Annotated in this window: 39 protein-coding genes; 20 read left to right on the top strand and 19 right to left on the bottom strand. The window is 72.8% G+C overall.

Features of this window, described 5'->3' with window-relative positions:
• Positions 1–358: 358 nt before the first annotated feature.
• A complete protein-coding gene (locus tag GPA10_RS03995; RefSeq protein ID WP_157164280.1) occupies positions 359–2,557 on the bottom strand; it encodes an MMPL family transporter in 2,199 nt (732 codons plus the stop codon).
• Positions 2,558–2,804: 247 nt separating this feature from the next.
• Between GPA10_RS03995 and GPA10_RS04000 the strand changes: the two genes are divergently transcribed.
• The 3 genes from GPA10_RS04000 (at position 2,805) to GPA10_RS04010 (ending at position 6,219) form a co-directional block, all read left to right on the top strand.
• Positions 2,805–4,082: a sensor histidine kinase gene (locus GPA10_RS04000; RefSeq protein ID WP_157164281.1), complete on the top strand. Its 1,278-nt coding sequence runs from the start codon at positions 2,805–2,807 to the stop codon at positions 4,080–4,082.
• Positions 4,067–4,717, top strand: a complete 651-nt coding sequence (locus GPA10_RS04005; RefSeq protein WP_157164282.1) for a LuxR C-terminal-related transcriptional regulator — start codon at positions 4,067–4,069, stop codon at positions 4,715–4,717. The genes GPA10_RS04000 and GPA10_RS04005 overlap by 16 nt, the downstream gene beginning before the upstream one ends.
• A 74-nt stretch (positions 4,718–4,791) precedes the next feature.
• Entirely contained in the window at positions 4,792–6,219 is a 1,428-nt protein-coding gene (locus GPA10_RS04010; protein WP_157164283.1) for a DUF1996 domain-containing protein, read from the top strand.
• Positions 6,220–6,353: 134 nt separating this feature from the next.
• On the opposite strand, the gene GPA10_RS04015 is transcribed toward GPA10_RS04010, so the two are convergent.
• The gene (locus tag GPA10_RS04015; protein ID WP_157164284.1) at positions 6,354–6,776 is read right to left on the bottom strand and encodes a hypothetical protein; all 423 of its coding nucleotides are present in this window, start codon (positions 6,774–6,776) and stop codon (positions 6,354–6,356) included.
• A gap of 112 nt (positions 6,777–6,888) precedes the next feature.
• Here GPA10_RS04015 and GPA10_RS04020 point away from each other — a divergent pair, with 112 nt between their 5' ends.
• Positions 6,889–10,032, top strand: coding sequence for an alpha-N-acetylglucosaminidase (locus tag GPA10_RS04020; RefSeq protein ID WP_157164285.1), 3,144 nt, complete (start codon positions 6,889–6,891; stop codon positions 10,030–10,032).
• A gap of 26 nt (positions 10,033–10,058) precedes the next feature.
• Here the strand turns inward: GPA10_RS04020 and GPA10_RS04025 are convergent, their stop codons facing one another.
• Together GPA10_RS04025 and GPA10_RS04030 are read right to left on the bottom strand one after the other, a co-directional pair.
• Positions 10,059–12,020: a hypothetical protein gene (locus tag GPA10_RS04025; RefSeq protein ID WP_343040290.1), complete on the bottom strand. Its 1,962-nt coding sequence runs from the start codon at positions 12,018–12,020 to the stop codon at positions 10,059–10,061.
• A gap of 77 nt (positions 12,021–12,097) precedes the next feature.
• Positions 12,098–12,613, bottom strand: coding sequence for a tetratricopeptide repeat protein (locus GPA10_RS04030; RefSeq protein ID WP_157164286.1), 516 nt, complete (start codon positions 12,611–12,613; stop codon positions 12,098–12,100).
• 132 nt (positions 12,614–12,745) lie between these two features.
• On the opposite strand from GPA10_RS04030, the gene GPA10_RS04035 reads away from it, so the two are divergent.
• The 3 genes from GPA10_RS04035 to GPA10_RS04045 all read left to right on the top strand — a co-directional run bounded on the left by GPA10_RS04035 (position 12,746) and on the right by GPA10_RS04045 (position 15,589).
• Positions 12,746–13,660 carry a metal-dependent hydrolase gene (locus GPA10_RS04035; RefSeq protein ID WP_157164287.1) on the top strand — a complete coding sequence of 305 codons (915 nt, stop codon included), beginning with the start codon at positions 12,746–12,748 and terminating at the stop codon, positions 13,658–13,660.
• A 1-nt stretch (position 13,661) separates the two neighbouring features.
• Positions 13,662–14,789 (top strand): PDR/VanB family oxidoreductase, encoded by a 1,128-nt coding sequence (locus GPA10_RS04040; RefSeq protein ID WP_157164288.1) that lies wholly within the window; start codon positions 13,662–13,664, stop codon positions 14,787–14,789.
• Positions 14,790–14,872: 83 nt separating this feature from the next.
• Positions 14,873–15,589, top strand: coding sequence for a TetR/AcrR family transcriptional regulator (locus tag GPA10_RS04045; RefSeq protein WP_157164289.1), 717 nt, complete (start codon positions 14,873–14,875; stop codon positions 15,587–15,589).
• A gap of 52 nt (positions 15,590–15,641) precedes the next feature.
• On the opposite strand, the gene GPA10_RS04050 is transcribed toward GPA10_RS04045, so the two are convergent.
• Positions 15,642–17,417 (bottom strand): SpoIIE family protein phosphatase, encoded by a 1,776-nt coding sequence (locus tag GPA10_RS04050; protein WP_343040291.1) that lies wholly within the window; start codon positions 17,415–17,417, stop codon positions 15,642–15,644.
• Positions 17,418–17,710: 293 nt separating this feature from the next.
• On the opposite strand from GPA10_RS04050, the gene GPA10_RS04055 reads away from it, so the two are divergent.
• The 3 genes from GPA10_RS04055 (at position 17,711) to GPA10_RS04065 (ending at position 21,539) form a co-directional block, all read left to right on the top strand.
• Positions 17,711–19,465 carry a glycoside hydrolase family 13 protein gene (locus GPA10_RS04055; RefSeq protein WP_157164290.1) on the top strand — a complete coding sequence of 585 codons (1,755 nt, stop codon included), beginning with the start codon at positions 17,711–17,713 and terminating at the stop codon, positions 19,463–19,465.
• A 25-nt stretch (positions 19,466–19,490) separates the two neighbouring features.
• On the top strand, positions 19,491–20,519 hold the full coding sequence (locus GPA10_RS04060) for a LacI family DNA-binding transcriptional regulator (RefSeq protein WP_343040292.1): 1,029 nt from the start codon (positions 19,491–19,493) through the stop codon (positions 20,517–20,519).
• A 150-nt stretch (positions 20,520–20,669) separates the two neighbouring features.
• Positions 20,670–21,539: a phosphatase PAP2 family protein gene (locus GPA10_RS04065; protein ID WP_157164291.1), complete on the top strand. Its 870-nt coding sequence runs from the start codon at positions 20,670–20,672 to the stop codon at positions 21,537–21,539.
• A 92-nt stretch (positions 21,540–21,631) separates the two neighbouring features.
• On the opposite strand, the gene GPA10_RS04070 is transcribed toward GPA10_RS04065, so the two are convergent.
• The gene (locus tag GPA10_RS04070; RefSeq protein ID WP_157164292.1) at positions 21,632–24,625 is read right to left on the bottom strand and encodes a bifunctional [glutamine synthetase] adenylyltransferase/[glutamine synthetase]-adenylyl-L-tyrosine phosphorylase; all 2,994 of its coding nucleotides are present in this window, start codon (positions 24,623–24,625) and stop codon (positions 21,632–21,634) included.
• 220 nt (positions 24,626–24,845) lie between these two features.
• Here GPA10_RS04070 and GPA10_RS04075 point away from each other — a divergent pair, with 220 nt between their 5' ends.
• Entirely contained in the window at positions 24,846–25,358 is a 513-nt protein-coding gene (locus GPA10_RS04075; RefSeq protein ID WP_157164293.1) for a pyridoxamine 5'-phosphate oxidase family protein, read from the top strand.
• Positions 25,359–25,433: 75 nt separating this feature from the next.
• Entirely contained in the window at positions 25,434–25,862 is a 429-nt protein-coding gene (locus GPA10_RS04080) for a VOC family protein (RefSeq protein WP_058850407.1), read from the top strand.
• Positions 25,863–25,871: 9 nt separating this feature from the next.
• Here GPA10_RS04080 and GPA10_RS04085 read toward each other — a convergent pair whose 3' ends face one another.
• A complete protein-coding gene (locus GPA10_RS04085) occupies positions 25,872–27,233 on the bottom strand; it encodes a glutamine synthetase family protein (protein WP_030563849.1) in 1,362 nt (453 codons plus the stop codon).
• Positions 27,234–27,462: 229 nt separating this feature from the next.
• On the opposite strand from GPA10_RS04085, the gene GPA10_RS04090 reads away from it, so the two are divergent.
• Positions 27,463–28,950 (top strand): globin domain-containing protein, encoded by a 1,488-nt coding sequence (locus GPA10_RS04090; protein WP_157164294.1) that lies wholly within the window; start codon positions 27,463–27,465, stop codon positions 28,948–28,950.
• On the opposite strand, the gene GPA10_RS04095 is transcribed toward GPA10_RS04090, so the two are convergent.
• Entirely contained in the window at positions 28,845–29,348 is a 504-nt protein-coding gene (locus tag GPA10_RS04095; RefSeq protein ID WP_157164295.1) for an RrF2 family transcriptional regulator, read from the bottom strand. The genes GPA10_RS04090 and GPA10_RS04095 overlap by 106 nt on opposite strands.
• Before the next feature lie 294 nt (positions 29,349–29,642).
• Between GPA10_RS04095 and GPA10_RS04100 the strand changes: the two genes are divergently transcribed.
• Positions 29,643–30,320 carry a thioredoxin-like domain-containing protein gene (locus GPA10_RS04100; protein ID WP_058850404.1) on the top strand — a complete coding sequence of 226 codons (678 nt, stop codon included), beginning with the start codon at positions 29,643–29,645 and terminating at the stop codon, positions 30,318–30,320.
• Entirely contained in the window at positions 30,317–30,973 is a 657-nt protein-coding gene (locus tag GPA10_RS04105) for a DUF305 domain-containing protein (RefSeq protein ID WP_343040295.1), read from the top strand. The genes GPA10_RS04100 and GPA10_RS04105 overlap by 4 nt, the downstream gene beginning before the upstream one ends.
• Before the next feature lie 26 nt (positions 30,974–30,999).
• Here GPA10_RS04105 and GPA10_RS04110 read toward each other — a convergent pair whose 3' ends face one another.
• The 4 genes from GPA10_RS04110 to GPA10_RS04125 form a co-directional block, all read right to left on the bottom strand.
• Complete coding sequence (locus tag GPA10_RS04110) at positions 31,000–31,365, bottom strand: hypothetical protein (protein ID WP_343040296.1); 366 nt, start codon at positions 31,363–31,365, stop codon at positions 31,000–31,002.
• 18 nt (positions 31,366–31,383) lie between these two features.
• Complete coding sequence (locus GPA10_RS04115) at positions 31,384–32,241, bottom strand: protein kinase family protein (RefSeq protein ID WP_343040297.1); 858 nt, start codon at positions 32,239–32,241, stop codon at positions 31,384–31,386.
• A gap of 89 nt (positions 32,242–32,330) precedes the next feature.
• Positions 32,331–32,774, bottom strand: coding sequence for a glycine-rich domain-containing protein (locus tag GPA10_RS04120; RefSeq protein ID WP_157164296.1), 444 nt, complete (start codon positions 32,772–32,774; stop codon positions 32,331–32,333).
• 103 nt (positions 32,775–32,877) lie between these two features.
• The gene (locus tag GPA10_RS04125; RefSeq protein WP_157164297.1) at positions 32,878–33,363 is read right to left on the bottom strand and encodes a hypothetical protein; all 486 of its coding nucleotides are present in this window, start codon (positions 33,361–33,363) and stop codon (positions 32,878–32,880) included.
• A gap of 127 nt (positions 33,364–33,490) precedes the next feature.
• Here GPA10_RS04125 and GPA10_RS04130 point away from each other — a divergent pair, with 127 nt between their 5' ends.
• Positions 33,491–34,822 (top strand): tetratricopeptide repeat protein, encoded by a 1,332-nt coding sequence (locus GPA10_RS04130; RefSeq protein WP_157164298.1) that lies wholly within the window; start codon positions 33,491–33,493, stop codon positions 34,820–34,822.
• A gap of 96 nt (positions 34,823–34,918) precedes the next feature.
• On the opposite strand, the gene GPA10_RS04135 is transcribed toward GPA10_RS04130, so the two are convergent.
• The 3 genes from GPA10_RS04135 to GPA10_RS04145 all read right to left on the bottom strand — a co-directional run bounded on the left by GPA10_RS04135 (position 34,919) and on the right by GPA10_RS04145 (position 37,093).
• Entirely contained in the window at positions 34,919–35,347 is a 429-nt protein-coding gene (locus tag GPA10_RS04135) for a DUF5990 family protein (protein ID WP_157164299.1), read from the bottom strand.
• 154 nt (positions 35,348–35,501) lie between these two features.
• A complete protein-coding gene (locus tag GPA10_RS04140) occupies positions 35,502–36,362 on the bottom strand; it encodes an alpha/beta fold hydrolase (protein WP_343040299.1) in 861 nt (286 codons plus the stop codon).
• A complete protein-coding gene (locus GPA10_RS04145) occupies positions 36,329–37,093 on the bottom strand; it encodes a DUF998 domain-containing protein (RefSeq protein ID WP_246258760.1) in 765 nt (254 codons plus the stop codon). The genes GPA10_RS04140 and GPA10_RS04145 overlap by 34 nt, the downstream gene beginning before the upstream one ends.
• A gap of 159 nt (positions 37,094–37,252) precedes the next feature.
• Here GPA10_RS04145 and GPA10_RS04150 point away from each other — a divergent pair, with 159 nt between their 5' ends.
• From GPA10_RS04150 to GPA10_RS04160, 3 genes are all read left to right on the top strand, one after another.
• On the top strand, positions 37,253–37,756 hold the full coding sequence (locus GPA10_RS04150; RefSeq protein WP_343040300.1) for a hypothetical protein: 504 nt from the start codon (positions 37,253–37,255) through the stop codon (positions 37,754–37,756).
• A 177-nt stretch (positions 37,757–37,933) separates the two neighbouring features.
• Complete coding sequence (locus tag GPA10_RS04155; protein ID WP_157164301.1) at positions 37,934–39,610, top strand: multicopper oxidase family protein; 1,677 nt, start codon at positions 37,934–37,936, stop codon at positions 39,608–39,610.
• Between the two features lie 107 nt (positions 39,611–39,717).
• Positions 39,718–41,472 carry an NAD+ synthase gene (locus tag GPA10_RS04160; protein WP_343040301.1) on the top strand — a complete coding sequence of 585 codons (1,755 nt, stop codon included), beginning with the start codon at positions 39,718–39,720 and terminating at the stop codon, positions 41,470–41,472.
• Positions 41,473–41,638: 166 nt separating this feature from the next.
• Here GPA10_RS04160 and GPA10_RS04165 read toward each other — a convergent pair whose 3' ends face one another.
• The 4 genes from GPA10_RS04165 to GPA10_RS04180 form a co-directional block, all read right to left on the bottom strand.
• Positions 41,639–42,856 carry an MFS transporter gene (locus GPA10_RS04165; protein ID WP_157164302.1) on the bottom strand — a complete coding sequence of 406 codons (1,218 nt, stop codon included), beginning with the start codon at positions 42,854–42,856 and terminating at the stop codon, positions 41,639–41,641.
• 214 nt (positions 42,857–43,070) lie between these two features.
• Positions 43,071–44,093 carry an endonuclease/exonuclease/phosphatase family protein gene (locus GPA10_RS04170; RefSeq protein ID WP_058850393.1) on the bottom strand — a complete coding sequence of 341 codons (1,023 nt, stop codon included), beginning with the start codon at positions 44,091–44,093 and terminating at the stop codon, positions 43,071–43,073.
• Between the two features lie 229 nt (positions 44,094–44,322).
• Positions 44,323–44,964, bottom strand: coding sequence for a TetR/AcrR family transcriptional regulator (locus GPA10_RS04175; RefSeq protein WP_079086733.1), 642 nt, complete (start codon positions 44,962–44,964; stop codon positions 44,323–44,325).
• 258 nt (positions 44,965–45,222) lie between these two features.
• The gene (locus GPA10_RS04180; protein WP_157164303.1) at positions 45,223–46,827 is read right to left on the bottom strand and encodes an MFS transporter; all 1,605 of its coding nucleotides are present in this window, start codon (positions 46,825–46,827) and stop codon (positions 45,223–45,225) included.
• Between the two features lie 381 nt (positions 46,828–47,208).
• Between GPA10_RS04180 and panB the strand changes: the two genes are divergently transcribed.
• Positions 47,209–48,090: a 3-methyl-2-oxobutanoate hydroxymethyltransferase gene (panB, locus tag GPA10_RS04185; RefSeq protein WP_157164304.1), complete on the top strand. Its 882-nt coding sequence runs from the start codon at positions 47,209–47,211 to the stop codon at positions 48,088–48,090.
• Positions 48,091–48,173 lie beyond the last annotated feature (83 nt).

Here is a 48,173-nt window from a genome sequence, read left to right on the forward strand (position 1 = left end):
GACGGTGCGGCAAGGCAGACAGCAACGGGCGGGCGGGTGGGAAACCTCCGCGCAGCGGCGAAGGCCGTTGCCGGACGGTACGGCACGGCAGACAGCAACGGGCGGGCGGGTGGGAAACCTCCGCGCAGCGGCGAAGGCCGTTGCCGGACGGTACGGCACGGCAGACAGCAACGGGCGGGCGGGTGGGAAACCTCCGCGCAGCGGCGGAGGGCGTTGTCGGACGGTGCGGGAAGGCAGGCAGCAACGGGCGGGCGGGTGGGAAACCGCCCTGCGGCGGCGAGGTGGGCGCAGGCGTGTGCGGGCGCCCCGCCCGCCCCCGGGAAGGGGCAGGTGGGGCGCGCGCGGCCGCGAGGGCGGGTCAGACGTGCTGCCAGGTGGGCGAGGCGGGCCGCGCCGCGGGGGCGGGCTCGTCGTGGGAGACCTGGGGCAGCCACCGCAGGTACCGCGGGGTGTGCCAGTTCCGCTCACCGAGGAGACTCATGAGGGAGGGCAGCAGCACCATGCGGACAACGGTCGCGTCGAGGAGGACGGCCACCCCGAGCCCGACCCCCATCTGCTGCATGTCCTGCATGGACAGCATTCCGAAGACGGCGAACACCGCCACCATGATGACCGCGGCCCCGGTCACCGCTCCGGCGGTCCGCGTGATCCCCTCCCGGATGGCGTCCGCGTTGCCGAGCCCCCGGTCCCTGGCCTCACGGATCCGGGACACCACGAACACGTGGTAGTCCATGGACAGGCCGAAGAGGACCACGAGCACGAACAGCGGCATCCAGTTCTCGATGGCGCCGACCTTCTCCGAGCCGATCAGCGACGCGCCCCAGCCGTGCTGGAAGACGGCCGTCATCACCCCGTACGCGGCCCCTACGGACAGCAGGTTGAGGGCGATGGAGGTCACGGCGACGACGACGGAGCGGAAGCTGACGAGCATGAGCAGGAAGGTGACGGCGGCGATGAAGAGGAAGACCGGCACGATGCCCTCGCCGAGCTGATCGGTGAAGTCCTCGGACTCGGCCAGGTCCCCGCCGACGTACGCGGTGAGGGCGGGCCCGTGGGCAGACCCCGTACCGGCGCGCACGTCCCGTACGTCGGCGCGCAGTTCGGCGAGTGCCTTCTTGGCCTCGGCGCCGGTGCCGCTGCCGGGCAGCGGGACCGCGATCTCGGCGACGTTCTGCCGTGCGTGGACGGTGAGTTCGGCGCCCTTGCCGGCCCTGCGTGTCAGCTCCCGCAGCGCGTCCCGCGCCGGTGCGGACCGGATGTCGTCCGCCTTGGCCACGACAAGGGCGGGCTCGGGGCCGCCCGGGAACTCCGCGGTGATCTCGCGGAAGGACACCGAGAGCGGCGCGTCGGAGCCGAACTGCTTCTCCAGGCCGAGCTGTTCGGTCTTCATGCCGAGCGCGGGCGCGGCCAGGGCGAGCAGCAGCGCGGTCGCGGCGACCGCGAAGAACGCGGGCTTGGCGAGGACCGGCTTGAGCAGCGATCCCGCGACGGAGCCGCTGGCGTGGACGCCCTTCCTGGAGCGGCGGTTGAGGAAGGGGATGCGGCCGGCGTCGATGCGGTCGCCGAGCCAGGCGAGCAGCGCGGGCAGCACCGTCACGGAGCCGAGCATGGCCACGCAGACGACGAGGATGGTGGCGATCGCGAAGCCCTTGAACAGGAGCAGCCCGGAGAGGAACATGCCGGCCATGGCGACCATGACCGTCAGGCCCGACACCAGGACCGCGCGTCCGCTGGTGGCCGCGGCGATCCGCAGGGCCGTCTCCGCGTCGTGGCCCGCGGCCCGCTCGTCGCGCTCGCGGCGCAGGTAGAACAGGCAGTAGTCGACGCCGACTGCGAGGCCCATCAGGAACATCACGGAGAACGTGGTCTCGAACAGGTGCAGTCGGTGGCTGGCGAGGGAGAGCAGTCCGAAGGCGGCCACGCACGCGGTCAGGGCGAGCCCGACGGGCAGCAGCGCGGCCACGACGGCGCCGAAGGCGACGAGCAGGATGCCGAGCGCCAGCGGTACGGCCGTGAACTCGGCCTTCTTCAAGTCGTCGGCGAGCAGGTCGTTGAGGTGCTTCTCGGAGCTAGCGTCGCCGAACTGGTGGACGGTGACGCCGTGTTCCGCGCCCGCGTCCTTCGCCCTGTCGACGGCGTCGAGCACCGGCTGCACCTGGTCGGCGGCGTCGTCGGACTTGCCCTTGATCTGGAAGCGCAGGAGCGCCTCCTTGCCGTCCTTGGAGGGCAGCGGCTCCTTGAGCGCGGTGACCCTGCCGGTCCTGTCGAGGGCGCGGGACAGATCGGCCGCGGCATCGCGCCAGCCGTCGGGCGACTTGGCGCCGACCATGACGAGTTCGCTCGCGGGCTCGTCGATGCCGGCGTCGTCGAGGATCTTCGTGGCCCTGGCCGAGTCGCCGGTGCCCATCTCGTCGTCGGAGGCCGTGACCGTGCCGGTCGCGCCCCCGACGACCGTGGCGAGCACGACGAACACCAGCCAGCCGAGGATCGCTGTCCTGCGGTGGTGTGCGCTCCACACCCCCAGTCGTGCCGCGAGGTTCTGCCTCTTGGCGCCCATGTCCCTGCCCCCAGTCGAGTAAGCGTGAAATAAGCCGAGCTGACGTGGATCACGCTAGAAAGCAGCGCGGCGCCGCCCCAGCCGCCGAGGCCCCCTGTCGGTGAAGCAGAGGGCGAGGTCCGGGGGTGGTGCTGGCACCACCTGGGGCCGGGTGCCGGGCCCCATGACCCCGGCCGCGGTGACCAGGGAGAATGTTCGAGTGCCGGTACACAGGACGGGTACGGGCCGCTCGGAGGAGAGGGACAGCATGAAGACGTCGAGGGTGCGCGAGGCACTGTTGTCGGGGGCGCGGGGTCTGTATCTGGCCGTCGCCACGCTGGCCGGGTCGATCACGCTCTTCGTGCTCTCGGTCGTGTCGATCGTGCTCATCCCGCTCGGGATCGGTGTCTTCACGACCCCGGTGGTCCTCCAGATGGTCCGCAGTTACGCGAACGCGCGCCGTTCCCAGGCCGAGGCGTGGACGGGCATCCGGATCCCGAGCCCCTACGGGAGGCGTCCCGGTGGCGGGCAGGGCGGTGTCGTCGGCCAGGTCGCGCGCTGCACGCGCCTGCTCAAGGACGCGGCGACCTGGCGGGACCTCCAGTGGCTCCTCGTCGACATGACGGCCGGATTCATCGTCGTGATCTTCGCCCCGGCCCTGGTGCTCTACCCGGTGTACGGCTGGGTGCTCGCCCTCGGTGTCTGGGAGCCGATCTACCACGCGGGCGGCGGCGAGTGGTACGGCTTCATCCACGTCGACTCGCAGACGGCGGCGAACGGTGCCGCCGTCCTCGGCACCGCGCTCGGCGTCCTCGCCCTCTTCCTCAACCCGTCCTTCGTCCGCGGCCACTTCCTCCTGGCCCGCACGCTGCTCGCGCCCACCGCCGCCATGCGCGAACGCCAACTGGCGCAGCGCGTGGACCGCCTTGAGGAGACCCGGCACGACGCGGTGGACAGCTCCGCCGCCGAGCTGCGCCGCATCGAGCGGGATCTGCACGACGGCGCGCAGGCCCGGCTCGTCGCCATGGGCATGGACCTCGGCACCATCGAGGCCCTGGTCGAGAAGGACCCGGCGAAGGCCAAGCAGATGATCGCCAAGGCCCGGCAGAACTCCGGCGAGGCCCTGACCGAGCTGCGCGACCTGGTCCGCGGCATCCACCCGCCGGTGCTCGCCGAGCGCGGCCTCGGCGACGCGGTGAAGGCCCTCGCGCTGCGCCTGCCGGTGCCGACGGACGTGGACGTGGAGCTGGCGGGCCGGGCCGGTGAGCCGGTGGAGGCGGCGGCGTACTTCGCGGTGAGCGAGACCCTGACGAACGCGGTGAAGTACGCGAACGCGGAACGCATCTGGGTGGACGTGCACCACGCGGAGGGCATGCTCCGCATCGCGGTGACCGACAACGGCAGGGGCGGCGCCGTCATCGGCGCCGGATCGGGGCTGAGCGGGATCGAACGGCGACTCGGTACATTCGACGGCGTACTGGCCGTCAGCAGTCCCGTTGGCGGTCCGACCATGGTGACCATGGAGATCCCTTGCGAGTTGTCCTAGCCGAAGACCTCTTTCTGCTGCGCGACGGCCTCGTGCGGATGCTGGAGGCATTCGACTTCGAGATCGCGGCGGCGGTGGAGACCGGGCCCGAGCTGTCCAAGGCCCTGGCCGAATTGGATCCTGACGTCGCCGTCGTCGACGTCCGGCTTCCGCCGTCGCACACGGACGAGGGACTCCAGTGCGCCCTCGCCGCGCGCCGGGCCCGCCCCGGTCTGCCGGTGCTCGTGCTCTCGCAGCACGTGGAGCAGTTGTACGCGCGTGAGCTGCTCGCGGACGGCAACGGCGGGGTCGGCTATCTCCTGAAGGACCGGGTCTTCGACGCGGAGCAGTTCATCGACGCGGTGCGCCGGGTGGCCGCGGGCGGTACCGCGATGGACCCGACGGTCATCCAGCAGCTCCTCTCCCGGCGCGCCGCCGACCAGCCCCTCGGCGCGCTCACCCCGCGCGAGCGCGAGGTCCTGGAGCTGATGGCGCAGGGGCGGTCCAATGCCGCCATCGCCTCCCAGCTCGTCGTCACGGAGCGGGCCATCGCGAAACACACCTCCAACATCTTCGCGAAACTCGGCCTGCCGGTCTCCGACGACGACAACCGCCGTGTCCTCGCGGTTCTCGCCTATCTCGACCAAGGGCGCTGACGCGCGAGAGCGTTGTCGGCGAGTTTTTCCGGGCGCCGTTGAACGACGTGGACTGCTGATGCGTACGTAGTCCCATGGGACGCACCTCACGACGCACCTCACAGCGCACCTCACGAAAACGGTCGAAGCTGGCCGGCCGGGCGATCGCCGCGTCGGCGGCGCTCGTCCTCGGCGGCGTCGGACTCGTCGCGGTGAATGTCTACGCGAACGCCGACGAGACCGACGGGCGCCCGCCGGATGTCCGTACGCAGGAACGGAATCGGGGCGACGGGCAGCAGGCGAGCACGATCAGCTGCCCGGACGTCGGCAATCAGCTGCCGGACGTACCGCCGGACGCCCGCGCCGAAGTCGACCGTGAACTCGCCGCACTCGACAGCCAGATCACCGACGCCTACGCGAAGTTCGCCGCGGCGGACGACAAGGATTCCGTGCTCGGCCCGCTGGCGGAGCAGCGGCGGCCGACCATCGAGAACATCGGCGCCGCCATCGACCGGGAAGGGCGCCCCCCGGAGAACCTCGACGGCATGGCCGCCTGCACCCTGCGGACCGAAGGACAGGGCCAGGACGGTCAGGAACAGAGCGGTCAGGACCAGGGCGGTCAGGGGCAGGCGGGAAACGGGCCCGAGGCCGGGGACTTCGTCGACATCACCTCCGTGCGGCCCAATGTCCGGGCGCCCCGCGATCAGCGCGGCGCGTCCCGCGGCACCTTCACCACGAAATGCGGAACGAACGAGAACGGAAAGTTCAATCCCGACAACGTCATCGTCGCGCCCGGTGTGAGCAATGGCGCCCACCACATGCACGACTACGTCGGAAATCAGGCGACGGATGCCTTCTCCGGCGACGACGACCTCGCGAACGGTGACACGAGCTGCCGGAACCAGGGCGACAAATCGACGTACTACTGGCCCGTCCTGAGGCTTCAGAACGGAAACGACGAGGACGACGCGGACGCGGACGGCGGCGGCCGGGACAAGAACGTCGGTGAGATCCGGACGCCGGACCAGGTCACGCTGAAATTCACCGGAAGTCCCGTCGGCAAGGTCACGGCGATGCCGCGTTTCCTGCGCATCATCACCGGCGACGCCAAGGCGTTCACCAACGGCAACGCCAATGCCAACGCGTCCTGGAGCTGCACCGGATTCGAGAACCGGCAGCTCAAGGACAAGTATCCGATCTGCCCGGACGGCAGCAAGGTCGTCCGTACCTTCAACTTCCAGAGCTGCTGGGACGGCCGGAACACCGACAGCGCCAACCACCGCACGCATGTGGCGTTCGCCGACCCGCGCAGCGGCCGCTGCCCGGGGGGCTTCCGCGCGATCCCGCGGCTGGTGCAGCGCATCGTGTACGACGTGCCGCCGGGGCCCGGCTTCGCCGTCGACTCCTTCCCCGAGCAGCTGCACAAGCCCGTCACCGACCACGGTGACTTCATCAACGTGTTCGACCAGAGGCTGATGCAGCGCGTCGCCAAGTGCATCAACGACGGCCGCCGCTGCGCCTGACCCCTCCCTCCCGTCCCCTTGACGGTTCCCCTCCGGGGGTCCCCCTTACTGCTGCGCGGTCGGCCCGCGCGGTGCCGGTGGAAGTGCCCCCTGTGCCCAGGGCCCGGTCCTCGCTCCCCCCACCACGCCACTCGTCAGGAGTGGTGCGAGGACCGTTCCACCGTCCCGCCGAGCCGGCCGCGCAGCGCTCCCACCACGGCGGGCTCGCCGACCGCGACCCACTTGCGGCCGACCAGATAGGTGCCGCCGTAGTCCTTGGCCGCGTTCAGCCACTCGCGTTCGCCGCGGTCGGTGGCGAAGGTGGCGAGGACGAAACGGCCGTCCTCGTTGCGGCAGTCGGCCTGGCGCAGCTCGTCGGCGTCCGTCTGGATGTCGGGCGCGCACTCGGCCCGCGCGGCGAGCTGCTCCAGGGTGCCGGTGGCCGTCCTCGGAGCCGCGGCCGGGCCCCGGGAGGCCCCGTCCCTGTCGGTGCCGGTGCCGGTGGCGAGGCCCGCCGCGATCACCAGGCCGCATGTGGTGGCCGAAAGCGCCCCCGCGGCCCACATCATCTTCCTCATCGCTCTCTCCCGTCGCGTCCGGCGATGTGAACTCGCCTTGTCCGTACGCACCGTTGAGCACTGGAGGCCGCGCGGATACCGTGCGCCGCAGCCATCGACGCAGGGGGTACACATGTCCGGACCGTCGCGACGTTCCGTGCTCGGCACCGCCGGTGCCATCGGCCTGGCCGGCGCCGGGGGTCTGGGTGCCGCCGTCGGCATCCACACCCCGGCCCGCGCGGCCGAGGGACCCGCCAGGGGCCCCGCCCTCGATACGGATTCCGCGCGCTCCGTGCTCATTCGACAGCTCCCGCACCACGCGGACCAGTTCCGGCTGAGACTCGTCCCGGCGGACGGCGGCCGGGACCACTTCCGTGTGAGCGGCGCCAAGGGCCGCATCGAGGTGTCGGGCACCACTCCCGCCGTGCTCCTCACGGGGGTCCACTGGTACCTGAAGTACGTGTGCGGCGCGCACATAGCCTGGAACGGCAGCCAGCTCGACCTGCCCGCGCACCTGCCCGCGCCCGCGCGCCCCCTGCGCCGCTCGACCGCGCTCCCCCACCGCTTCGCCCTGAACGACACCAACGACGGCTACACCGCCCCGTACGCGGACTGGCCGTACTGGGAGCGCATGATCGACGTCCTCGCGCTGCACGGCTGCAACGAGGTGTTCGTCATCGCGGGCATGGAGGGCGTCTACCACCGGGTCCTGAAGGACTTCCACTACACCGACGCGGAGTCCCGCGCCTGGCTGCCCGCGCCCTCGCACCAGCCGTGGTGGCTGCTCCAGAACCTGTCCGGGTACGGCGGGCCGCTCTCACCCGAGATCATCGACCGGCGCGTCGACCTCGGCCGGAAGATCGTGACCCGGCTGCGGGAACTCGGCATGGCCCCGGTGCTCCCCGGCTACTACGGCCACGTACCGGACGGCTTCGTGGCCCGCAACGGCGGTGACGCGCGCGTCGTGCCGCAGGGCACCTGGCACGGCTTCCGGCGGCCCGACTGGCTGGATCCGCGCACGGACGCGTTCGCGCAGGTCGCCGCGGCGTTCTACCGGCACCAGGGCGATGTCTTCGGTACGGCACACCACTTCAAGATGGACCTCCTGCACGAGGGCGGCACCGCGGGCGACGTCCCCGTACCGGCCGCGGCGAAGGGCGTGGAGGCGGCCCTTCAGAAGGCGCACCCGGGCGCGACCTGGGTGATCCTCGGCTGGCAGGAGAACCCGCTGCCCGAACTCCTCGACGCCATCGACCGGCGGAAGATGCTGATCGTCGACGGTGTCTCCGACCGCTACCGGAGCGTCACCGACCGCGAGAAGGACTGGGGCGGCACGCCCTACGCCTTCGGCACGATCCCGAACTTCGGGGGCCGCACCACCATCGGCGCCCGCACCCATCTGTGGCAGGAGAAGTTCTTCGCCTGGCGCGACAAGGAGAACAGCGCGCTCGCCGGCACCGCGTATCTGCCCGAGGCCACGGACCGCGACCCGGCGGCCTTCGAGCTGTTCTCCGAGCTGGCCTGGCGGGACGACGAGGTGGACCGCGCCGCGTGGTTCGCCGGGTACGCCGACTTCCGCTACGGGCGCCGCGACCGGCACGCCCGCGCCGCCTGGAGCGCCCTGCACGACACCGCGTACCAGCACCGGGCCGTCGAGCGCAGCGACCCGCACGACTCGCTGTTCGCCGCGCGCCCCGACCTGGCAGCGAACCGCGCCGCCGAGTACGCGCCGCGCGCCCTCACCTACGACCCAGGCCGTTTCGACGCGGCCTTCGCGGGCCTGCTCGGCGTCGCGGACGGCCTGAGACGCAGCGCCGCGTACCGGTACGACCTCGTCGACGTGGCCCGCCAGGCCCTCGCCCACCGCAGCCGCCAGCTCCTGCCCCAGCTCAAGACGGCGTACGACCGCAAGGACCAGGCCGCCTTCCGGGCCCTCTCCACGCTCTGGCTGCGCCTGCTGCGCCTCTGCGACGACGTCACGGGCACGCATCCGGCGTTCCTGCTCGGCCCCTGGATCGAGGACGCGCGGCGCCTGGCCACCAGCGACACCGAACGCGTCGAGTTCGAGCGCACCGCGAAGGTCCTCATCACGGTGTGGGGCGACCGGCCCACCTCGGACCCCGGCAATCTGCACGACTACGGCAACCGCGAGTGGCACGGCCTGACCGCGGACTTCTACTTCGTGCGCTGGCAGAAGTGGCTCGACGAACTGGCGGACGCGCTGGCCGCCGGGCGCACGCCGGTGCCGGTGGACTGGTTCGGGGCGGTGGAGGAACCCTGGACCCGGGAACGCAAGGACTATCCCCTCCGCCCCGTCGCGGACGCGTACCGCACCGCGTCCCGCGTCCACGACGTCCTCGCCCGCGCCCCCTACCAGGGGTCCCTGGAGGTCACCGCGGAGCCGCCGTCCTTCCCGCCCGGCGGGCACGCGCGCGTGGCGGCGCTGTTCCGCAACGTCAACGGGCTGCGCGCCACGGGGCGTGTCGACTTCACCCTGACCGGACTCGACGCGGAGCCCGAGGGGCCGACGTCGCTCCCCCGTGTACCCGCCGGGGGCACCGGCTCGGCCGCCTGGCGCGTGGACGCCCCCGCCACTCCCCTCGACCGGCCGCTGCGTCCGCTCCCCTTCACGCTCACCGCGCGGTACGGCCCGCAGGGGGAGCCACGGGTGGACGCCGTGCACGAGGGCACCCTCTTCGTGGCGGGCCCCCTGTCGGCGGGCTGGCTGACGTACACCGACAACGACGCCGTCTTCGGGGAGCTGGACGGGCGGTACGCCATCGACGGGAGCGGGGCCGATCTGTGGCGGGGCACCACGGAGTTCGGTTCGCTCTACCGTCCCGGCGCCCTGCGGGACGGGGTGTCCGTCACCGTCCGCGTCGACTCCCAGGCCACGACCGGCCCCTGGGCCCGCGCCGGCATCATCGCCCGCAACTCCCTCGCCGCTCCCGGCTCCCCCGGCTTCCTCAACCTCGCCGTCACCCCCGCCAACGGGGTCGTCCTCTCCTACGACACGACCGGGGACGGCACCCTGGACACCTACCGCCGCGTCACCGGGGTGAAGGCACCCGTGCTGCTGCGGCTGTCCCGGGGCGGGGGCGTGTTCACCGGCGAGTTGTCCGCCGACGGGGGCACGACGTGGCGGGCGGTCGCCACCGTGCCCGTCGCGGGGGTCGCGGCTTCCCAGGACGTGGGGATGTTCATGACCGCCACGCATGGTGGGGCCGGGGGGCGGGGGACCGTGGAGTTCAGTGGGTGGGGGGTGGTGGGGAGCTGAGGCCGGGTGGCCTCAGCGGGGTGCGCTCAACGCAGCGTTCGCACCTTGTCGCCGTTCTTCAGGCGGCCCGTCACCTCGGGGCGGGTGTCCTTGGTGGTGCGGGCGGCGAGGGTGTTGCCGGTGGAGCGGTCGCCGTCGGTGACGGAGACGGAGGTGACGTCCTTGCTGCCCGCGGCGAGGACGTACCAGGTGCCCGCGGTGGACTTCCACAGGACTCCGGCGAGTACGGACGGCTGCCGCACCCCGCAGGCGGGCCCGCCCTCCGACTTGGCGGCCACGGCCGCCGTCCGCGCCCCGGGCGCGAGGAACTGGGCGAGGGCCCGCCCGCCGCCACCGCGCCAGGTCTCCGCCCGCGTGCACAGCCACTCCGCCTCGCCGTTGCCCTCGGGCAGTGCCTGGTGGGAGTAGGACCAGGCGTTCACGGCCCGCACCCCGTGCGAGCGGGCGGCGGCGAGGGAGCAGGCGGTGCGGGACCAGTCGGCGGGCGTCGCCTCGCGGGGCGCGTCCGGGCGGCCCGCGGTGAGGTGCGCGGGGGTGAGCTCGCCGAGGTCGGTGGCGAGCCGCGCGGCTCCCTCCTGGTCACGCAGCCGCAGCGTGTTCCAGGAGTCGCACGCGCGGGCGAGGGCGGGGCTGGTGAAGGGGTCGGTGACTCCGTCGGCGGTGCGCCGCAGGGCCGCCGGGGCCGCGGTGGGCTTCAGCAGGTCCTGCACGGCCGTGTCCCGCACCCAGGGAGCCGTCAGATAGCGCACGTTGCCGTCGGCACGGCCGACCACGACGGCCCCGGCGTCGGCGGCTCCCGCGCCGTCGACGCGGGCGAAGTCGAGCGCGGCGCCGCTGGTGCCGTCGAGCGGCTCGGCGTACCGCACGACCCGCAGCCCGTCGTACAGGAGCACGACGCGCGCCGCGTCGACGGGACCGGCGAACAGGAGCTGCGCGGGTCCGGGCGGCGCTCCCGACACGGTGCCCGGCGTCGCGGAGACCCGCACGGTCTTGCCGGGCCGCGCCCACACCGCGAGGGCGCGCTGCAGCAGGCCCTCGTCGTCGACGAGTGCACCGCGCGCGGGCCACACGGCGAAGTCGGTGCGCGCGGACTTCTTCCAGGCGGCGGGGGCGGCCCGGGTCAGCCTGCCGGGGTCGAGCGCGGCCTCGGCCGCGGGGTTCTTCGCGTACGGGGGCGCGGCGGCGCCGTCCGGGCCCCAGCCGTCGCCGGGCATGCCGAGCAGCGCCCCGCACACGAGCGCGGCGACGGCGGCGATGCCGAGGGCCTTCAGGTGCTGGCGCCGCCGCATCAGGTCGGTGGGCCTGGCCTGGAGGGAGCAGGGGTCGAACTCCGGCGATTCGAGGAGCGCGGCCGGGTTCCTGCCGCCGGGCGGCGCCTCGGCACCGGCGTCGGCGAGCGCGGCGTCGATCTCCTCGGCGTGCTCGCCGTCGGTGTCGACACCGACGGCCGCCAGGATCCGCCGCGCCTCGTCGTCGGTGAGGCGTTCCAGGCCGCGCAGTACGCAGGCGGCGCGCGCGGGCCCGGAGAGGGCGGAGAGCCTTTGATCGAGGGCGAGTTCGTCGGCGCCGCCGGAGTGCGGGAACAGCCGCAGCCCCCACACCTGCGGCAGCAGCGGCGGCAGCTGGGCCCGCCGCGGCCGGGCCCGGCGCAGCAGCGGCAGGCCCGCGTCGAGGGCGGCGCGCAGCACCTGGCTGCGTACGTAGGCGTAGCCGGGGTCGGCGCCGCGGCCCGCGGGCCTGCGCTGGTCCGGCACGGTCGGGGCGGTGGTGCGGCTGCGCGGAAGCGCGCGCTGGACCAGGGCGTGCGCGGTCAGGACGCGGCGGTTGCGGCCGAGGCCCGGGGGCAGCACCAGATAGGCCAGGCGGACCAGGCGCGGGTAGTGCTCGACGAGGGCGGCCTCGACCTGCTCCACGTCGACGACGGTGGCGGACCCGGTCGGCGCGGAGCCGTTCGAGGCGGCGGCTTTCGTGGACTGCGATGACGACACGTGCAGCAGAACGAGCGAATCGGCCCCGGGTCACCTGGCGCCGGTGGGGCGCGAGGGGACCGCCGGGGGCACCGGGGTCACTCCGGCTCGACGAGGAGGCGCGCGTAGTTCGCCATCGAGCGCTGGTAGCGCGGCAGATGAGGGGCGAGGGCGCCGACGGCCAAGGACACGGCCTCACGGCCGCGGCCCGCGTCGACCAGGCACAGCGCGAGGACGGCACGCACCGCATCGTCCAACTCGTCGTGCTCGGCCTCCAGTTCCGGGGTGAGCAGGGCGATGGCCTCGTCCAGGCGGCCGGTGTTCCGCAGGGAGCTGGCGAGTTGGATGGCGGTGCGGCGGCGCCGGTAGCCTTCGAGTCCGGCCGCCAGGGCCTCCTTGTACAGCGGGACCGCCTTGTCGGAGCGGCCTGTGGAGTCGTAGGCGCAGGCCCGTTCGAACGGGGCGACGGCGCTGCCCGGCGGCAGTTCGTCCGCCAGCTTCCCTATGCGCTCCCGGAACTCCTCGGCCCGTTCGTCCCCGTACGCGTCGATGTCCGCCCAGGCAGCGGCCACGCGCCGCTCCCACTCTTCGGTTGTCCTGTTCTGTTCGCTCATCCGCACACTCTGGCACGGGGCCCCGGCGGTCGGCCCGGGAATTCCGCCGGTACGGGAGGCGGGCGGGGCGTGGGAGCAAAAAGCTGCCGCACACACCTGTACCCACGCCTTACCCATCAGTACATTGACGCCATGTCTAATACGAAGGCCCGGCTCCCGCAGCCCGCAGCCTCCGAGCACGTCGCGCTCAAGGCACGCAACGTCTCCTTCTCCTGGGAGAGCACCCCGCTCCACTGGCTTCCGGGGGACCCCTTCGCGACGCACACCATCAACGTGCTGCACCTGCTGCTGCCCGCGGGCGAGCGCTGGTTCGTGCACGTGTACAAGCAGGTGCTGCCGCTCATCCGGGACGAGCGGCTGCGCGAGGACGTCATCGGGTTCATCGGCCAGGAGGCCATGCACTCCCAGGCCCACGACGAGGTCCTGCCGCACCTGCGCGAACAGGGCCTCGACCCCACCCCGTACACCGCCCAGGTCGACTGGCTCTTCGAGAAGCTGCTCGGGGACCGCACACTGCCGCCGGGCCGCCCCCGGCAGTGGTGGCTGATGGAGCGGGTCGCGCTGATCGCGGCGATCGAGCACTACACGGCGTTCCTCGGCGACTGGGTGCTCAACGCCGAGGAACTGGACCGGCGGGGCGCCGACCCGACGATGCTGGACCTGCTGCGCTGGCACGGCGCCGAGGAGGTCGAGCACCGCTCCGTCGCCTTCGACCTGTTCCTGCACGTCGACGGCGGGTACCGGCGGCGCGTGCGCACCTGGGCCATCGCCTTCACCGCGCTGGTGTTCCTGTGGCAGCGCGGCGCCCGCTTCTTCATGGAGAACGACCCGACGCTGACCGACGGCAGGGCGCGCCTCAGGGACTTCCACCGCGCCGGGCGCGCGGGCACCCTGCCCACCACCGGCGCCATGCTCCGCTCCATACCGCGCTATCTCTCCCGCGACTACCACCCCTCGCGGGAGTGCAGCACCGAGCAGGCGGTGGCCTACCTCGCCTCCTCCCCCGCCGCCACCGCCGCCGAGACCCGCGCGAACGGAGCGCTCTGACATGCCGCTGCCCCGCCCGCTCGGCTCCCGTGCCGCACGCGCCGCCCTGGTGGTCGCCGGTACCGCCCTGCTCACCCGCCGCGCCCTGCGCCGCCGCATCGGGGCGTCCCCGCTGTGGCCGCTGCCCGCCCTGGAGGAACCCGTCTCCGGGCAGCCGCGCACCCGGGCCCTCCGGCTGCTCGTGACCCGGCACGAACGCGTCGCCGACGGCGTCGTCCAACTGCGCCTGGAGGGGGACCCCTCGGTGCCGCTTCCGGCCTGGGAGCCGGGCGCGCACCTCGACCTCGTGCTGCCCTCCGGGCTCGTACGGCAGTACTCGCTCTGCGGCGACCCCGGGGACTCGTCCTCGTACACCGTCGCGACCCGGCTCGTCGGCCCCGGGGAAGGCGGCCGCGGCGGCTCCCGCGAGGTGCACGAGGCGCTGGCCGAGGGCGTGGAGATCGAGGTGCGCGGACCCCGCAACCGGTTCCCGCTGATCGGCGGCGCGGCCTCGTACACCTTCGTCGCGGGCGGCATCGGGATCACTCCCGTCCTCGCCATGGTGCGGGCCGTGGACGCGGCGGGCGCGGACTGGCGGCTGCTGTACTGCGGGCGGTCCCGGGCCGCCATGCCCTTCCTGGAGGACGTGGAGAAGCTCGGCGGGGCTGCGGGGCGGGTGCGGGTCGTCGCCGAGGACGAGAGCGGGCGGCCCGACGTCGCCGCCTTCCTCGGCGCGGGCGAGGAAGCGGGCGAGGAAGCGGCGGCGCCCGCGGGTGCCGTGTACGTGTGCGGGCCCGAAGGCCTCATGGACGCCGTCGCGGGCGCCCTGCCCGCGGGCTGCTCCCTGCACCTGGAGCGGTTCGCGCCCGCCGCGTCCGCGGGCGGGGACAGCGCCTTCGAGGTCGAACTGCGGCGCTCCGGACGCACGGTGGCCGTCGACGCGGGCACCACGGTGCTCGCAGCCGTCCGCGCCGAACTGCCCGGCCTCGCGTACTCCTGCGAGCAGGGGTTCTGCGGAACCTGCCAACACCGCGTCCTGGAGGGTGAGATCGATCACCGCGACGAGTTGCTGACCGACGGCGAGCGGGCGGACTCCATGCTGATCTGCGTGTCCCGGTCCCTGGGACCCCGCCTGGTGCTCGACCTGTAGCGGCGCACGGCCCCGAACGCGTACGCGAACGGGCGGAGCGGGGGCGTCCGTTCGCGGCCTGATCGGATCGGTAGAGTGTTCGCATGACTACCGGGGTGCGCCGCAGGATGGGTGTCGAGGAGCGGCGGCAGCAGCTGATCGGGGTCGCGCTCGAGCTGTTCAGCAACCGCTCGCCCGACGACGTCTCCATCGACGAGATAGCGGCCGCCGCGGGCATATCGCGCCCGCTGGTGTACCACTACTTCCCCGGCAAACTCAGCCTGTACGAAGCCGCGCTCCAGCGCGCCGCCGACGATCTCGCCGAGCGTTTCATGGAGCCGCACGAGGGCCCGCTCGGCGCCCGGCTGCTGCGCGTCACCGGCCGTTTCCTCGGCTTCGTCGACGAGCACGGGCCCGGATTCTCGGCGCTGATGCGGGGCGGCCCCGCGGTGGGCCCCTCCTCGTCGCCGACCACGAACGCCCTCATCGACTCCGTCCGGCAGGCCGCGTACGAGCAGATCCTCGCGCACCTGGGCGTCACGGACCCGCCGGCCCGGCTCGACCTGGTCGTCCGCTCGTGGGTCTCGCTCGCCGAGTCGACGGCGCTGATCTGGCTGGACGGCCGCCGCATCCCGCGCGCCGAGCTGGAACGGCAACTCGTCCACGACTTCGCCGCGCTGGCCGCGGTGAGCGCGGCGTACGACGACGAGATGGCCGGGCTGCTCGGCACCGTCCTCGCGGACGAGCCCGCCGACGGCCCGTTCGCGGACCTCCTGGCCCGCCTCGCCGCCCTCGCGCCCCGGGCCGCGCTGCCTTCCTAGATCCTGTCGATGCCGCTCGTCAGCCGCCCGTCTGCCACCCGTCTGCCGCCCGTCAGCCGTCCGCGGGCCGCTCCGCCAAGCGCAGCGCCAGTAAGGCGATGTCGTCGTCCCGTTCGCGGCCGAAGCACTCCAGGAGGGTGTCGCACAGGGCGCTCACCCCGGGTGGTGTCGCGGCTGCCGCGAGACGCAGTTGTTCCATCGACACGGCGAGGTCGACGCCGCGCGTCTCGATCAGCCCGTCGGTGACCATCAGGAGGCGGTCCCCGGCGGTGAGGCGGGTCTCGACGGGCGGCGGCCGGTCGAGGCCGAGGCCGAGCAGCGGGCCGCTCGCCCTGACGTAGGCGGCCGTGCCCCGGTCGCCGACGACCAGCGGCGGGATGTGGCCCGCGTTGGCGATGCGGACCCGGGCCGAGGGCAGTTCGACGTGGGCCAGGCACAGGGTGGCCGTGACGTCGGGGTGGTAGCGCTGGAGCATGCGGTCGAGGCGGGTGGCGAGACGGCCGGGATCGGCGTCCTCCACGCAGTACGCCCGCAGGGCGTGCCGCAGCTCCACCATCACCGTGGCCGCGTCCAGCGAGTGGCCCGCGACGTCCCCGATGCCGGTGAGCACGCCGGTGGGCGTGGGCAGCGCGGCGTAGAAGTCACCGCCGATCTTCGCCTGCCGGGACGCCGGTTCGTAGCGCACGACGACCTCCGTGCCCGGCAGGTCCGGCAGTTCGCTCGGCAGGAAGCTGTGCTGGAGGGTCAGCGCGACATGGCGCTCCTTCTCGTACATGAGGAGCCGCTCCGCGACCCGGGCGGTGGCGTGCGCCAGGCGGCCGAGGTCGGCGGCGCGGTCCTCCGCGTGCCCGGCGGTGGCCAGGCAGACCGGCGCGTGGTCCTCGCGGGTGCGGGCGAGCGCGAGCAGCACCCCGTCGCCGGGTCCCGGCAGGTCCAGGACGCCGTCCGACGCGTCGTCCACCGCTCCGTCCGGCGCGCCGTTCACCGGGTCCGGCCAGGCGGCCGCCGGTTCGGCGCCGCCGAGCACTCCGTACGCGTCGGCCCCGCGCGTCGGCGTGCCCAGGAAGCCCGCGGGCCACAGCGACCACGGCACCGTCGTGGTGTGCACTCCGATCCGCCCGGCCATCAGGCGCCCGATCAGCCCCGCCGCGCTCTCGCGGGCGTCGGGCCCCGGGTGCGCGGCGGGGGCCCGGCGGTGGGAGCGGCCCCAGTGGATGTCACCGTCCTCACCGAGGACGAACGCCACGGCGGGGGCGCCGCCGAGGGCCGCCGCGTCGGCGGCGGCGACGTCGACGAGCTCGCGCACACACCCCGCGGACTGGACGTCGAGGACGGCCTCCGCGAGTCGGCTCAGGCGCCCGGCCCGGGTCTGCACGTCGCTGCGGTGCCGGGCGCCGCGCGCGGCGGCCCTGACCACGGCCGCGATCTCCTCCGGCTCCGCGGGCACCGTCAGATACGCCTCACCGCCCGCGTCGAGCCCGCGGCAGCGGTCCACGGAGTCGTGCGCGGCGGCGGAGAAGTGCACGACGGGCAGGGCCGCGGTCGACGGGGTCTGCTTGAGGCGGCGGCACAGGTCGTAGCCGCTCATGTCGGGCAGGCCGACGTCGACGAGGGCGACGTCGGGGAGCCGGCCCTCGCGCAGCCGTGCCTCGATCTCGCCCAGTGCCTCGCCCGCGCTGGCGGCGAGCACCACGCGGTGGCCGGCGCGGCGCAGCACCGCACCCAGCGCGTACCTGCTCGCGGGCACGTCGTCGACGACCAGGACCGTGGTGACACCGGGCCCGGCCGTGACGGCACCGCCCTCGGCCTCTTTGCTCTTGGCGCTCACGCGGACATCCCCCAGGAGCTGCGGAACGAACGGGCCCCCACGGGCCCGCACGTCCACGCTAGCGCCCTAACACAGCCCCGGGGAGCCGACCGCACCCCGACGACCTGGAACGGTGGAGATCACCCGACCTCCGACGGACGCGTGCCCCCTGCCGCTAAGATCCCCCTCCCCCGGCGCACGGGGCCGCCCGGTCCGTGACCTTCGTGTCGCGCGGGGCGTTCACTCCAGTGCCCGGCTCCCCGGCGCGACACCATGGGGAACGGCAGCGGATCCCCGTACCGGCAAGGGACTTCATGACTCAGCACATCACAGGACCCGCCTCCGGGTCCGTACGCTCCGCAGACACCGGCCGCACGGCTGCCGAGGAGCGCACCGACTGGTGGCGGGACGCGGTCATCTACCAGGTGTATCCGCGCAGCTTCGCCGACTCCGACGGCGACGGCATGGGCGATCTGCCGGGGATCACGGCCCGGCTGCCCCATCTGCGGCGGCTCGGCGTGGACGCCGTGTGGCTCTCGCCGTTCTACTCCTCGCCGCAGGCCGACGCCGGGTACGACGTCGCCGACTACCGCGTGGTCGACCCCGTGTTCGGCACTCTCGCCGACGCGGACGAGCTGGTGCGGCGGGCGCACGCGCTCGGCCTGCGCGTCATCGTCGACATCGTGCCGAACCACTGCTCGGACCGGCACGAGTGGTTCCGGGAGGCCCTCGCGCAGGGCCCCGCATCCGCCCTGAGGGACCGCTTCCACTTCCGTCCCGGGCGCGGCCCGCAGGGCGAACTGCCGCCCAACGACTGGGAGTCCGTCTTCGGCGGGCCCGCCTGGACCCGCACCACCGACCCCGAAGGCACGCCCGGCGACTGGTATCTGCATCTCTTCGCGCCCGAGCAGCCCGACTTCGACTGGGAACACCCGGCCGTGCGCGCGGAGTTCCGCTCCGTCCTGCGGTTCTGGCTCGACCTCGGTGTCGACGGCTTCCGCGTGGACGTGGCGCACGGTCTGATCAAGGCGGCGGGCCTGCCGGACGTCGGCCACGCCGAGCAGGTCAAGCTGCTCGGGGCCGCGCCCGTGCCGTACTTCGACCAGGACGGCGTGCACGAGATCTACCGGGACTGGCGCGTGCTCCTCGACGGCTACCCGGGCGAGCGCGTCGCCGTCGCCGAGGCCTGGACCCCGACGGTGGAGCGCAGCGCCCTGTACCTGCGCCCGGACGAGCTGCACCAGGCCTTCAACTTCGCCTATCTGACGACGGGCTGGGACGCCGCGGCGCTGCGAGCCGTCATCGACCGCTCCCTGGACGCCATGAACACCGTCTCCGCGCCCGCCACCTGGGTCCTGTCCAACCACGACGTCGTCCGGCACACCACGCGCCTCGCCGACGGCGACCCCGCGCGCGGTCTGCGCCGCGCCCGCGCGGCGACGCTCCTGATGCTGGCGCTGCCCGGCTCGGCCTATCTCTACCAGGGCGAGGAGCTGGGCCTGCCCGAGGTGACGGACCTGCCGGACGAGGTGCGCCAGGACCCGGCGTTCTTCCGGGGTTCGGGGCAGGAGGGCACGCGGGACGGGTGCCGGGTGCCGCTGCCGTGGTCGGGGACGCGGCCGCCGTTCGGGTTCGGGCCCGCCGAGGACGGGCCGAGCTGGCTGCCGCAGCCCGCCGACTGGGGGCGGCTCACCGTCGAGGCGCAGGAGGGCGACCCGGCCTCGACCCTTGAGCTGTACCGGGCCGCCCTCGCGCTGCGCCGGGACCACCCCGCGCTCGGCGCCGGCCGCTCGGTGCAGTGGCTGGCGGCGCCGGAGGGCGTGCTGGCGTTCCGCAGGACGGCGGCGGACGCGGGCCGGGCCGCGGACGGTGCCGGCACGGACCGGGCCGGAGGCGGCGCGCAGGGGATCGTCGTCACCGTGAACCTCACCGACGGCCCCGTCACCGTGCCGTGCCCCGGCACCGCCGTCCTGAGCAGCCTGAAGTCACGCGTGCCCGCCGCCGACTTGGCGGGGTCGGGATCCGACGTCGTACTGCCACCGGATTCAACCGTCTGGTGGGCAGCGTGAGGGACGACCGGTACAGTCCAATCCTGTGACCGCGCGACTGGCCGACATCGCAGCACAGGCGGGGGTCAGCGAGGCGACCGTGAGCCGGGTCCTGAACGGCAAGCCGGGCGTCGCTGCGGCCACCCGCCAGTCCGTGCTCGCCGCACTCGACGTCCTCGGCTACGAACGGCCCGTCCGCCTGCGCCGGCGCAGCGCGGGCCTGGTCGGCCTGATCACCCCCGAGCTGGAGAACCCGATCTTCCCCGCGCTCGCCCAGGTGATCGGGCAAGCCCTCACCCGGCAGGGGTACACACCGGTCCTCGCCACCCAGACGCCCGGCGGCTCCACCGAGGACGAGCTGACCGAGATGCTGGTGGACCGCGGGGTCGCGGGCATCATCTTCGTCTCGGGCCTGCACGCGGACACCACCGCCGACATGGGGCGCTACGAACAGCTGCGGGCGCAGGGCGTGCCGTTCGTGCTCGTGGACGGCTTCTCGCCGAAGGTGCGGGCGCCCTTCATCTCGCCGGACGACCGGGCGGCGATGCGGCTCGCGGTGACCCATCTGTCCTCGCTCGGGCACACCCGCATCGGGCTCGCGCTCGGCCCGCGGCGGTTCGTGCCCGTACAGCGGAAGATCGAGGGTTTCACGCTCTCGATGCGCGAGCGGTTCCGGCTGTCGCCCGAGGAGATCGAGACGCGGTTCGTCCAGCACTCCCTGTACACGCTGGAGGGCGGGCAGGCCGCGGCGGCGGCGCTCCTGGACCGCGGCTGCACGGCCGTGGTGTGCGCCAGCGACATGATGGCGCTCGGTGCGATCCGGGCCGCGCGGGAGCGGGACCTTCAGGTGCCGGACGACGTCTCCGTGGTCGGCTTCGACGACTCGGTGCTCATCGCCTTCACGGATCCGCCGCTGACCACGATCCGCAAGCCGGTGCCCGCGATGGGCCAGGCCGCGGTGCGCACCCTCCTGGAGGAGATCGGGGGGACCCCGGCACCGCACAGCGAGTTCGTCTTCATGCCGGAGCTGGTGGTCCGGGGCTCGACCGCGTCCTGCCGCCCCTCCGGGGCCTGAGGAGCCCGGCCCGGTGGGGCCCCGGAGGCCCCTGGGGCGGCCCTGAAGGGTTGGCGGGGACCGGCTCGTCCTCGGGGCGTAGGTGATGCGGTCGGAACCCGACCGGGGGATGATCTGGAGAGAGGTGGGCATCTGGCAGACTCTGTCCCTATGGGTGAGATGACTGTGACGACACTGGAAGGCCGCCAAGGGCCCACCACCACCTCACCCGTCGCGGGCGGCACCGATGCCCGAAAGGGGCGGAATCTCCTGCGCCGCTTGCGCACTCCGCGCCGCCCTCGGCTGTGGTTCGAGATCCTGCTGATCGCGGTGAGTTACTGGACGTACTCACTGATCCGCAACGCCGTGCCGGAGCAGAAGGCGGCGGCCCTGCGCAACGCGGACTGGATCTGGGGCGTGGAGCACGACCTCGGTCTGGCCTTCGAGCACAGCGTCAACCACGCCGTCGATTCGGTGACATGGCTCATCGTCGGCATGAACTACTACTACGCGACGCTGCACTTCGTCGTCACGCTCGGCGTCCTCGTGTGGCTCTACCGGTGGCATCCCGGCCGGTACGCGGCCACGCGCCTGGTGCTGTTCGCGACGACGGCGGTCGCCCTCGTCGGTTACTACCTGTATCCGCTGGCGCCGCCCCGGCTGATGCCCGGCGGCGACTTCATCGACACGGTCGTGGTGCACAACACCTGGGGCTCGATGGCCTCCGGCGACCTGAAGAACATGTCGAACCAGTACGCGGCCATGCCGTCCATGCACATCGGCTGGTCCCTGTGGTGCGGCCTGACGATCTTCGCGCTCGCGTCGGTGCCGTGGGTGAAGGTCCTCGGCCTGCTGTATCCCACGGTCACCCTGGTCGTGATCGTGGCCACCGCCAACCACTTCTGGCTGGACGCGGTGGGCGGCATGATCTGCCTGGCGTTCGGCTTCGCGGTGGCGCGGTTCTGGTACGGGGGCCTGCCGCATCGGCTGCCGCAGCTGGTTGCCGACGAGCCGCCCCGCCGCAAGCGGTTCGCCCGCTAGCCGTCACGGGAGCCTGAGGGGCCCTGGGGGGCCTGGAGGCCTTGCGGGCCTGGGGGGCCTTGAGGAGGCTGTGAGGAGGCTTTGAAGGGGCTCTACGCCCCGTAGAACCGCTCCTCCACCACGGCCCGCGCCCGTCGCGTGATCCGCCGGTAGTCGTCCAGCATCACGCCGACCGTGCCCGCGTCGTACCCCAGGTAACGCCCGACGGCGGCGAGCTCCCTGCCGTCCGAGGGGAAGGTGTCCCCGGCCCGGCCGCGCACCAGCATCACCGCGTTGCGCACGCGGGTGGCGAGCACCCAGGCCTCGTCCAGGGTCGCCGCGTCCTCGGTCTCCAGGAGGCCCGCCGCGCAGGCCGCGTGCAGGGCCTCGCGGGTGCGGGTGGTGCGCAGCCCCGGCTCGGCCCAGCCGTGCTGGAGCTGGAGGAGCTGGACCGTCCACTCGACGTCGGAGAGGCCGCCGCGGCCCAGCTTGGTGTGCAGGGTGGGGTCGGCGCCGCGCGGCAGCCGCTCGGACTCCATCCGCGCCTTCAGCCTGCGGATCTCGCGTACGGCGTCGTCGCCGAGGCCCTCCGCGGGGTAGCGCAGCGGGTCCACCAGGTCGATGAAGGCCCGGCCGAGGTCGTCGTCGCCCGCGACCGGCTCGGCGCGCAGCAGGGCCTGTGCCTCCCAGACGAGGGACCAGCGGCGGTAGTAGGCCGCGTACGACTTCAGGGTGCGGGCCAGCGGTCCCGACTTGCCCTCCGGGCGCAGATCGGCGTCGATGAGGAGCGGCGGGTCCGCGCTCGGCAGTTGCAGGAGGCGCCGCATCTCGGTGACGACGGTGGCCGCGGCCTTCGCGGCCACCTGGTCGTCGACGCCCTCGCGCGGCTCGTGCACGAACAGGACGTCGGCGTCCGAGCCGTAGCCGAGCTCCCGGCCGCCGAAGCGGCCCATGCCGATGACCGTGAACCGGGTCGGCAGGTCGTCGCCCCAGCCCTCGCGGACCACGGCGCGCAGCGTGCCCGCGATGGTGGCGGCGGTCAGGTCGGACACGGCGGTGCCCACCCGGTCCACGAGGGCGCCCGCGTCGGCCTCGACGGGGCTCTCCTCGGTGCCGTACGAGGAGATGATGTCGGCGGCCGTGGTGCGGAACAGCTCGCGGCGGCGGACGCCGCGGGCCGCCGCGACGGCCTGTTCGGCGCCGTCCGCGCGCCGTACGGCGGCGAGGATCTCCTGTTCCAGATTGTCCCGCCCGCGGGGTTCGAGGCCGCGCCCGTCGCCGAGCAGGGCGACCGCCTCCGGGGCGCGCAGGAGCAGGTCGGGGGCGAGCCGTCCGGCCGACAGGACGCGGGCGAGGTTCTCCGCTGCGGCGCCCTCGTCGCGCAGGAGCCGCAGGTACCAGGGGGTCTTGCCGAGCGCGTCCGACACCTTGCGGAAGCCGAGGAGCCCCGCGTCCGGGTCGGCGGAGTCCGCGAACCAGCCGAGCAGGACGGGCAGCAGCGTGCGCTGGATGGCGGCCTTGCGGGTCACGCCGGAGGCCAGCGCCTCCAGGTGGCGCAGGGCGGCGACGGGGTCGGCGTACCCGAGGGCGACCAGGCGTTCGCGGGCCGCTTCGGTGCTGAGCCTGCTCTCGCCGGGGGCCAGCTGGGCGACGGCGTCGAGCAGCGGGCGGTAGAACAGCTTCTCGTGCAGGCGCCGCACCACCGACGTGTGCCGCTTCCAGGCGCGGGCGAGGTCGGTGAGGGGTTCGGTGCGCATGCCGAGGGAGCGGCCGATGCGGCGCAGGTCGGCGTCGGCGTCGGGCAGCAGGTGGGTGCGGCGCAGCCGGTGCAGCTGGATGCGGTGTTCCAGGGAGCGCAGGAAGCGGTAGGCGTCGTCGAGCTGGGTGGCGTCGACACGGCCCACGTAGCCGCCGGCGGCGAGCGCGGCGAGCGCGTCGAGGGTGGTGCCGCTGCGCAGCGAGGCGTCGGCACGGCCGTGCACCAACTGCAGCATCTGCACGGCGAACTCGACGTCGCGCAGGCCGCCGGGGCCGAGCTTGAGCTCGCGGTCGACCTCGCCCGCGGGGATGTTCTCGACGACGCGGCGGCGCATCCTCTGCACGTCGGGGACGAAGTTCTCGCGGTCGGCGGCCCCCCACACCAGGGGGGCGACGGCGGCGGCGTACTCCTTGCCGAGGTCGGTGTCGCCCGCGACGGGCCTGGCCTTGAGCAGTGCCTGGAACTCCCAGGTCTTCGCCCACCGCTGGTAGTACGCGAGGTGGCTGGACAGGGTGCGCACCAGGGGGCCGTTCCTGCCCTCGGGGCGCAGGTTGGCGTCGACGGGCCAGATGGTGCCCTCGACGGTGGTCTCGGAGCAGATCCGCATCAGGTGGGCGGCGAGGCGGGTGGCGGCCCGGATCGCCTCGCCCTCGTCGACGCCGTCGACGGCCTCGCCCACGAAGATGACGTCGACGTCGGAGACGTAGTTCAGCTCGTGGCCGCCGCACTTGCCCATCGCGATCACCGCGAGGCGGCACCGCTCGGCGTCGTCGGGCGCGGCCCGCTGGGCCATGGCGAGCGCGGCGCGCAGGGTGGCCGTGGCCAGGTCTGCGAGTTCGGCGGCGGCCTCGGCGACGTCGGTGGTGCCGCAGACGTCGCGGGCGGCGATGGACAGGAGGCAGCGGCGGTAGGCCACGCGCAGCGACACCGGGTCGGTGGCCCCGGCGAGGCCCCGTTCGAACTCCTCGACGCCGGGATGCAGGTCGGCGGCCTCGTACGTGACCAGGGCCCGCCAGTCCCCGGGGTGCCGGGCGAGGTGGTCGGCGAGGGCCTCGGAGGCGCCGAGGACGCCGAGGAGGCGGTCGCGCAGCGGCTTGGCGCTGAGCAGGGTGTCGAGCAGTTCGCGGCGGGCGGTGGCGTCGGGCTGCGCCTCGGCGAGCCGGACGAGGCCGAGCAGCGCCAGGTCCGGGTCGGCGGTGGCGCCGAGGGCGTCCAGGAGGACGGGGTCGGTGCGGACGGCGGCGAGCTCGTCGGCGCCGAGGAGGCGCTCGGCGGTGGACGGGTCGGTGAACCCGTGCCGCAGCAACCGCGTGAACGTGCTGCTCCTGCGTCCCTGCGGCACCGTCATCCCCGCGCCTTTCGCTCGCCCGTTCCTGGCCCGAGCCTACTAAGGGCAGGCCGATGAGTTCCGCGCGCGTGCGGGGTCTGTCCCGGGACAGACCCATGACCCCATGGGCCCATGCCCCCATGACCCCGTGGACCCATGACCCCGTGGACCCATGGGCCCATGGACTCATCGAGCCATCGCGCCATCGAGCCATCGACACCGGACACCAGGAGGCCGCACGATGCCGAGCGAGGACCCCCGCACCGAGATCGACGCCCGCTACAGCACCGAAGGGGCCGCCGCGATCCCCTGGGACCGGGTGGTGGACGTCCTCGCCGCCGCCGAGTTGTTCTGGATCTCGACGGTGCGCCCCGACGCGCGGCCGCACGTGACGCCGCTGCCCGCGGTGTGGCGGGACGGCGCCCTGCACTTCGCCACCGGCCCGGACGAACGCAAGGCCCGCAATCTGCGCGCCAACCCCGAGGTGGTCCTGACGACCGGCACCAACCTGTGGGACAAGGGCTTCGACCTGGTCGTCGAGGGCACCGCCGTCCGGGTCACGGACGAGGACCGGCTGCGGGCGCTCGCCACCGCGTGGGAGGACAAGTACGGCAGCTTCTGGCACTACGACGTGCGGGACGGCTGCTTCCACCACGGGGCGGGGCACGCCCATGTCTTCGCGGTGGCGCCCCGCACGGCGTTCGGCTTCGGCAAGGGGGAGCCGTTCAGCCAGACGCGTTACCGCTTCGGCTGAGCGGAACGGTGCCGCGCGGGTACCCTGCGGGCCCCTTCCGGGGACAGGGCAGCCGATCGCTGCTGTACTCGTCGCATGGAGTACACACTCGAAGTGATCGGCGTGCCTGTCAGCGACATCGACCGCGCCAAGGAGTTCTACGAGACCAAGTGCGGCTTCCACGTCGACATCGACGAGGAGGTCATACCGGGGGCGCGGGTGGTGCAGCTGACCCCGCCCGGGTCCGGCTGTTCCCTGATGCTCGGCGACGCCATCTGGGACACCTTCCCGGGCCCGACCCCCGAGCCGGGCACCTACCACGGCCTGACCCTGTGCGTCCCGGACATCAAGCAGGCCCACGCCGAGCTGACGTCCCGCGGCGTGGACGTCACCGAGCCGGTCCAGTACGCCGAGCGGGACGGGGCCACGTTCATGTACTTCACGGACCCCGACGGCAATGGTTGGTCCGTACAGGAGTACAGAGTCCGTGCGGGGACACCGCTGCGGGAGGCGATACGCCCCTGAGGGGGCCCTCTACAGCACCGGCAGGTTCTTGCGGAGCTCGAAGGCGGTCACCTCGGAGCGGTACTCCTCCCACTCCTGCTTCTTGTTGCGCAGGAAGAAGTCGTACACGTGCTCGCCGAGTGTCTCCGCGACCAGCTCGGAGCGCTCCATGAGGGCGATCGCCTCCCCCAGGTTCTGGGGCAGCGGCTCGATGCCCATCGCGCGCCGCTCCGCGTCGGAGAGGGCCCACACGTCGTCGTCCGCGCCCGGCGGGAGTTCGTAGCCCTCCTCGATGCCCTTGAGGCCGGCGGCGAGCAGGACCGCGTACGTCAGATAGGGGTTGGCGCCGGAGTCGATGGAGCGGACCTCGACGCGGGCGGAGCCGGTCTTGCCGGGCTTGTACATGGGCACCCGGATGAGGGCCGAGCGGTTGTTGTGGCCCCAGCAGATGTACGAGGGGGCCTCACCCCCGGCGCCCGCGGTGCGCTCCGAGCCGCCCCAGATGCGCTTGTAGGAGTTCACCCACTGGTTGGTGACGGCGGAGATCTCGGCGGCGTGCTTGAGCAGACCCGCGATGAAGGAGCGGCCGACCTTGGAGAGCTGGTACTCGGCGCCGGACTCGTAGAAGGCGTTGCGGTCGCCCTCGAAGAGGGACAGGTGGGTGTGCATGCCCGAGCCGGGGTGCTCCGAGAACGGCTTCGGCATGAACGTGGCCTGCACGCCCTGCTCCAGGGCCACCTGCTTCATCACCAGGCGGAAGGTCATGATGTTGTCGGCCGTGGAGAGCGCGTCCGCGTACCGCAGGTCGATCTCCTGCTGGCCGGGGGCGCCCTCGTGGTGGCTGAACTCGACCGAGATGCCCATGGATTCCAGCATCGTGATGGCCTGGCGGCGGAAGTCCATGCCGACGTTCTGCGGGGTGTGGTCGAAGTAGCCGGAGTTGTCGGCGGGGACGGGCCGGGAGCCGTCCAGGGGCTTGTCCTTGAGCAGGAAGAACTCGATCTCGGGGTGGGTGTAGAAGGTGAACCCGAGGTCGGAGGTCTTGGCGAGGGCGCGCTTGAGGACGTAGCGCGGGTCGGCGAAGGACGGTGAGCCGTCCGGCATGAGGATGTCGCAGAACATCCGGGCCGTGCCCGGGGCCTCCGCGCGCCACGGAAGGACCTGGAACGTGCCCGGGTCCGGCTTGGCGATCATGTCGGACTCGTAGACACGGGCGAAGCCCTCGATGGCCGAGCCGTCGAAGCCGATGCCCTCGTCGAAGGCCTGCTCCAGCTCGGCGGGGGCGACCGCGACCGACTTCAGGAAGCCGAGTACGTCCGTGAACCACAGGCGTACGAACCGGATGTCGCGCTCCTCCAGAGTGCGGAGCACGAACTCCTGCTGCTTGTCCATCTCGACTTCCACCCATCCTTGCTGGTCGGAACCGGCTGCTCCCGAGCCGCGGGAGGTCGCCCCGGCACACGAGCATCCCACCACACGGTTTCACGCACGTTGCGGCCGCTCCTTGCCCATACTGCACGGTCCTCCGGATGCGGTGACAGCGGCGTATGCCCACACCTTTAAAGTGGTATCTCATATGCAAGTTATAGGGGGCCGGCCCCGGCCCCGGAGAGGAGGCACCATGCTGTCCGAGCAGTCCGCCGCCACCGTCCGCGCGACCCTGCCCGTCGTCGGCGCGGCCATCGAGGACATCACCGCACGCTTCTACGACCGTCTCTTCGCGGCCCACCCCGAACTCCTGCGCGATCTCTTCAACCGCGGCAACCAGGCCGCGGGCACCCAGCGGCAGGCCCTCGCCGGGTCCATCGCCGCCTTCGCCCGGCACCTCGTGGACCGCCCCGACGAGCGGCCGGACACGATGCTGGCGCGCATCGCCCACAAGCACGCCTCGCTCGGGGTCGCGCCCGCGCAGTACGAGACGGTGCGCGAGCACCTCTTCGCCGCCATCGGCGAGGTCCTCGGCGACGCGATCACGCCCGCGGTCGCCGCGGCCTGGGACGAGGTGTACTGGCTGATGGCGAACGCGCTCATCGCGATCGAGGCGCGCCTTTACGCCGAGCGGGGCATCGGGGCGGGCCCGGACACCCTGCGGGAGTGGGAGGTGGTGGAGCGCGTCGAGGAGACACCGGACGTCGCCTCGTTCCGCCTGCGCCCCGCCGACGGCACCCCGGCACCGGCGTTCCGGCCGGGGCAGTACGTCTCCGTCCAGGTGCGGCTGCCGGACGGGGCCCGGCAGATACGGCAGTACAGCCTGTCGGGGGCGCCGGGGGCGGGGGTGTGGCAGATCAGTGTGAAGCGGGTGCGGGGGTCTCGGGCCGAGGGGCCGGGAGCAGGGGTCGAGGGCTCACGGGCCGGGGCTGCCTGGACTGCCAGGGCCGGGGCCGACCGGACTGCCGGGGCGGGGGCCGGGGCTGCCTGGACTGCCGGGGCCGGGGGTGGCGTGTACGCCCCCGAGGGCGAGGTCTCCACCCATCTGCACACCCACGTCCGCGCGGGCAGCCGCCTGCGCCTCTCCGGGGCCTACGGGGACCTGGTCCTGGACGACGGCCGACGGACGACAGGGGTGACAGGGGTGACAGGTGCGGCAGGCTCGGACGGAAGGGACGGCAAGGGCGACTCGGGCGGAAAGGGCGGCTCGGGCGGCGCGCCGCTGCTCCTCGCCTCCGCCGGGATCGGCGTCACCCCGATGATCGCGATGCTGCGCCACCTGGCGGCGACGGGACACCGCGCCCCGGTGACGGTCGTCCACGGCGACCGCTCCCCCGCCGACCACGCCCTGCGCGCCGACCACCTCGCGTGCGCGGGCGAACTCCCGGGCGCCGAGAAGCACTTCTGGTACGAGCACCCGGAGCCCGGCCATCCGGCGGACCGGACGGGGCGGGTCGACCTGGCGGCGGTCGCGGTGGCGCCGGGGACACGGACGTACCTGTGCGGTCCGGTGCCGTTCATGCGGGCGGTGCGCGCTCAGCTCATCGCCAAGGGGGTCGCGCCCGCCGACATCCACTACGAGGTGTTCGGGCCCGACCTGTGGCTCGCGAGTCCCAGCAGCAGCGGACCCGTGGGCGAGGCGACGATGTCCTCGACGGTCACGGGGTCCAGGGCGGCGTAGAAGGCCTCCTGGGCCCGGCGCAGGGCGCCGCGCAGGCGGCAGCCGGAGTTCAGCGGGCACGGGGTCGCGCCCTCGCACTCCACCACGTCGCCGTCGCCCTCGAAGTGCCGTACGACGGCGCCGACGGAGGCCCGGCGCCCCGCCCCCGTCATGGAGAGCCCGCCGCCCCTGCCGCGGCGGGCCTCCACGAGGCCGAGACGGCGCAGGGTGGCGACGACCTTGGCCGCGTGGGTGTAGGGGACCGCCATGTCGGCGGCGACCTCACGGGTCGTCGGCGCGGTGCCGGTACCGGGGGCGGTACCCGTACCGGGGGCGGTACCCGTACCGGCAGCCCTGTCCGCGACGGCGAGCCTCATCAGGACGCGCAGCGCGAGGTCGGTGGAGTGCAGGAGCCGCATGCCAGCGAGCGTAGGTAATCGGCATGCGCGGTTCAAATAAAGATCGCCGCGGCCGGGGGCCGGGACCGGAGACGGGGCCCGCACGTCCGGCATCACGAGGCCCCCACGACCGGCATCACGAGTCCCGCACGTCCGGCATCACGAGTCCCGCACGTCCGGTATTTGCGGGAGCGGCCCTTCCCTCCACCGGCCTGAAGGCTACGATCAACGCACTCGCACCGCCCCGCACCGCCTCCGCACCACCACCCCGTACAACCCATCCCGATTCCGTCCCTTTCCGCAGAAGGACACACCATGGGTTCCGCCAAGAAGTCGAGCAGCGCCGAGCGCAAGGCCCGGATAGAGGAGATGCGGCGCGCCGAACGCGCCCGCGAGCGCCGCAACCGCGCCCTCACCATCACTCTGAGCGCCGTCATCGTCGCCGCGGTCGGCATCGGCGGTTTCTTCCTCATCTCCAGTGCCGATGACGACTCGGACGGTGACAGCGGGAAGGCGGGGGACGCGAAGGCCGTGGCCAAGTTCACCACCACCGGAGACGGCGAGCGGGTCTGGGACGCCAAGAAGCTGGGCCGCACCCATGTCAACGGGAAGGTGAACTACCCGGTGACACCGCCGGTGGGCGGGAACCACAATCAGGTGTGGATGAACTGCAACGGCGACGTCTACACCAAGGAACTCCCGAACGAGAACGCCGTGCACTCCCTGGAGCACGGCGCGGTGTGGGTGACGTACAACGACCAGGCGAAGCCCGCGGACCTGAAGAAGCTGGAAGCGAAGGTCAAGAAGACCCCGTACTCGCTGATGAGCCCCGTGAAGAAGCAGAAGGACCCGATCCTCCTGTCGGCGTGGGGCCACCAGCGCGTGGTCGAGGGCGCGGACGACAAGAAGGTGGACGCCTTCTTCTCCACCTACGTCCAGGGCAAGCAGACCCCCGAGCCCGGTGCGGCCTGCACCAACGGTCTGGGCCAGTGAGGAAGCGCACGGACTGGGTGATCGGCGCCGTCGCGGGCGCGGTGCTCGCGGCGGCCGGCATCACGGCGGCCGTGGCGTCCGACTCCTCGGGGCCCTCGGGCTCATCGGGGTCCGACGGCTCCGCCGAGTCGACCCGTACGCCGTCGAACACCTCCGCCGACGCCGGGTTCGCCCGCGACATGTCGGTGCACCACCAGCAGGCCGTCGAGATGTCGTACGTCGTCCGCGACCGCACCGAGAACGAGGAGATCCGCCGCCTCGCCTACGACATCGCCCAGACCCAGGCCAACCAGCGCGGCATGATGCTCGGCTGGCTGGACCTGTGGGAACTCCCCAAGGTGTCGCCCGGCGACCCCATGGAGTGGATGGACATGGCGGGCGCCCCCTCCCCCGGCGACGGCTCCCTGATGCCGGGCATGGCCACGAACGCCGAGATGAGACGACTCGGCGAACTGAACGGCAAGCAGGCCGAGATCTTCTACCTGAAGCTGATGACCGCCCACCACAAGGGGGGCATCCACATGGCCGAGGGCTGCGTCGAGCGCTGCGCGGTGCCGGTGGAGAAGCGGCTGGCGCAGGGGATGGTGGAGTCGCAGGAGTCGGAGGTCGAGCTGATGGCGGATCTGCTGCGGGCGCGGGGCGCGAAGCCGTAGGAACCGGCGTTACCGGGCGGCTCGCGTTACCGGGCGGCGGCCCGCTCGATGGCCTCGAAGATGTCCGCGTCGGTCAGTTGCTGCCATGCGGGCAGGTCGGCCCAGTCGGCGACGTAGCTCGGCTTGGGGTCCTCGAAGTGCTTGTGGATCTGCACGATCCAGCAGAGGGCGACGAACCGCCCCTTCTGCTCGCGCGACAGCTTCGCGGTGCTGCCGCCGCCGACGCGGACGAAGTCCTCGACCTGAGCGCACACCGCGGCGGCCGCGTCCCGTTCCCAGTCGGGCGTCTCCTCCCACGGCGCGACGTACCCGGGCTTGGGTTCTCCGGGGTAGTGCCTGCGCACACCGGCAATCCAGGCCTCGCGGAAGATGCGCCCGTTCTCGGTCTGCACGACAACTCCCCTGGTGGGCTACTGCGTTTCCGGCCTCAGTGTCCCGCAGACCTCACGCATGTCCGGCCGATCGCGAGGCTCGGGGCGCAGCATGTCGTCGACGAGCCGTCCCAAGGGGCCCGCGATGTTCACGGGGCGGTGTGACTTGCCGACGACGGCCCGGCGCTGTTCGGTCCGGGGCGCGTCATCGGGGTACGCCACGTGGCGCCATCCCGTTGCCGCCATGAACAGCGCCGCGCCGAGCCCGTACACGTCCGCTTCCCGCGTCGGCGCCGCCTCACCGCTCTCCAACACGCGGCGTGCGATCTCCGGGGCTTCGTAGTGCACGAGGCAGCCCCGGTACGGGAAGTCGAACCGGGCCGGGACCTTCGCGCCACGGACCAGTGCCAGGTCGATGAGCGCTGCCCGCCCTGGTCCGTCGCCGAGGATGAAGTGGGCCGGCTGCACGTCGCCGTGTACGTACCCCTTGTCGTGCAGTTGGGCGAGAGCATCGGCGCACGCTAGGGCGTCAGACAGCGGCGGTCGGCTCAGCGCGTGCCGGGTACGGTGCGGCGTCCACCGGCTCTGCAGATCGGTACCCGAGTGCCAGGGCTGCACATTCCATGTGCCCTGCGCCCACACTCCGTACGTGGCCGTGGCGCTGCCGAGTTCCTGCAGCACCACACCTTCCCGAGCGGGCGCGAGGGCGGTCCAGTCGGCGGCGCCCCAGTGCTCCGTGGCCGCGACGGGGTACCCGAGTTTCACGGCGTACTGCGCTTGCCCGCACCGCACATGCCAGACGGTGGATCCACGCCGGTCGAGCACGAGGCGAGAGTCCGTGGGGTTGAGGATCGCGAGGATCGCAGCCGGGATGGACGGGGCTTCGGGGGCGGGCACAGGTGTCCTTTCGACGGGGCGGAGCCGACCCGTACAACCTCCGGATCGGCTCTGCCGTGAAGTGACCGGACGCTACTCCGGGCGGTGCGTCACTGCTGGCCGTACGGGCGTCCGCAGTCCGAGTCGCACTGCGCCGTGTTCTCACCGTTCACGGTCCACACGTCGTCCAGGACCAGGAAACCCGCGCCTTTGACGGCGAGCGCGGATGCCGTGACTGCCTTGGCCGTTCGGCCGCCCGTGCCGGGCTCGGGGTTGTGGTGCAGGAAGCGTCCCGCGAACTTCTGGCAGAACGTGTCGTACGCCCGCGTGTGCAGGATGAAGGCGTGCAAGCCGTCGTCCACGTCATCGCTGGGCATCATGCTGACGCCCGCCTGCGCAGCGGTGGCCACGAATGCCAGCGCTTGATCGGTGATGGCCTCAGCGCGATCCTGCGGGTGCTTGGACTGATGGCGCACGAGGTGCGCGATGCTGCCGAACAGCTCTTCGCTGACGAGCGCGCGGCCCGTCTTCAACTCGTTCGTCACTACGGTCATGGCGTGTTCCCTCCTACTTGTTGTTCGGTTGACGGCTCGCCGACTCACGACGACGACTCACGCGATGCGAGCAGATGCGGTCAGGCCACCGTGCGGACGAGCCTCAAGAGCTACGTCCGGCACAGGCGGCCGTCGGTATTCGTGGCTCGTCGCCCAACTGGCCCGCGAGCACGTCCACGGGCACGTCCACGGGGACAACCCACACGCAGTAGGTCCCTGAGTGGTCGGCGGCCGCGAGCGTGAACGGCCATCCGGCACGCAGTCGGTCACGCGCGGCTTGCCGGCTTCCTCCGTCCGCGCACCATGTCCGCAACTCGGTCGGCACGTCGGGGGCCCACGCAGGCAGGTGGAGCATCACCAGGGCATCCGGCGCGTCCGCGAGCCACGGCGCACACGGCTCCGGGTCCAGCGCGTCCGCGATGCGGTGGGCCTGCGTGCCCACCCAACGCATCATGATCCCGAGGTACGGGGTTTCGAGCGTGCCGAGCACGACCCGGACCTGCTGCCCGTCGACGGGGCCCGTGCCGACCGCTTCGGCGTGGTACTCCCGCCGGATCGACGGTGTCGACTCCTGCCCGGCCACATGCACGGCTCAGCTCCGATCGCCGACGATCTCTACTGCCTCTACGTAATCGCGTAGCCACACAGAGCGGTACCGTTACGGCGTCGCAGGAGTATGAAAGCCATGAAAGCGGGCCGTACGCGGGGAGCCGGACATGGCCGGGCGCGAGCCGAACGAGAAGCTGAAACGGCTGCTGCACGAGTCGAGTTGGAGCGAGTCGCGGCTGGCCCGTGAAGTGAACCGTGTAGGCGCTGAAGCCGGAACGCCTTTGCGCTACGGCCAATCCGCGGTGGCGCACTGGCTCAGTGGCACGATGCCCCAACGCAAGGTCCGCCGCTACGTCCTGGAAGCGCTGGCCCGCAAGTTGCAGCGCCCCGTCACACACGCGGAAGCAGGCTTCCCTGTCACAGCCCTACCGCCAACCACCCAGCCGGATACCGTAGAAGAGCTGATCGAGCTGGGGAGGTACGACATGGACCCGTCCCGCCGTGGCGTACTCGGAGCCACGCTGTTCTCCGTCGCCCTCACGATCCCGGACTGGCCCGACGTGGTGGGGCGCCTCGAAGCCGTTCGGACGGGCAGGAGCAGGCGGATCGGGTTCCGTGAGGTCGACGCCGTTGCCGCCGTGACCGAGAAGGTGTCGGAGCTGGACGACCAGTTCGGGGGACGGCACGCGCGCCCGATGGCCGCGGCGTTCCTTGTCAACACCGTGGCACCGCACCTCACGGCGGACGCCTCGGACGACGTGCGCAAAGCGCTGCTGTCCGCCACCTCGGATCTGCTCTACCTCACCGGGTTCATGGCGGTCGACGAGGGCGTCCACGGTGTGGCTCAGCGGTACTACATCAAGGCACTGGACTTCGCCGGAGCAGCAGACGACCACCTCACGTACTGCACCACGCTGCGGGGCATGAGCCTCCAGGCCATCGACCTCGGGCACGCCTCCCGCGCGGTACGCCTCGCGGACTCCGCCACCGCGGCCTCTCCGGCAGCAGGGCCACGCATGCGGGCCTTCCTTGCCGGGCAGCAGGCCCACGCGTACGCCGCCGACGGCGACCGGAGCAAAGCGCTCGCCTGCATCAAAGAGGCGGAAGCGGCGATGAACAAGGCAGAGTCCCGCGCCAAGGCATTCGGCAGCTACGCCCCTTCGTCACTGGCTTACCACGTGTCCCAGGTCCGTTACGCGCTCGGCGACAGAACAGAAGCGGTGGAGGCCCTGAAGGAGTCCGACCGCCTCAGGGACAGCCACTACCGGCGCAGCAGCGTCCGGTACAACGCGTTGCTGGCCGAACGCCAGCTGGAGATCGGCCTGTTGGAGGAGGCCTGCGTCACCTGGCACCGCGTCCTGGACGACTACCCTCTCGTACAGTCCGGCAGCGCGGACGAAAAGGTCCGGCACATGAAGTCGCTGCTCCGTCCCCATCTGCGGAATCAGGCGGCTCGGGGGCTGTACGAGCGCGGGCGAGCCGCCACCGCTTCCGTTTGAGCTGCTGAGCAGAGCAGCTTGAGCTTCTGAGCAGAGCAGCGCAGTGGAGAGCAGTGAAGGTGGGGAGGGGTCTGGGCTGGACGGGCTGGCGGGATGTCACCCGGCCTCCCACACCACCCCCGGCGGCCGAACCCCCGCACACACCGGCATCCCCTCTCCATCCGTGAGCCCCACCGTCCCCACGACCCGCCCCGCGGCGACCCCCGCAGGGGGCAGATCCGCGAACCAGAGCTTCGCGCGGCGGAACATCGCGAACTCGCCGCCGGGAGGGAGTTCGCCCCAGGTGAGGTAGAAGAAGCGTTCACCCCGTCTGCCCTGGACGTGGGGGCCCTTGAAGTCAGGGGTGCCGTCCGGGGCCGGGGTCACGGAGACCTCGAACGCGAACACCGCCTCGGTGGCGTCCGCGCGCACGGCAGCCTCGGGTGCGGGCCCGCACTGCACCGCCACGTGCACGTCCCGGTACTCCCCGCACTCCGCCCCGGGCAGATCGCGGCCAATCAGGCGCACGGTCAGCTTCTGCGTCATGCCCCCAGTGCACCACGCGGGTCCGACACCCGCCCGCCCCGGACCGGGGATACCGGATCACGCCAGGCGCTCCGGTTCCTCCCGCCGCAGCCGCCTCAGGAGCCGTTCGCCTGGGACGTACCGTCCCACCCGTGAAGCACGGGCGGCGGTGCGGTCAATGCGTCGTCGTCAGGATCGCTTCCGTCACCTCGTGGGGGCGGTCCCGCATCAGGAGGTGGCCTGCGGGGGCCAGCACGTGGAAGTCCGCACCGAGGATGGTGGCGAGGTGCTGTTGGCGGCGTATCCATGGGTCGTGGGCGGGAGTCGGCCGGGGCGTCGCCGCCAGGACCGCTACCGGTGTCGCGCCGGGCAGGGGGGCTCCCTCGCGCCTCATCAGGTCCAGCTCATGGGCCACGTCCCCGTACGTCGCGTACTCCGTGAGCGCCGCCCGCCACACCCTCCGGGAGCCGTACAGCGCCCACTGCTCCCGCGTCGGAGGCGTGGCCGAGCGGGCCCCGGCCACGCGCCGGGCCAGGGGGCCCACCGCCCGCGGCACCCCGAGCGCGCCCAGGGCGCCCGCCGCCCCCCGCGCGAGCGCGAGCCGGGCCTCCCGGAAGGGGACCGCCCGGGCCCCCTCCTCCACGCTGGAGTCGACCAGGACGAGGCCCGCCGTCCGACCGGGACACAGCCGCGCGAACGCCTCCGCGTGCAGGCCCGCGAGCGAATGCCCCACCACGGTCACCGCCTCCCCGCCGAAGCCGAGCGCGTCGAGCACCCGCCCGATCCGCTCGGCCTCCCCGACCAGCGTGGGCGCCCGACGCGCGGGCCCGCTGCGCCCGAGTCCGGGCCGGTCGAAGCGGACGACGGTACGGGACCGGGCCAACAGGGCGACCACCGGATCCCACTCGCGGCAGGCGAGCCCGAGCCCCGCGCTGAGCACGCACACCGGCCCGCCGCCCGACACCCGCACATGGTGCGGCACCCCGCCGATGTCGACACGCCTCACGTACGCCGCCGCCCCGCCCTCACCAGCCACGCCACCACCACCAACCACACCGCGATCGTCAGCAACTGCACCCGCTGGGCCACGCCCAGCCCCCACGTACCGTGTCCGGCGTCGAACGCCGCGACCGCAGCCAGCGTCCATACGGTGGCGATCAGTTCGAGTCCCACGAGGACGAGCAGGAACCGGCCCGTCCTGGCCTCCGTCCTTGCCTCCGTACTGGCCTCCTCCGGGGCTCCGCAGCTGCGCACAAGGACCGCCAGGAGCACCATCCCCACCAACGCCCCCGCCACCGCCACACTGCTGCTGACCGCGTGCGCGGCGTGCGTCAGGGGCACCGCGCCCGCCCGCTCCCGTGCCGCGCAGGCCGCGTCCGCCGTGGGCGCGCAGGACAGCGGGAGCCGAGAGTCGGCCGCCGTCGCGGCGCCGAAGACGGCGACACCTCCCCACCCGCCCGCGGCGAGCAGCCCACGGCCGCGCGACACGGCACGCGGGCGCAGCCACAGCAGCCCGCCGACCGCCCCCGCGCACACCAGGACCCCCGCCGCGAGATCGAGCGTGCGGAAGAACGTGCCGTACGGCTGGTCCTTCGCGGCGAGTTCGCTCACGTACGTACGCAGCGGCGAGAGCCCCGTCGGCAGAAACGCCTCCAAGGTCCAGGTGGTGTAGGCGAGGGCCCCGAGCGTGAGGAGGACCGCGACGGCCGTACGGGGGGCGGCGCGGGCCGATCCGGTGGCCGGGGGCCCTGGCTGCTCGGGTGACATACGAGGACAAAGGCTAGTTCGGGGGGTGTGCGCTCTTCTGGTCAGGGTGAATCCACTCCGGCATGCCCTGTTTCGTCCGATGTCGTCATGGGCTCATGATTGTCGGAAGGGGCCGGGCCCGCATGTCACCCGATACCCAGGAGGGGTAGGCTCCGGGCCGTGATCCCGAAGAGCCCGACACACGCGGCAACGCGTGCGACACCGCGTGCGAGCCGCCTCGCGCTGCTCGTCGTGCTGCTCTTCGGCATCGTGGCCATGCATTCGCTCGGCCATCCCCGGGAGCACGGGGCGGGCGCCGAACGGGGTACGGGCGGGCATGTGGCGGGTGCTCCGGGTGGCGGGCACGTGACGGGCGCTCGCGTAGACGGGTACGCCGTCACGGCCCCCGTGTACGCCGGGGCGGGCGGCACACAGCCGCACTCCGGAGCGGTGGCCGCGCCCCGGTCTCCCGCTCCGCACGACCCCGGCACGGACCCCCTCTCCGTCTGTCTGGCGGTCCTCGGCGCCGCCCTCACCCTCGCCCTGCTGCACGCCGCGGTCCGCCACCGGCCCGGGGGCGCCCTCGTCCCCGGGCACCGGCTCGCCCGGCTGCTCGACGCGCTGCGGCCGAATCCGCCGCCGCCCCGCGATCTCCTCACCCGTCTGTCCGTGCTGCGCGTATAGGCCGCCGCACCGGCTGCTTCGCGCTGCCCGCACGTCCGGGGGTCCGGGTCCCTGGACCGAGGCCTCCGGGCGTCCAGCGGTGCACCAGAAGCAGCAGACGCGCCCTCTGCACGCATCACGCGGCCACGCATCACGCGCCACGCGCCGCGCACCACACAGACGAGGTGTTCATCAGTCATGCGCAAACCGATCACGCGCATCTCCGGTCCGACGTCCACGGACCTCCCGTCCGACCTTTCCAGCCCGACGCGGCGCGCCCTGCTCGGCGCGGCAGCCGGCGCCGCGGGCGCGGCACTCGTGACGGCCTGCTCCGGGAACGGGAGCGGGAAGGGGAGCGGGGGCGGCGGCTCCCACTCCGGTCACTCCGGCGGCGACGCCGGTCACTCCGCGGCGCCGACGGGCTTCGTGTCGCCCACCGGCAAGGAGGTCGCCGCCGCCGAGCGCGCCCGCCGCGGGAGCGGCCGGGTCCGCGAGGTCCGGCTGACGGCCGCCAAGGCCACGCTCGACCTGGGCGGCCCCACGGTACCGACGTGGGCGTACGGAGAGGACCTGCCCGGCAAGGAGGTCCGCGTCACCGCGGGCGACACCCTCGCCCTCACGCTCGCCAACCACCTCCCCGAGGCCACGTCCCTGCACTGGCACGGCCTCGCCCTGCGCAACGACATGGACGGCGTCCCCGGCCTCACCCAGCGCGCCGTCGCCCCCGGCGCCGACTTCACGTACCGCTTCAAGATCCCGCACCCGGGGACGTACTGGTTCCACCCGCACTCCGGCACCCAGCAGGACCGCGGCCTGTACGCGCCCCTGATCGTCGACGACCCGCGGGAGCCGCTGCGGTACGACGAGGAGTGGGTGGTCGTCCTCGACGACTGGGTCGACGGGGTGGACGGCTCGACGCCGGACGCGGTCCTGAGCGAACTGCGGGCCGGGATGGACGGCGGCATGGACCATGGAAGCGGAAGTGGGGGCGGAGGCGGGGGGCACGAAGGCCACGGCACGGCGACCGGGCCCACCGGTCCCTCCCGCATGATGATGGGCGCGCGCAGCGCCATCCTCGGCCCGGACGCGGGCGACGTGGCGTACCCGCACTACCTGATCAACGGCCGGACGCCCCGCTCCCCCGCCGTCTTCCGCGCCCGCCCCGGCGACCGCGTCCGGCTGCGCCTGATCAACGCGGGCGGGGACACGGCGTTCCGTGTGGCCCTCGGCGGCCACGAGCTGACGGTGACGCACACGGACGGCTTCCCGGTGCGGCACCGGAAGGCCGACGCGCTCCTGATCGGCATGGGCGAGCGGTACGACGTCCTCGTCACCGCCGGGGACGGTGTCTTCCCGCTGACGGCCGTGGCCGAGGGCAAGAAGGCCGCGGCGCAGGCGGTGCTGCGTACGGGAGGCGGCAGGCCACCGGCGGCGTCCGTGCGGCCGAGGGAGCTGAAGGGCCGCGTCCTGCTCGCCGACCGGCTCACGGCCGACGACTCGGTGGCACTGCCCGACCGGGCACCGGACCGCACGATCAGGATTCGGCTGACCGGCGGCATGCGGAGGTACGACTGGGCGTTCGACGGCAAGCCCTACACACCCGGGCAGCGGCATCCCGTGCGCGCCGGTGAACGGGTGCGCCTGGTGTTCAGCAACGGCACGACGATGTGGCATCCGCTGCATCTGCACGGCCACACCTTCGCCCTCGCGGGCGCCCCGGGCCGCCCCCGCAAGGACACGGCGGTGGTCCTGCCGAACGGCACCCTGACGGTGGACTTCGACGCCGACAATCCGGGCCTGTGGATGATCCACTGCCACAACGTCTACCACGCGGAGGCGGGCATGATGACGGTTCTCGGCTACCGCACTCGGTAGCGGCACCCGGCGGACGCGCCTCGCGGGGCGCGTCCGCAACGTCGTGAGCCGAGTCGCCGGGACGGTTCACCAGGACATCGCGTCGCTTTGACGATTAGACTGGCCGCGTGCCTCAACTACGCCTCGCACTGAATCAGATCGACTCGACCGTCGGCGATCTCGCGCGGAACGCCGAGGCGATCGTGCACTGGACCCGGCACTCCGCCGAGCAGGGGGCGCATCTGGTCGCCTTCCCCGAGATGGCACTGACCGGCTATCCCGTGGAGGACCTCGCGCTGCGCTCCTCCTTCGTCGACGCCTCGCGCCGGGCGCTGCGCGCGCTCGCGGCGCGCCTCGCCGACGAGGGTCTCGGCGAACTGCCCGTGGTGGTCGGCTATCTGGACCGCACGGAGGAGGCGAAGCCGCGCTACGGCCAGCCCGCGGGCGCGCCCCGCAACGCGGGCGCGGTGCTGCACCGCGGCGGCGTCGCCCTCACCTTCTCCAAGCACCACCTGCCCAACTACGGCGTCTTCGACGAGTTCCGGTACTTCGTGCCGGGCGAGACGCTGCCCGTGGTCCGGGTGCACGGGATCGACGTGGCGCTCGCGATCTGCGAGGACCTGTGGCAGGACGGCGGCCGGGTGCCCGCCGCGCGCACCGCGGGCGCGGGCCTCCTGCTGTCCGTCAACGCCTCGCCGTACGAGCAGAACAAGGACGACCAGCGCCTGGACCTGGTGCGCAAGCGCGCCCAGGAGGCGGGGTGCACGACGGCGTACCTGGCGACGACCGGCGGCCAGGACGAGCTGGTCTTCGACGGCGACTCGATCGTGGTGGACAAGGACGGCGAAGTGATCGCGCGGGCACCGCAGTTCGCGGAGGGCTGCGTGGTCCTCGACCTGGAGCTGCCCGCGGCGGGGCCGGTGCCGCAGGGCGTCGTCGGCGGCGACGGGCTGCGCGTCGAGCACGTCACGCTGTCCGGGGAGCCGCTGCCCGCGTACGAGGCGGAGTTCGGCGGCGGGTACGCGGACCGGCTCGACGACGCCGAGGAGGTGTACTCGGCGCTGGTGGTGGGGTTGCGCGCGTACGTCACCAAGAACGGTTTCCGCTCCGTGCTCATCGGGCTCTCCGGGGGCATCGACTCGGCGCTGACCGCGGCGATCGCCTGCGACGCGGTGGGCGCTGCGAACGTGTACGGGGTCGCGATGCCGTCGCGGTACTCCTCCGAGCACTCCCTGACCGACGCGGAGGAGTTGGCGCGGCGCACGGGGCTCACCCTCCGTACGGTGCCGATCGCGCCGATGTTCGACGCGTACATGGAGTCCCTGGAGCTGTCCGGGCTCGCCGAGGAGAACCTTCAGTCCCGGCTGCGCGGGACCATGCTGATGGCCCTCTCCAACCAGGAGGGGCACCTCGTCCTCGCGCCGGGCAACAAGTCGGAGCTGGCGGTCGGCTATTCGACGCTGTACGGGGACTCGGTCGGCGGCTACGGTCCCATCAAGGACGTCTACAAGTCCTCGGTGTTCCGGCTCGCCCGCTGGCGCAACCAGGCCGCCGCGGAGCGCGGGGAGACGCCGCCGGTGCCGGACAACTCGATCACCAAGCCGCCGAGCGCGGAGTTGCGGCCGGGGCAGGTGGACACGGACTCCCTGCCCGACTATCCGGTCCTCGACGGGATTCTGGAGCTGTACGTGGACCGGGACCAAGGGGCCGACGCCATTGTCGCCGCCGGGTACGACGCGGAGCTCGTCACGCGGACGCTGCGCATGGTCGACACCGCCGAGTACAAGCGGCGGCAGTATCCGCCGGGTACGAAGATCTCCCCGAAGGGGTTCGGGAAGGACCGGCGGCTGCCCATCACCAACCACTGGCGCGAGGACGGCTGACCGCCTGGGCTCGCCGGGGGGTTGTTCCTCGCCTGCGGCCCGGTGGGGGTTGCTCCTCCCCTCCGCTACCGCGGCGGAAAGCCTTCCCACCCACCCGTTTCCAGCCAGCCGACAGGCGCGGGCACAGCCCCCGTGCCGGGTGCCCGGCCCTGGGCGTCAGGGAAGGTCAGGCCTCCACCCGCTCCCCGGCGCCGGGCACATGCTCGGCGACCAGGCGCTCCGGCCCCAAGGCGGCGGGGCGCGCGCGGTCCACCGCGTAGGCCACGGTGGCGACGCCCACGCCGAGTACGGCGAGCCCCGCGCCTGCCACGGCGGGCGAGGTCGTGCCGAAGCCGGCGGCGAGGGCGAGCCCCCCGATCCAGGCCCCGCCCGCGTTGGCGAGGTTGAACGCGGCCTGGTTCGCCGACGAGGCGAGCGAGGGCGCGGCGGCGGCCTTCTCCATGACCATGAGCTGCAGCGGCGACCCGGTCGTGAACGCGGCCATGCCGAGCAGCGTCACCCCCACCGTCGCACTCCACTCGGCCCGCATCAGGAGCGGGAAGAACGCGAGCACGACGACCAGCGACCCGAGCCCGCCGAACAGCGTCCCGCGCAGCGAGTGGTCGGCGAGCCGCCCGCCGAGCAGGTTCCCTGCCGTGGCCCCCACGCCGAAGAGCGCGAGCAGCAGGGTGACGCTCGCCTCGGCGAACCCGGCGGAGTCCGTCAGCATCGGCGTGACGTAGCTGTAGGCGGCGAACAGCGCGCCGAAGCCCGCGACGGTCGTCCCGAGGGCGAGCCAGACGGGCAGCGACCGCAGCGCCCGCAGCTCCCCGCGCAGGCCCGCGCCCTCGCCGTGCCCGTGGTCGGCGGGCACGAGCAGCGCGAGCGCGGCGATCGCGGCGAGCCCGATGGCGCTGACGGCGAGGAACGTGGCCCGCCAGCCGAGCTGCTGCCCCATGAGGGTGGCCACGGGCACACCGACGACGTTGGCGACGGTGAGCCCGAGGAACATCAGGGACACCGACCTGGCCTTGCGCTCGGGCCCGACGAGCCCGGTGGCGACGACGGCGCCGACGCCGAAGAACGCGCCGTGCGGCAGTCCGCTGACGAAGCGGGCGGCGGTCAGGAGGTGGTAGTCGGGCGCGGCGGCGGACAGCGCGTTGCCGACGACGAACAGGCCCATGAGGCCGATGAGGACCCGGCGCCGGGGCATCCTCGCGGTGACGGCGGCGAGCAGTGGCGCGCCGATGACGACGCCGAGCGCGTACGCGGAGACCAGGTGTCCCGCGGTCGGGATGGATATGTGCAGGTCGTCCGCGACGTTGGGCAGCAGGCCCATCATCACGAACTCGGTGGTGCCGATGCCGAAGGCGCCCACGGCGAGGGCGAGCAGGGCCAGGGGCATGAGGACGTACCTTCCGAACGGAACGGGCTGGGCGGGGCCGCACGGGCCAAAGGGTGCGGGAGGCGCGCGGGGGCAGCGGGGGACGGCGCGCGACTCATAAGTTTACGTACGGAACAAAGAGGCCCGGCCCGAGTATTCCGCGAGGCCGCCAGGCCGAGGACGCGGGGTTACGGGAGGCTGAAGACGGAAGCCCGAGGGCCGGGGAACGGTGTCGTCAGAGGTCCACGCTCGCGGCGACCGGCAGGTGGTCGCTGCTCGTCTCCGGCAGCGTCCAGGACGCCACCGGCTCGACCCCCTTGACCATGATCTGGTCGATGCGGGCCATCGGGAACGAGGCGGGCCAGCTGAAGCCGAACCCGTCGCCCGCGGCGCCCTGCGTGGAGCGCATCTGCGAGGTGACGGCGTTCAGGGCGCGGTCGTTCATCGTGCCGTTCAGGTCGCCGAGCAGCACGACCCTGCTGATGCTCTCGTGCCGGATGGCCCGGCCGAGGGCGTCGGCGCTGTCGTCGCGCTGCCCCGCGGTGAAGCCCGCGTCGAGCTTGACGCGCACCGACGGCAGGTGCGCCACGTACACGGCGACCTCCCCCTTGGGGGTGTCGACGGTGGTCCGCAGCGCCCGGGTCCAGCCCAGCTTGATGTCGACGGGCTTGGTGCCGCTCAGCGGGTACTTGCTCCACACGCCGACGGTGCCCTGCACCGAGTGGTACTTGTACGTGCTCGCGAGGGCCTTCTCGTACGTCGGAACGGCGGCGGAGGTGAGCTCCTCCAGGGCGATGACGTCGGCCCCGGACGCCGCGACGTCGCGGGCGGTGCCGGACGGGTCGGAGTTGTCGGCGTTGACGTTGTGCGTGGCGACGGTCAGGTCGCCGCCGCTGCCGGACTTGTCGGTCATGAGGCCGCCGAAGGCGCTGAACCAGGCGCACACCGGCAGGAGCAGGGCGATCAGGGCGGTGGCGGACTTGCGGACGACGGCGACGACGAGCAGGACCGGGACGAACACGCCGAGCCAGGGCAGAAACGTCTCGGTGAGGCTGCCGAGGTTGCCCACGCCGTTGGGGATCTGGGCGTGCAGCAGCATCACGAGCCCGACGAGGACCGCGCATCCCGCCGTGACGAGCCCGCGCCGCCAGATGCCGGGGTCGCCCCGCCATCCGCCGGCCAGGCGTCGCAGTCGGGAACCCGGACGCTCGGGCTCCGAGCCGCCGCTGTCCGTCTCCGCCTTGTACGCCTGCGCCATAACTCTCGTCGCCTCACTGACTGCCGTGCACACCGTCTCCCCGCTCTCAGAGCACCCTAGGCGATGATCCGGTGTCGTCCCCGCCGTCCGGGGACGGCCGTACGGGGACGAGGACGAACGGGAGCGCTCACGGGGTTCCGGACGTCTGTACGTGGGGTGACCTCTGTGACAAAACGCGCACATCGACCGGGTGCCCGGCGTGGTGAACGCCACGCCGGGCGGCGCCGGTTCACTTCCGCGGACGCATCCCCTCGAGGACGGTGTCGACGATGCGCGCGGCCAGGTCGTCGTCCAGCGGGTCGTTCGGGCGCAGCACGGCGCGTACCAGCATGGGGCCGACGAACAGCTCGTTGGCGAGCACGAGGTCGACGTCGGCACGCAGCTCGCCGTTCTCGACGCCCCGGCGCAGGACGTCCCGGACGACGCGGCGCTGCGGTTCGATGACCGTCTCGTGGTACACGTCCCACAGCTTCGGCAGACTCTTCATCTGTGCGAAGACGTTGTGCAGAAGTGCCGACGAACGCATGTTCAGGCCGCGGCGGCGGATGCGTTCGACGAGGACGACGAGGTCGTCGCGCATGGAGGTGCCGGGCAGGGTGGCGGGGGGCTCCTCCAGGCCGCGCAGGACGTCGACGAAGATCTCCTCCTTGCCGCTCCAGCGGCGGTAGATCGTGGCCTTGCCGACGCCCGCGGTGCGGGCGATGCGTTCCACGGAGATGTCCGCGAGGGGGACGCCGTCCTCGAACAGCTTGACCACGCCTTCGAGGATGGCCCTCTCCACGGCCTCACTGCGGGGCCGGCCTCGCGTGCCCTTGGCGTTCCGCCCCTGCTCCACTGTCACGATTCCTCCGCGGTGTACGTCCCCCCGCATTCTCCCTGGCCCGCTGTGACGTGACCGTCGGCCGGGGCTGTGCCCACCCGTGCCGTCCCTGGCGGCCCCGCTGCCCACAGCGCTGGAGCGGCGGGGCGGTGCTGTCCCCGCTGTGGGCAATCGTTCCGCAGGGCGGAACGGGTGGGCACAGCCCCCGGTTCCGGGCGACCGTCCCGCGGGGGCCCGCCCCGTCCCCGTACGGCACGGTCAGCGCCGTCCCCCTACGGCACGGTCAGCGCCGTCCCCTTTACGGCACGGTCAGCGCTCGGCGCCCACCCGGTCCCCCTCCGGGGCCGAAGCGGCGGGCTCGGACAACTCCTTCGGCGCCCTGCCGGGCAGGTAGAGGGACACGACGAGCACGCCCACGAGGGCGACCCCCGCCCCGCACAGCGCGGTGATGTGCATGGCGTGCAGGAACGAGTCGTTGGCGGAGGCGACGAGCGCCTCCCCCCGCCCGCCGAGCCGCCCGGCGGCCCCGAGCGTCGCCTCGATCGACTCCCCGGCGGTGTGCCGTGCCCCCTCGGGCAGCACCTTCAGCTCGTCCTCCACTCCCCCGCGGTAGGCGGTGGACAGCACCGACCCGAGCACGGCGATGCCGAGCGCCCCGCCGACCTGCCGGAAGGTGTTGCTGAGCGCCGACGCGGAGCCGGCCTTCTCGCGCGGCAGGGCCTGCATGATGACGACGCTGGTGGGCGTCATGATGTGCGCCATGCCCGCGCCCATCAGGAAGAAGATGACCTCCATGACCCAGATGGGCGTGTCGGCGTCGAGCAGGGTGAAGCCGACGAGCGTGAGGGCGACGAGCCCGAGCCCGCCCGCGCACACCGCGCGGACGCCGAAGCGGTCGACGACGAGCCGGGCGCGCGGCGCGAAGATCAGCTGGGCGACGGCGAGCGGCAGCATGAGCAGACCGGTCTTCAGGGGCGAGTACCCGCGCACGCTCTGGGTGTAGAAGACGGCGAAGAACGTCACGCCCATCAGCGCGAAGAAGACCAGCGCGATCGCGGTGATGGCGGCGGAGAAGACCCGGTTCTTGAAGTACGAGATGTCGATCGACGGGTGGTCGCTGCGCTTCTCGTACCAGACGAAACCGACGAGTACGGCGACGCCCGCGAGGATCGTGGCGAGGGCGGCGGGATCGGTGAAGTCGGCGAGCTGGCCGCCCTTGATGATGCCGTAGACGAGCAGCACGAGGCCGATGACGGACAGGACGACGCCGACCAGGTCGACGCGGCCCGGCTTCGGGTCCTTGGAGTCCGGGACGAGCGCGATCATCAGGCCGACGGCGACGATCACGATCGGCACGTTGATGAGGAAGACCGAGCCCCACCAGAAGTGGTCGAGGAGCAGTCCGCCGGTGATCGGTCCGATCGCGACGGCGAGGCCGACGCCGCCCGCCCAGATGCCGATGGCCTTGGGCTGCTCCTCGCGCTCGAAGACGTGCATGAGGACGGCGAGGGTGGCGGGCATCACGAAGGCGGCGCCGAGGCCCATCACCCCGCGGAACGCGATGAGTTCGGCGGGCGATCCGGACTGGGCGGCGAGCGCCGAGCCGATGCCGAACACGGCGAGCCCGGCGATGAGGACCTTCTTGCGGCCCACGCGGTCGCCGAGCAGGCCCGCGGTGAACAGGAGTCCGGCGAAGACGAGCGTGTAGGAGTTGATGGCCCACTCCAGCTCGCCCTGGGTGGCGCCGAGGCCGGTGGGTTCCGGGGTGGAGATGGTCTTGATGGCGACGTTCAGGATCGAGTTGTCCAGGACGACGATCAGCAGGCTGAGCATCAGGACGCCGAGGATCGCCCAGCGGCGCCGGTGGACCGCCTCCGGTATGCGGGGCGTGTCGGGGACGGCAGATGTGGTCATGCCGTTCAGCGTAGGCCTATTTCGATACGAGACCGTCTCGTATTGGAAAGGCTTTACTGCGGCTTTCCCAGACCGTCACCCTGGCCGCCGGGCGGACCGTCACCCTGGCCGCCGGGCGGACCGGCACCCTGGCCGCCGGGCGGACCGGCACCTTGGCCCGCCGGGCGTATGCCAGGCGGATGCCGCTCGTCCATCATGCGGAACATCTCCGTCCACTCTGCGGAACCCGCCCCTCCGGAGACCAGAACCCGCCAGGTCCCCCGCCGGGTCGGAAATGGCCGAAAAAACATCCCCTAGCCCGGAGGCGGCACGCGATGCCACCATGGATGTGATCCGGGGACGCCGTCAGGGCGCCTCGAGACGACAGAAGGAGCCGTTGCGATGACGCAGCTTTCGGCTGCCCAGAGCCCCGCTTCCACGGAGCGGAGGACCGACAGCAGCAAGGCGCTGTACGGCGGCAAGGGCACACGCCGCATCACGGTCCGCGACATCACCGCCGCCAAGGAGCGCGGTGAGAAGTGGCCCATGCTCACCGCGTACGACGCGATGACCGCGTCGGTCTTCGACGAGGCCGGGATCCCGGTCATGCTCGTCGGCGACTCGGCGGGCAACTGCCACCTGGGGTACGAGACCACCGTGCCCGTGACCCTCGACGAGATGACGATGATGGCCTCGGCCGTCGTCCGGGGCACGAGCCGCGCCCTGATCGTCGGAGACCTGCCCTTCGGCTCGTACCAGGAGAGCCCCGTCCAGGCGCTCAGGTCCGCGACGCGCCTGGTCAAGGAGGCCGGCGTCGGCGCGGTGAAGCTGGAGGGCGGCGAGCGCTCGCTGGCCCAGACCGAGCTCGTCGTGCGGTCCGGCATCCCCGTCATGTCCCATCTCGGGCTGACCCCGCAGTCGGTGAACACCATGGGGTACCGCGTCCAGGGCCGCGGCGAGGAGGCCGCCCACCAGCTGCTCAGGGACGCCAAGTCGGCCGAGGCCGCGGGCGCCTTCGCGGTGGTCCTGGAGCTGGTGCCCGCCGAGCTCGCGGCCGAGGTCACGCGGTCCCTGAACATCCCGACGGTCGGCATCGGCGCGGGCGTCGACTGCGACGCGCAGGTCCTGGTGTGGACCGACATGATGGGCCTGACCGGCGGGAGGATGCCGCGCTTCGTGAAGCAGTACGCGGACCTGCGCGGGGTCATGGGCGACGCCGCGAAGGCGTTCGCCGAGGACGTGGTGGGCGCCGCGTTCCCCGCCCCGGAGCACTCCGTCCACTGAGACACCCGCGCCGTGGGGGCCCCGCCCCCCCGGGCGGGGCCGCACGGCGCGGCCCGGGCCCAGCGGGGACCCAGCGGGGCCCG

This window comes from Streptomyces typhae, assembly GCF_009755605.1.
Lineage (GTDB): Bacteria > Actinomycetota > Actinomycetes > Streptomycetales > Streptomycetaceae > Streptomyces > Streptomyces typhae.

Coding starts and splice junctions, on each gene's coding strand:
- GPA10_RS04070 (WP_157164292.1), bottom strand. CDS start 24,625: ATGACGGTGCCGCAGGGACGCAGGAGCAGCACGTTCACGCGGTTGCTG.
- GPA10_RS04180 (WP_157164303.1), bottom strand. CDS start 46,827: ATGACCACATCTGCCGTCCCCGACACGCCCCGCATACCGGAGGCGGTC.
- GPA10_RS04175 (WP_079086733.1), bottom strand. CDS start 44,964: ATGCGGGGGGACGTACACCGCGGAGGAATCGTGACAGTGGAGCAGGGG.
- GPA10_RS04135 (WP_157164299.1), bottom strand. CDS start 35,347: ATGACGCAGAAGCTGACCGTGCGCCTGATTGGCCGCGATCTGCCCGGG.
- GPA10_RS04040 (WP_157164288.1), top strand. CDS start 13,662: ATGCCGCTGCCCCGCCCGCTCGGCTCCCGTGCCGCACGCGCCGCCCTG.
- GPA10_RS04130 (WP_157164298.1), top strand. CDS start 33,491: ATGGCCGGGCGCGAGCCGAACGAGAAGCTGAAACGGCTGCTGCACGAG.
- GPA10_RS04090 (WP_157164294.1), top strand. CDS start 27,463: ATGCTGTCCGAGCAGTCCGCCGCCACCGTCCGCGCGACCCTGCCCGTC.
- GPA10_RS04085 (WP_030563849.1), bottom strand. CDS start 27,233: ATGGACAAGCAGCAGGAGTTCGTGCTCCGCACTCTGGAGGAGCGCGAC.
- GPA10_RS04095 (WP_157164295.1), bottom strand. CDS start 29,348: ATGCGGCTCCTGCACTCCACCGACCTCGCGCTGCGCGTCCTGATGAGG.
- GPA10_RS04000 (WP_157164281.1), top strand. CDS start 2,805: ATGAAGACGTCGAGGGTGCGCGAGGCACTGTTGTCGGGGGCGCGGGGT.
- GPA10_RS04035 (WP_157164287.1), top strand. CDS start 12,746: ATGTCTAATACGAAGGCCCGGCTCCCGCAGCCCGCAGCCTCCGAGCAC.
- GPA10_RS04100 (WP_058850404.1), top strand. CDS start 29,643: ATGGGTTCCGCCAAGAAGTCGAGCAGCGCCGAGCGCAAGGCCCGGATA.
- GPA10_RS04120 (WP_157164296.1), bottom strand. CDS start 32,774: ATGACCGTAGTGACGAACGAGTTGAAGACGGGCCGCGCGCTCGTCAGC.
- GPA10_RS04045 (WP_157164289.1), top strand. CDS start 14,873: ATGACTACCGGGGTGCGCCGCAGGATGGGTGTCGAGGAGCGGCGGCAG.
- GPA10_RS04015 (WP_157164284.1), bottom strand. CDS start 6,776: ATGAGGAAGATGATGTGGGCCGCGGGGGCGCTTTCGGCCACCACATGC.
- GPA10_RS04065 (WP_157164291.1), top strand. CDS start 20,670: ATGGGTGAGATGACTGTGACGACACTGGAAGGCCGCCAAGGGCCCACC.
- GPA10_RS04030 (WP_157164286.1), bottom strand. CDS start 12,613: ATGAGCGAACAGAACAGGACAACCGAAGAGTGGGAGCGGCGCGTGGCC.
- GPA10_RS04020 (WP_157164285.1), top strand. CDS start 6,889: ATGTCCGGACCGTCGCGACGTTCCGTGCTCGGCACCGCCGGTGCCATC.
- GPA10_RS04010 (WP_157164283.1), top strand. CDS start 4,792: ATGGGACGCACCTCACGACGCACCTCACAGCGCACCTCACGAAAACGG.
- GPA10_RS04055 (WP_157164290.1), top strand. CDS start 17,711: ATGACTCAGCACATCACAGGACCCGCCTCCGGGTCCGTACGCTCCGCA.
- GPA10_RS04145 (WP_246258760.1), bottom strand. CDS start 37,093: ATGTCACCCGAGCAGCCAGGGCCCCCGGCCACCGGATCGGCCCGCGCC.
- GPA10_RS04075 (WP_157164293.1), top strand. CDS start 24,846: ATGCCGAGCGAGGACCCCCGCACCGAGATCGACGCCCGCTACAGCACC.
- panB (WP_157164304.1), top strand. CDS start 47,209: ATGACGCAGCTTTCGGCTGCCCAGAGCCCCGCTTCCACGGAGCGGAGG.
- GPA10_RS04170 (WP_058850393.1), bottom strand. CDS start 44,093: ATGGCGCAGGCGTACAAGGCGGAGACGGACAGCGGCGGCTCGGAGCCC.
- GPA10_RS04165 (WP_157164302.1), bottom strand. CDS start 42,856: ATGCCCCTGGCCCTGCTCGCCCTCGCCGTGGGCGCCTTCGGCATCGGC.
- GPA10_RS04080 (WP_058850407.1), top strand. CDS start 25,434: ATGGAGTACACACTCGAAGTGATCGGCGTGCCTGTCAGCGACATCGAC.
- GPA10_RS04155 (WP_157164301.1), top strand. CDS start 37,934: ATGCGCAAACCGATCACGCGCATCTCCGGTCCGACGTCCACGGACCTC.
- GPA10_RS03995 (WP_157164280.1), bottom strand. CDS start 2,557: ATGGGCGCCAAGAGGCAGAACCTCGCGGCACGACTGGGGGTGTGGAGC.